The following is a 55,062-nucleotide window of genomic DNA, read 5'->3' as shown; positions in this document are numbered from 1 at the left end:
AGTTAAATTAGTAAATCATTCAGTTTCATGAGGAGGATTTTATGCAATCTAACTTATCTCCTAAAGAAATTGTTGGGAGCAATATACATAAAGCTCGCCGAGCTAAAGGGCTAAGTGGTTCTGAGCTAGCTGACTTACTTTTATGCTCACAGCAACATGTTTCACGTATTGAGCGCGGCGTTATTCGACTACACCTAGAGCAAATTAAGCAAATTGCGAACTCGCTTGATATTGATATTAATTGTTTATTAGATGGCGTTGGATTTCAAAATAACTCAGTAAATTATATCCATAATATGGAATGTTATTTTAAAGCTGAAGGATGGTTTTCAGGATCTAGTCAATTTATGAAATAGGCTTAACCTTATGTCAGAAAATATAATAAAACCAACATTTAATATTATTGTAGGAAAAAAAATAAAAAAACACAGAAAAGAAATGAAATTAACTGCTGAGGAGTTAGGGAGATATATCGGTGTAAGTCAGCAGCAAATTTCTCGTTATGAATCAGGCATTAATCACATTAATATTGATTTTTTATCTCAATTATCTGAGTTATTTAAAGTACCAATTCAAGTTTTCTTAATAGAAGACTAAATATATTTTTAATTATTAATAATTAAATTTAATTTTTAGTATTTGATTTTTTTAAATCAAATACTAGTGCTTTGCTTTTTTCCAGTTCATTGCAAATAGAGTGTCTGCAATGAGCAATGAAAACTGACACTCATTCTTTATTTAACAAAAAACATAGGACTTTATATTCATGAAAATGAAATCTATTGCAATGGCAACTTTTATGGCTCTGGGTTTAGCTTCTGCAGCAAATGCTGCTGATCAAGGCCACGGTAAAGTAACGTTCAAAGGCGCTATTATCGATGCTCCATGCTCAATCTCTCCTAGCTCAATCGACCAAACAGTTGAATTAGGCCAAATTTCTAACATGGCATTAGTTGATGGCGGTAAATCAACTCCACGTCCATTCGAAATCACTTTAGAGAACTGTGATATCACTAAACTGACTAAAGGTGTTCAATTAACCTTTAGTGGTGCTGCTGCATCTTTCGACAATACCAATAAAACACTGGGTATTGTTGGTACTGGTGCTGGCGCTGGTGTTCAGATCACTAATGGTAGCGGCAATGTGGTGACTTTAGGAACAGCTGCACCATTCCAACAAGTTCAAAATGGTAACAACACACTGAATTTCGCTGCTTACTTAAAAGGTAATGGTGGCGATATCGACACTATCACTGCCGGTGACTTTAGCTCAGTAGCGGATTTCACTCTGTCTTACGAGTAATTCATCTTGAGCCAACAAATTAATTTGTTGGCTCATTCCGACTGAATTGGGTGTAAGAGAGGAAGCAATGAATCATTCGATAACCAGTGGAGTGTTTTCATTGATCTTAAGTATAGGCACGTTGACTGCGGTATCAACTGCACATGCTCAAGGCTCAGTGAGTATGAATGGAAGCATTATTGAAACAGCATGTGCAATTGATGTCGGCAGCCGTGATCAAACTATTGATATGGGAAGTATTGCGCTGACTCAAATTCGCCGTGATGGGCAAGGACCTGCTCGCCCTTTTGTTATCCGATTAGTGAATTGTGTTCTTGAACGCCAAAATCCTGACAAACCGAATTGGCAATACTTTCGCGTAACATTCGATGGCTCCCATGACAGGGGGTTATTTGGAGTAAACGGACAAGCTCAAGGTGTTGGATTACAAATTCAACGTGAGGGAGACGGTGAAATTGCCATACCAGGCCAAGGAATGTCAGTGAGCGCACTAACAGCTGGAACAAAAGATCTCACCTATCGGCTACGGTTGGTAGCGAACAACCACCCATTGGCATCAGGTCAATACTACAGTCAATTACGTTTCAAACTGGATTATGAATAGTCGGTTCCTCTAAGAAATGAAGATCTCCTGTAGGATGAGCTTCGCGAGCGAAATGACATTACGGATAAAAGAACGCAAAAGAAGGTCGAGATGATGACCCTGAATTTCATTCACACGCCTGTGTTACGGATAACTCGGCCTTGCAGATTAGGGCTTTTAGTCGCGCTGGCTATCAGCTTTGGTGGTCACGCATCCGATATTACATTTAATATGGATATGCTAGACGTCAATGATCGAAACAACATTGATTTAAGCCAATTTGCGCGTCCAGGCTATCTCATGCCTGGTGAATACAGTTTTACGGTTTTCTTAAACAAGCAAAGCATGCCGGAAGAAACTGTCTTTTACTATGCGCCTGAAGGTGAGTCGGATGAAAGTCTCCCTTGCCTGAACCCTGCTTTAGTTGAAAAGTTCGGTATCAAGCCTGAATTGATGTCGACATTGAAGTGGTGGCACGAAGGACAGTGTTTATCACTTGAAAGTTTACCCGGAACTGAGGTTAAAGCCGACCTTGCGACTTCGGCTATGTATATTAGTTTGCCGCAAGCCTACCTCGAATATACCGCTGAGAATTGGGATCCTCCCGCACGCTGGGAAGAAGGGTTACCCGGCGCATTGTTTGATTACAACTTAAATGCACAAGTGGGCCAGCAAACCCGCTCAGGACAACAAACCAACTACAGTACCAGCGGTAATGGGGTTGCTGGTGTTAACTTGGGTGCTTGGCGTGTTCGCGCTGACTGGCAAATGCGTATTGATAAGCAGCAAGGACAAAGCACGACCACATCACTAGATTGGACTCGTTATTATGTCTACCGAGCAATCAAATCATTAGGTGCAAAACTCACTTTAGGTGAGGATTATTTAACCTCTGATATTTTTGATAGTTTCAGATTCACAGGGCTTAGTTTGGTTACCGATACCAATATGCTTCCACCCAATCTACGTGGATACGCACCAGAAATTACTGGGGTCGCAAAAAGTAATGCGACAGTTATTGTGAGCCAGCAAGGACGAATTATTTATCAAACTCAAGTCGCTGCGGGCCCATTTCGTATCCAAGACTTGAATGATGCATTAGCTGGCCAAATCGATGTTGAAGTTAAAGAACAAGACGGTTCAACACAGAATTTCACTGTCAATACTGCAAGTGTTCCGTATTTAACACGCCCAGGACAACTGCGTTACAAATTAGCCGCTGGGCGCCCAACAAATTGGCGCCATCATGTTAGTGGCGATACCTTTGCAAGTGGCGAGTTCTCTTGGGGGGTTAACAACGGCTGGTCACTGTATGGAGGTGGAATTGGTGCGGAAAACTATGCATCCGCGGCTATAGGGATTGGTCGTGACTTAATGGTATTCGGTGCATTGTCATTCGATATTACTCATGCCCGGGCGCATCTAACCAACTTAAGTGATATTAGCGATAAAACGTATCGCGGAAGCTCGTATCGTTTAAGTTACTCTAAACGTTTTGATACCTATAACAGCCAAGTGACATTTGCTGGATATCGATTCTCTGAGCAAGGTTTTATGAGTATGTCTGAGTATTTGGATGCGCAGGAAACAGGTGCTCGCCAATACAACAGCAAAGAAATGTATACCATCTCTTATAACCAACAGTTTTCCGAGTTAGGGCTAAGTGCGTTCATCAACTATTACCATCAAACCTATTGGGATCAACCCGATAACGACCGCTATAGTATTTCATTAGCGCGCTATTTTGATATTGGTAAATGGAAGAATCTTAGCCTCAACTTGACGGCCTACCGAAATCGTTATCGTGAAAGTAATGATGACGGCGTATATGCGTCACTCACAGTGCCTTGGGGTGAAAAAAGCTCCGTTAGTTATAACAGTAGTTGGGATAAAAATGATAACTCACAGCGTGTGAGTTACTACAGCACCATCGATGAGAGAAATAACTATCAGCTAAGTACCGGATGGGCGCGTTCAGGTGCGCTCGTGAGTGGCTATTACACTCATCAGGGAGACTTAGCACAGCTCAACGCAAACGCAACATACCAACAAGACCGTTATCGGTCTGCGGGGTTCTCTTTGCAAGGTGGTTTCACTGCAACAGAGAAAGGTGCCGTACTGCATCGTGGTAGCCAAATTGGCGGTACTCGCATATTTGTTGATACCGATGGTGTACCTAATATTCCACTACGTGGTTACGGCTCTATTGTGCGTACCAACCGCTTTGGACAAGCCGTTATTAGTGACGTGAATAGCTATTACCGTAACCAAATTAGCGTTGATTTGAATGCATTACCAGATGAAGCGCAAGTGTCTCAATCTATAAAGCAAGGCACTTTAACAGAAGGGGCAATTGGCTACCGTCAATTTGATGTTGTCGCAGGAAACAGTGCGATGGCGTTGTTAAGGCTATCGGACAATAGCACACCACCTTTCGGAGCAATAGTCTTAAACGGTCGTGGTCAGCAAGTCGGTATGGTGGGTGATGATGGAAATACCTATCTTACTGGTTTAAATGCAAAAGATACCTTGCAAGTTCGTTGGGATGACCAAGTGCAGTGTGAAATCACACTCCCTGATACCTTGCCAGAAGATGAATATTTACAGGCAAGCTGGTTACTACCGTGCCACAAACCGGGAGCAAAAGCCGCATCGCCAGCGACCATAAAAACACAATCAGCGAGTCGTGCATTAGAAGCAATGCCGAAAGCAGCAGAACTGGTTGTGCCTGTAGTTGAAAGAACGGCGCCAAAGGAACCAAGTCGCTGGTTACAAAAATAATAAAAATGGTGGTACGCAAAGAGCGATGAGTGCTCCTTAACCATAGAAGATAACAATATGATGAATAACATGATGAAAAACAAATTAATGAACAAAAAAAATGCCCATAGAGCAGTATTCGCATTGGCTGGCGTTGTGTTGACTTCAACAACGCTATCTTCTGCTCAAGCGGCAGTTGCATTAGACAGAACTCGAGCGATTATTACGGGAGACGAAAAATCGATCAGTTTAAATATCAGCAATGAAAACAAACAATTACCTTATCTTGCTCAAGGTTGGGTGGAAAATGAGAAAGGTGAAAAAATAAGCGACCCATTTACGGTATTGCCACCGGTGCAACGTGTTGAGCCAGGGGCAAAAAGCCAAATCAAAATCCAAGCACTGCCAAGTGCAGCGGCACTGCCGCAAGATAGAGAATCCGTGTATTACTTTAATTTGCGTGAGATACCACCAAAAAGTGATAAGCCCAATACACTGCAACTGGCGTTACAAACACGTATCAAATTGTTTTATCGACCGAAAGCCATCATTCCGACACGTGAGCAAATGGATAACCCATGGCAGGAAAAAGTGACTCTTACTCGCCAAGGTAACCAGTATACGATTAATAACCCAACAGCCTATTACGTTTCTTTTGTCGATGCTGTTCCCAACAAAAATGGACAAACGGTCGCAGGGTTTGAGCCAGTGATGGTGGCACCAAAAAGCAGCAAAGCACTGAACGTCAGTGCAGACGCATTAGGTAATAAACCTGTGCTGACCTATATCAATGATTACGGTGGTCGTCCAACACTGTCGTTTACATGTCAGGGAAATAGCTGCCATGTGGTACCTGAAAAAAAATAGACTGATTTGAAATGCGCGATGAGATAGCAGGAGAATATCATGGCAAACACAAGCAGGATGCTCCGTTATGTGGGCTTAGGAAGTTTAGCGCTGAATTTATTCAGTAACATGGCGATGGGAACAGCTCTAAATAAAGTTGATAACTGGGATGTAGATGGTTCACATGGCACGCTATATGTCCATGGGGCCTTGACGGAAAGTGCTTGTCGTTTAGCAATGTCATCAGCATATCAAACTATTAATTTAGGTACTGTGGGAACCGGACAGCTTCAGCATGTCGGGCAAACAGGTCATCCTGTTGCGATTGAACTGCGTTTAGAAGATTGTCTAAGTGGTGAAAGCCGCAGCCGTACTGCACAGGGAAATCTTTTGTGGAGCCAACAAATGCCTTCAATGAAGATCCGCTTTTTGGCTCCTATAGATACTCAAGACCCGCGCTTGGCAGCTGTTATCGGTGTTCAAGGGATTGGCCTGCAATTAAGTGATGCAGCGCGTTCGCCAATTAACTTAGGTGAGTACAGTACACCACAGTTGGTTTCACCTGGACAAAACCAATTAACTTACTATGTAACGCCGGTACGTACCTCCGCTCAACTGAATGCTGGAGCTTATCAGGCGTTAATTAGATTTCAGGTAAGTTATGAATAGGAGCATGGAGATGAGAGGAACTTATTTTCTTACGATATGCTTTAAAGCGCTTGTCCTCGCTGGGGTAATTCTCTTTGGTGCTCTGATTTCACTCAGTTTTTCTTACAATGCTATCGCTGCAAACCTAAGCACTAATATCCAAATCCGCGTGACGGTATACGGTGAGCCGGAATGTACCCTTGGCGGTGCAACAACGACTTCGGTAGATTTTGGCGATATACATCAGGCAAAGATTGATGGTACTTATGGGCGCTCACCTATTAATTACAACTTGATATGTAATGGCTTATATAAGAATACATTAAAGATGACGCTGAAATGGACTGATAGGCAAATTAATGGTGAGTCATCCGTGACAACCAATCTCCCGAATTTAGGTATTGCCATTTACCGTGATGGAACCCGCCTTAGTAATGGTGCGACACTCAATTTTAATTATGGGAGTTCGCCTGCTTTGTATGCCGTCCCCGTTAAGCCTACAGGAGTAAACTTAACATCAGGTGGGGATTTTACGGGCAATCTCACGATGGTATTGGATTACCAATAGGATGATATCAATGAAATTATTCCGTTATCTTCTCTCGGTCTGCATGATGCTTAGCCTGTTTAGCCAAAGCCAAGCAGCAACACTTGGTATCCAGCTAAAAGGTCGATTATTGGTGACACCGCCCGAGTGCATTTTGAATAACAACCAACAAGAAACTATACATTTTGGCGATATATTGCTTCCGCGTATTGATGGAGTTCAATACAAGCGTACTGTACCGATGAGACTCAGCTGCACAAATCTAGCGAAAAACGCTATAAAGCTCACGCTTGTCGGTGATGGAACATCATTTAATAGCAATGGCGCATTAAAAACGAGTAACCCAAAACTCGGGCTTTCCTTTTATGTGAACAATGCTAAGCAAGTTATTAACCAGCCTTTCAATGTGTTATATACAGCGCTGCCAACCTTGGAGGTTGCTCCAGTAAAAAACAGTAATGCCAATTATACGAATACCGATGGCGGATTTTTTACAGCGCTGGCAACACTGAAAATTGAGTATCAGTGAGAATGATTATGTGGAATAACAATCAAATTAAGCATTGGATGGCAGGATTTATAATGGTGATGTCCATATCTTCAGCGCAAGCAAATTGGGCATTTGATGGTACGTTAATTATTCCTCCTGTTTGCCAATTAAGCCATGACGACCCGATAAAGGTTTCATTCGGTAAAGTCGGTGTACGAAAAATCAATGGTACCGCCTTCAAGCAATCTATTCCTTTTCAATTAGATTGTGTTGGCGATATGACACAACCGTGGGATATCAGCTTGATATTCGGAGGAACACCTGCGGGAAGTGGATTTGATAATGCGACATTAAGAACGGTGACACCGTTGAATAATGGCAAATTAGGAATTCAAATTCAGAAAAATGGCCAACCTCAACCATTGAATGAACCCTTTTTGATTAATGCGGCTTCACTACCATCCCTTTCAGCGGTTCCTGTCATGCGCTCAGGAAGCGAACTCGTAGGGGATAATTTTACTGCATCAGGCACGTTAACCATTATTTTTGAATAGGAGGCGGCAGTCATAACTATGAATGTTAAACGTAATATGAGCTTTGCCTTTGGCTTATGGTTTTTGGGTGCCACTGCCGCTTTTTCTGCCAATGTGGAATTTGATGGCACGCTAATTGAAGATGCTTGTGACGTTTATCCTGGCGACGAATCGATTGAATTAGATTTCGGAACGATCGTGGATAAATACCTGTATCTGAATACTCAAACAAATAGCCAACCTTTTACCATTCGCTTAATCAATTGCGATTTAGCGTTAGGCCATGAAGTGAAAGTCACATTTATGGGCGCAGAAAGTTTGGCTTTACCTGGTTTATTAGCGTTAGATGCTGGAAGCCAAGCAACAGGTGTGGCGGTTGGTATTGAAAGTATTTCCGGTGCGGCAATCAAAATTAATAGTGGCAGTTATACCCAAGGGTTGTATACCGGAAATAATAATGACCTACGATTTCAAGCGTATGTGAGAGCTGAGCCAGTTGCATTGCAAAATAAATCAATTGTGCTCGGTTCATGGGCTGCGAGTGCCACGTTCAAATTAGATTATGAGTAAATCATTATGTATGCGAAAAAAGCAAAAATATACGGAATGTTAAATACAAGCCATTTGAGTATTTTATTATTAATCATCGCATTAGCGTTTCTATTTCCTTCTCGCCCTGCCAATGCGATTGCGTATGTAATGCCTGTGAGTATGACCTCTGGAGCTTGGCCTCGTGTTGAGATGGACATTCTTTCTTGGAGTGAAGCAAGTGGTGTTACTAACCCTTGTTATGGATCAACCGAATGCTGGGTAGGCCCTGATGTTCTGTATGCATCTGGTGCGCCGTCGTTGAGTGGATCTTGCTTAGATTATGGTAACTGCATTCGAATTAACCAGTATCGAACAGCGGAAGAAGTCGCAGCGGCTTTTCGTAGTGCAAAAGGAATTCCTTATCGTGCATCGTTTGTCATTGATAGCCCAAATGCGACTTGTATTGGATTATTCTATGTTAACCATAAACCAACCCCGGGAGTTAGGAATGCAATCCAGTGGCCAGGTAGCGTCTGTGGTAAAATCCCACCTACAAATCAAACATGTAGTATATCTCTGCCTGCTTTTGTTAATCACGGGGCACTCAGTAACACGAGTTTAAATGGTAAAACAAACTCAGTTTCTGGCAATATCACTTGTACACAGGCGACAAATATCAATTTATTTGCTCGTTCAACCACGGGTGAGCGTTATGTATATTTAAATTCGACTTCTAACTTTTATTCAAATCCATTAATTAATAATCAAAATGGCTGGAATGGCGCGAACATGAACATTTCTGGGAATAATGCGGCGAATTCATTTACATTCACTTCTGAATTACATGCATCAGGAACGGTAACACCTGGGTATTACACTGGAAATGCAGTCGTCATTATTGCATTTAATTAGTTAATCAAAACCTTCTAACCCAATTCACTGACTTGATAGTTGAGAAGCGTATTTTTTAATAAAATACGCTGCTTTTATGAATATTAATTAGTTTTGCTTTTCATATCTAGGCACTGATATTTCTTTCAGTGCCTGATTTATCAAGCTTATTACTAATAATCCAATCAACGGTTACTGCTACAAAAATAATCACAAAGCAAATAGTCATTCTGTGATGGCCATCTTACTTTTGTTTTTACGCTATTCTCAAAAATATCCAGTCTTTTAATGGCAAATAATATAAATTAACACTTTATAATCGCTAATAAAAACCTCGCCTTCGCGAGGTTTTTATCTCTTCAGAAAAGCTCAAAACGAATTATACATTTTTCCTTTCGATGGTTTCTTCCCCCCAATATAGCCTATCCGCAGTAGTCTTCGAAAAGGCCAGAGGTAAAACTTCATCAGAACCTTCTTCCCAAATTTGTTCCGCTAACACTTCATCATTATTCGCTAATTCAAAAATAGCTTGAGCAATTTCAATTGAGGTTTCTCTAACTTTAGCCCATTCAGCTATATGGTGAGGATCTTTCATTATTCGCTCCTGATCAAATGGTTCTGGTAGAAATATTGAGAGATTTCAAGTCTGTGAATAAGATCACTACGACTTTAAATATATTGCCATTTTTACTTTTTAGTGACGATCTATTGAGCCCGCCACTATTCACTCACTCTAGTATATGACGATAAGTTAAGTAATAGGGATAAAAAAGTCATGAATATTCGCCATGTTGTTGCTATTGATTTAAGCGCATCTAGCGGTCGTGTCATGTTGGCTTGCTATAATGTGCATAATAAAAAATTATCATTAGATGAAATTCATCGTTTTACAAACCATTTGATCACTAAAGGTGAGGTTAATGGCCACTACCGTGTTCTAAAAAACATTATGAGGTTATGGTTATTCCAACGTATTTGCCTCGAGCACGATGTGCAAGATATTTGCAGCCTCATTGCTATTGAATGTATGCTCGAGAGTATCTCAAATATTTTTTGTATTAATGACTGAACATAAAAAGATAACTAACCAAATAATCACATACCCATACTATCATTGATGATAGTTTTTGATAAAAGGATGAATAATAGCCCTCCAATCAATAAAAAAATCCCTTAAACCGAAGAGTAACGAAAAGTTTAAGGGATAAATGCGCAAGTCTAATTAGAAGTATAAGAAGTAGAAAGTTACAACAAGGTTAACTATTGCGGCAACTGCCATTGGGATTGCCGTCCGTTTTACTATTTGAAACGGTGAAACCCCCGCAATCCCTGCAATTGCAACAATTGCTGCAGTGATAGGTGAAACTGTACGTCCAAAGCTTGTCATGATCTGCATTGGTAAAATGAGCGTCACCACATCCACTTTGAGAAAAGCAGCAATTTTCGGTGTCAATGCAGCAAAAGAGAAGAATGCTGCATTCCCTGAGCCCATTAGGAACGCCGCAAGTGCAAGGATGGCACTCATAACAATAATCATCGCCCCGATACCAAAGCCAGCATCTTGAGCAGCACTAATTAACGTATCCACCGCTCCACTTTTGAGTAATCCATTTGCGAAAAACTCCCCTGAAACAATCAAAGAAACCACTAAAACAAACTGTTTCCCCATGCCTTCAAAGAACAACATAAAGCTGTCCATGACGGCTTTCGCATCACGTAAACGGACGTATTCAAAAATCAGTGCAATGACAGTGCTGATGATCATCGCAGTGGTGACTTCCAACTTAATATATGGATGTAATAATGGGCTAAATCCGATAATTAAGATCAATGGAATAACTGGTAACAACGCATAAGACAATGGAACTTTATTACCGCTATCTTCTTTAATAGAATCAATTTTGCTCAAATCAAAAACAAACCCCTCACGCTTATCCCACCAACGCTGGATAAAGAAATGGGTGATTGCCACTGCTATAATAATAGGGATAGTTACGGGTAATTGATACTGAACAAAGTAAACGGCGGGTTCAATATCTGCTGTTTTCGCTGCCATAATGACATTACCGGAACCGGGTCCATGGTCAATAAACTGGCAACAACCGATAACTGCTAAAGCAGAAAGCGGGCTGATACCTGAACGAATTAATATTGGGTACATAGTCACCATTAGTAGCATCCCCAACCCGGCATGGCTTGGAATGAAAATAACGAGAATTTGCGTTACTAAAAATGAAATCACTAATAACAAATAAGGTGATTTAATAGTCTTTAGTGGCTTTTCAAAAATAGCAAATAATGCGCGACTTGCCCCCACATGCTCCATATAACGGGAGAATCCAGCAATCGCCATTAATGTTAACCCTAGACCTGCTAATCTAGAACTCATGATATCAGTAAAAATTTGGAAGATATCAAAGTACTTAAAATGCGTAGTTTTGTTTTCTGGTAACAATGAATTAAGATCTAAAGATGCGGTTAGGAGCAGCAAAAGCAAGCCCCCTAGCAACAAGACTGGCTGAGGCTTATAACCTCGAGCCAGCAGGTAAACAACCAGCGCTGTAACTAGCGCGGCAATGATTAAACCTGTCATAGAAGAATTCCCCAGTATTGGTGCAGCTTTATTGTTATTGGTTTAATGTTGAAAATGCTTGTGTAATATCGGATATCAAATCATCCACAGACTCCAAGCCAATATGTAAACGAACAAAAGGCCCGTGGCCTTCACGCCAATCTGATGCTGTTCTTGCACCGACTACGTTAGCGGGTAGTGCGAGGCTTTCGAACCCACCCCACGATGCACCGATACCAAACAGGGCTAAAGCATCAATAAAGTTTTCTGTTTGCTTAGTGGTATATTGTTTTTTGAATTCAATGGTTAATAAGCCGTTACTACCTTTGCAGTCACGCTTCCATAGATCATGTCGTGGATGAGATGGTAATTCAGGGAACCAGACTTTTTCCACTTCAGGACGCGTTTCCAGCCATTGTGAAATCGCTAACGCGGCTTTGCCATGCGCAGCTAATCGCTGCCCTAAAGTCCGCATTCCTCGTAAAACTAAAGCTGCATCATCGGGGCTACTGGCTTGACCTAAAGCTTCTGGCAAGGCACCAATTTTTTTCCAAGCTTTTTCTGTCGCGACCATAATTCCCATCATCACATCAGAATGCCCGCAGAGGTATTTTGTTGCTGCAATTACAGAAACATCCGCGCCTAATTCTAGTGGATTATAAAGCCATGCTGAGCCCCAAGTATTATCAACGCCGACAGGAATATCTCGTTCATGCGCGATGCGGCATATTTCGGGTAAATCCAACATTTCATAAAGTAATGAACCTGGGGACTCAACAAAAATAAGCTGTGTATTACTCTGAATTTTTTGTTCAAAATCTGAGCCATCTGTTTTAAAGAAGCTATAGGCAATATTGTTTGGTTTTAAAAAAGCATCGGCAATTTTGCGCACAGGCTCATAAACCGAATCCACAAACAATACATGCCCACCACTATGTACATAGCCCATAATAGTGACGGCAATCGCGGCTAGACCTGTAGGAAATAACTGTGCTCTATAACCTCCTTCTAATTCAGTTACCAAGCTTTCAAGTGCAAATGCTGTTTCTGTACCTCGCGCACCGTAACTTAAAACACGTTCCGTTGCGCGGCGATCGCGAACATCACGCCAGCTTTTAATTGAATCAAAAACAATAGTGCTCGCTCGCATTACTGGTGGATTGATTGGTCCTGATGTTGTAATAGTTTGTCGTCCACTATGTATCAATTTTGTATATTTATTTAATGTCATTATTTATTTCTCCAAATATAAGAATAGATCCCCTGATAATTAAAAGGAAGATTATTTATTTTTGATAATTTTTAATTCATATTATGTATATCAAATTACTTTTCTTTTAAAACATGTCTTATTTAAAAAGATGATCTTCATCATACAAATGAGCATTAATTAAATTAATGAAAACTTAAGAGAAAATTAAGAATTAAAATCGATAGATAACAAACAATAAATAAAAATACAACTAATTGATTTTAATGGAATTATAAATACATAAGAAAGCCTTTAATTAACATTAATCTTATTAAGGTGTTTATTTTTATTATTTGTTGCATAAATAAAGAAACTCTCTAACAAATAATTGATTTTTAATTTTCAATATTATTCTTACACAGGGGAATATTATGGGTACTAGTGTTTTTGATTCGGTATTATTAAAGAACTTATGGTCTACAGAAGAAATGCGAGCTATTTTTTCTGATAAGGTCAGAATGCAAAATTGGCTTGATTACGAAGCAGCATTAGCAATTGAACAAGCTGAATTAGGCTTGATTCCAAAGCAAGCTGCGAAGATCATTGCTGATACAGCAAAACTGGAAAAGTTAGATATGGATTTCATCTTAGAGCAAGTGCGTTTAACTCGTCACCCACTTGTTCCAACCATCCGTGGTTTAGAGCATGCTTGTCCTGAACATTTTGGTGAATACGTCCACTTTGGACCCACGACACAAGATGTTATGGACACAGGCTTAGTGCTTCAACTTAAAGAAGCTCATAACGTTTTTTTACGTGATATCAAAATATTAGGGCGTTCTTTATTATCGTTAAGCGAAAAGCATCGCAATACACCAATGGCAGGACGAACCTTAGCCTTACAAGCCTTACCGATTACCTTTGGACACAAAACTGCAATTTGGTTAACGGAATTAGCACGCCATTATCAACGATTAAAAGAAATCGAACCTCGCTTATTCGTTGGTAGCGTTGTTGGCGCTGTTGGAACTAAGGCCTCATTGAGCGACAAAGCAGATGAGCTTGAAGTTCGTGTATTAAATCGGCTCGGTTTAGGCACTCCTGAAATATCTTGGCAACCCGCTCGCGACCGATTTAGTGAATATGGCATGCTGATTGGTTTAATTAGCGGCACGTTAGGAAAAATTGCCAATGAAATTTTATTATTAGCTCACAATGAAATTGATGAACTTTCAGAGCCTTTTAGTAAAGGTCAAGTTGGCTCCTCAACGATGCCACACAAACGTAATCCTGCCATTGTCGAAAATGCGGCATGTGTCAGTAATACATTGAAAGCTAATCTTTCAGTACTTACCGACATGATGAAACACCAACACGAAAGAGATGGTGCGATTTGGAAGATGGAATGGAAAGTGATGCCAGAAATGTGCCTGATGCTTTCGGTGATCTTCGATAACATGAAAACGGTATTAGGGGGATTAAACGTGCATGTCGATAAGATGCGCCAAAATTTAGATATTTTAGGTGGATTTATGCTCGCTGAGCGCGTCATGTTTGCTTTATCAGACAAAGCGGGTAAACAAACTGCCCATGAAATTGTTTATGAAGCTTCTATGTCTGGCCAAGAAGAAGGCATCACCTTTATTGAGGCCATTAACCGTGACACGCGCATTCGTGACCATATAACGCAAGAAGAACTTGATGCCCTATTAGATCCAACGACCTATGTGGGAAATGCTCCTGAACAAGTCACTCGAGTAATAGAACAAACCAAAGCATCCGGTTGGCTTAATGACTAATTCATTTTAGCAAAGTTTAAATCTCTACTTTCTTAAAGCCAGTCAAGTGCTGGCTTTTTCATTCACCAGAGGTATCTATGACATTAAGCCAACAGCTAAGCCAATTTATCACATCCCTATCATTTTCTGATATTCCACCGCAGGTTGTTGAACGCGCCAAATATCATTTACTCGATACATTAGGCGTTGCACTTGCCGGAAGTCTCCAACAAAGTGCAACACAATGCCGTAAGGGAGTCGCTTATTTACCTGATCATCAAGGAAAAATTCCAATTTGGGGAAGTAACCAAACCGTTTCAACTACCACCGCCGCTTTAGTAAATGGTATTTCTTCACATGCATTAGATTTTGATGATACACACACCGACTCAATCACTCACGGTAGTGCCGTACTTACCCCTATCGCCTTTGCACTCGGAGAACATTTACAAGCAACAACGCAAGAGCTCCTTACTGCATGGATTATTGGCTGGGAAGTTGCTGCCAGAGTGGGGTTAGCAAGCCACAGCGGATTCCATCAACGCGGCTTCCATTCTACCGCCATAGCCGGTATTTTTGGCTCGACAGCTTGTGCATCTTCATTACTTAAATTAACTCGGGAACAAACGGTTCATGCTCTTGGACTAACAGGAAGCCAAGCCAGTGGTGTTGCTGAATACCTAACCAATAGCTCGTCTGCAAAATGTTTTCATGCGGGCTGGGCTGCGCAATCAGGCATTATTGCAGCTTGTTTAGCTAAAGGCGGAATGACAGGGCCAGAAACTATTTTTGAAGGGCGCTATAGCCTGTACCAAACACATGGTCTTCGTGAAAATGCGCATCCCGAGCAAGTCACCCAAGACTTAGGTAATGTTTGGCAGTTAATGAATGTTTCCATTAAACCCTATCCTGCTTGCCATTTTGCTCATGCCACTGTCGATTGTGGGAGACGATTATTACAACAAGGAATAACCCTCGAGCAAATTGCTAAAGTAGAATGCGTTGTCGATCCCGTTGCAGCTGCCTTAATTTGTGAGCCACCAGAACAAAAATGGGCTCCTCAGAGTGCCTATGCAGCGAAATTTAGCCTCCCGTGGTTGTTTGCCGCAGGCTTTATCGAAGACAAATTAACATTAAGTTTGCTCTCAGCCCAAAATTTACAGCGAACAGATATCCAAAACCTCGCGAAAAAAGTCAGTTATCGTTATCCCACTGAAAATGAAATTCCTTTTCCAACCTATTTTCCCGGCTTAATTTTTGTCACATTAACTAATGGTGAAACAATAACGGAACGATTAGATATCCAATACGGTAACCCACAAAATCCAATGTCGTTGGAGGATATTGTGAGCAAATTTTATGACAATGCAGAGTTGGTAATGAAAAATGAACAAGCTGCGCAGCTTGCTAAAAGTGTATTGTCCTTCGAAACGAAAACTATACCGGCTATCACACAGTTATTGCGTGTCGGTATTTAATAATACCGACTAACGAATAGAAGCCCACACTAAATGGGCTTCTATTTTTCTTTCCCCTTATTATTCATTTAACTGAGCAATAATTTGCTGTAAATGAGCAATAGCAACATCATTGAGAGGTTCTTGTGGAAGAATCGGGTCACCAACATTAAACCCTTGAATGTTTAAAGATGCTTTAATACATGATGCTAATGCATATTGCGTAAAAGCTTCGTTGATTTGCCACATTTCTTTCTGTTTTGCTAACGCTGTATCCCAATCCCCTCTAGTGGCCAACTCATATAGTTCAACACATTGTTTTGGCAATACACAGGCAGGACCCGCCATCCAGCCCACGCCACCTAATTTAATGACTAATAAAGGAATATGAGCTGAAGCACTAAAAATTTTAACTCGCTCACCGAAGGTGTTGATCATCGTTAATAACCTTCCAGTATTACTCGATGCATCTTTAACATATTCGATATTAGGGATATAGCTTAATTCATTCAAAAGAGAAATTGACAGCACATCCCCTAATAAACCAGGATTGGTATAGACCGTCATCGATTTTTCAGGAAAAGACTCTGCTATTGTCTGGAAATAACTCAATTGAGCTTTGTCACTCAGAGGGTACATTTTTTGGGATATCAGTACCATACCATCCACACCTAACTTGGCATATTGCTCTGCTTGTGAACACGCATCTGATGTTGAGAAACTGGCGACCCCCGCTAATACGGGTACCCGCCCCGCGGCTTGATCAACCGTAATGCGAACGACTTCATTTCGCAATTCTTGTGACAAATATGCGTATTCACCTGTACTCCCTAACGGACTCAACCCGTGAACTCCGCTCGAAATAAGATGTTCAATTAGATGACGAAGGGATGATTCAAGAATAACCCCTTTAGCTTGGTCAACTGGTGAAACAAGATAAGGAAAAATACCGTGAAAATGGGTCATAATCACTCCTAATTTTAGTTGTTATGGGAGATAACGTCTGTTTGTTCATTTTTTAATGAGTTAAAAAGAATTTGGGCGGCTTTAGTTGGGCTTTTTGAGTTGAGGTACAAGTTATATCGAATTGCCGGAAGTGCTGGTAACCCTTCATCTTCACCGAGTATGCGTAAATCCTCCCCAGAAAGTTCAATTGAACGCGCCATAATGCCCAATCCCGCCCTAACTGCAGCACGTGCACCAGATAATGTTGTTGCCATGTACGCAATTCGCCAAGGTATTTGCTGTTGATCGAGGTGATTGATCATCATCTCACGGTAAGTGCTCGGTTCATCTAGCACAACTAATGGCAGTGGCTGCTCTAAATTAAAGGTAAAATGCTTCCCGCAATACCATAGCGAAGGGGAAACACGTAAAACAATTTTAGGGTAACCAACATGTTCCTCGGTTGAAATGGCCAAATCGAGTTCATTATCCTCTAACATTGACATAAGAAATGGGCTACGTTTGACAATAATATCCATGATCAAATTTGGATAAGCCCCTGAAAATCTGGCTAGTAAATCAGGTAATATGGTATTCGCTGTGTCATCTGGCGAACCAATTTTTAATACCCCGTCAATTTCTTCATAAACTAGCGATAAACATGCCTCATCATTAAGCCGCAGAATACGACGGGCATAGCTCAATAGTTGTGTACCAGAATCCGTCAATGCTTTATTTCTGCCTTGCCGCACAAATAATTCCTTGCCAATGAGTGACTCCAACCTTTGCATTTGTTGACTCACCGCTGATTGCGTTCGGCAAACAGATTCTGCAGCGGCGGCAAAAGTTGCACCATCAACAACCGCAATAAAAGTACGAAGTAAATCAAGCTCCAAATTAAAAATAGGGCGTTTAGCAACTGGCATTTTAGTTATCTCTTTTCTTAAGGTATAAGATATCATTAAACAAGAGTGTTTAATTTACATACTAAGAAAAAAGCCTTAAAGAATCTATGTTAGAGCTCAATTGTTTGGCTCTAAATTGTAGCTACTTAATAATAAATTTGGCCACTTGAATATCCGCCATAACACGTTAATCTTGCAGAATTAAGAAAACAAAAAACCGTCGAAGAGCAGCGTAGCAGTAAAGACTTCTTAAGCACTAGCAGTGAACACACTATCCAACACGATGAAACCACTCATGAAAAAGGCAGCTTGCTCAGTGGCGAAAAAGTTACCATTACCACAGGGAATGACCTGACTGTCAAAGGCTCCTCGGTGGTGGCAGAGAATGATGTCACCTTAACCGCCGGCAACAAACTGCATATGGGCGGAGCTGATTGCTCAAAAAGACTTGAACCTCACGGGCGATAGCGTCCAAATCGACCCGGGCTATGATGCCAAACAACAAGAGGTCAGCGTCGGGGCGGCTACAAGGACTGGCAGGTGATAATTTAGCAAGTGCATTGGCAAATGCCTCGTCGCCGTACTTAGCGACATTAATAAAACAGCAAGTAGATGAAGATAATAAAACCGCGAATGCCATGGCATATGCTGCGTTAGGCGCTGTTATTGCTGAGCTAAATAATAAATCCGCTGCTGCGGGTAGATTGTGCCATATTCTTTATCCTCTCACCTCTGAGCAAGCATATACTCTAAATAATTCGGATTACGTGTAGGCAGCTAGTGAAGATAGCCGAGGAGCATAGATAACTATGTGACTCAGATAGCTGAACGAAGCCAACAACCCTGTAATTCGAAGTATGACGAATATACATTCATTATCGAAGCGACGTATATACTCACTCGGAGGTTAATGTGGGTTGAGTTAAGTTGACATGCATTGACTGAAAATGCGGAGAAAGTCTTGCAAGCACTGGATTTTAGATACAAAAAAGACGTCGGTTGACGTCTCTTGATGTTCTTATGGTGCGAAGGCCGGACTCGCCTTTAATAGGCAATGCATTGTTTTTATTTAAAATAAATTTATATGAAATTTTTTGTATACTTAAATGTATACTCAGTGGTTTGGGGTTTGAAAATTGGGCTAATCAACTTTTATTTCATAGATTTTATGGAATTCTTTACCTGCATACATAGTTCCATGAGTGAAGCCCGATATCTTAATTTGGATCGTCCCTTTCTTTAATGGGGTCCCTGATACAGTAATTGTGTGGAAATCTACATCTTTTTGAACTTTACCCAGAGAGTTTCTGTATGAAATCATTGGGCTCCATGACAGTCCAGAATTGCTGGGAATGATATCAAAAGAAATACTTTTTTCACTTATATATCCACCTGAAATATTAATTACCGTGTTATACCCCGCACCCGCCATAGCAGACGGTAGATTATCAGGTGTTACTTTGGGTGTAGGGTTGCCACACCCCATTAACGTTAATACTACCATCAATTCAATTTTAATTATAAATTTCATTATAAAGTGGAAGTAGCCCCAATGCGGTTAGCTGAATTTCGATTTCATTGGCTTTTCTAATATCATCTTTATTTGAACCGTCAAATACATTGTCGGTACTGATAATCAAAGTACCGTTATTTTTTGCATTTTCAATATCGATAAGTTGAGCAGCCATAGGTATTTGCTGCTGAGTTATTTTTTTATTGAGATAAAGCATCCAACCAACGGGCAGCCTATCTGGAAAAACATTTCTTTCATTCAATTGATATTGATTTGTTTGAACAAGCATAACAGCAATATTATCTTTATTGTTTAATATGTTTTGCAAAAAACCCTTTATTTTTGTTGTCAAACCCATTTCATTTTCAACCTTTAAAGAAAAGGTAATTCGAAAATTATCCGTACTTCTGCATATATAATTTTGCGTCCTTATACCAGCATTATCTCCATCCCAAATTGATGTTACAAATATGGGAGGGGTTTTATCTAATTTTTTTATAACTGAGTCGGCCGCTTCTTGAACAATTAAGCCTCCATCAATTATTTTATGCTTTAATGCCTCTTCTTTACTATATCCAGGTAAAAACCAGTTTTCAGAATGCGTTATTTCTTTTATATACTCTGAAAAATATAAGATGTTATCAACCGCATCCTGCGCTGTGTAATTTTTTTTACTCAAATAAATTTCTATAATCAATGAGATAGTCATTATCACTCCTTACGGCGTATGAAATACTTTAAGGTTGGAGAAACCAACGAACTCTCTAGCAAAGTAACCAGCGCTTTTGGGCTGCATGAAATGCCAGTGACAAAATGGAATATTTTGCAATGAGTCCATGACAAATTGGTGTCTGGCTGCCTGAGACATCACACTTGCTATACCTTGAAAACCATTAAAATAAGGTTCACCATCTGAATTAAAAAAACTGTCATATTTACCTTTTGCTTCTAAAAACAGACACTGGGTTTCTCTCCACCCATCAAAATGAACTTCCATGCATTCATATTCATTAATATAGCCATATGTACCATCAACACCTATTGTAGTTGAACAAATTCGCTGCTGATAAATTATTGATTCGAGAGACCACCCGTTAGTTGGCTGTTTATGTGGCCCAACCAATCCAATTGCTGTGCACTTTTTACACCCTTTACTTGCTTCAATTGCAGCGACTCCAATCGATGAACCTGCAACAGCGCCCGTAGCGGAACTTTGCCCACGTCCTCGGCGACCATTTTCATCCTCGATATCAGTTCCACCAATCGCAATGCTTTCATTTCCCCACTCATCATCGCTACTACCTGACGAAGAGGGAAAACCAATTTTTGAGGCTTCTTGTGTCACTGCGGCTAGGCCACCCAGAGTCATTAAACCTGCGCCTGCAACTATTAATGGAATTGGCATGCTAAGTTCTCCATTCAATTAATTTCATGGCTATCCGTAAAAAATCTTGATACTGCTGCTCTGGCACGCGATTTTTTTCCTCAAGCATATTTCTAATTTCTGGCTTTAAATGAAAGTCAGGGCTGCAAGCTTCGTAAAATAAAAATGACCGAATTAACGGTTCTTGAGTGAAACCGAGGGAGAGAACATATTGAAATGCGGATTCTAAGCGCCTATCTAATGTTCCGAGATTCTGTAGTTTATCTAAATGGTGTTTATAAAAATCAGCACTCACTTGAGTCACATAATCACTCTGTTCAATATTTTGAATTTTCTTTAATTGTTCTTCGCTAAACTGCATTTAAGCCACCTCCTTGTAATGCATAAAATCGTCCTTTAAAACGGTAATACCATGCAATAAGCGGCGTGGTTATTTCATGGAATTGTTCGGTTGTTAGAACTTGAGGTAAATTGTGGATTACACGAGGATCATAAAAGCGAAATAAAGTGGTTTTACCATCAGGCAAACTCACATTAAGCCGTTCAGAGAAGTGAGTCGACAATTTCTCAATTGATGAGTCACTGACTAGCCATGATAGTGCCGGAGATTCGGCTTCCAATTGCATTAAATCTGCAAGTAAATCATATCGTTTTGTCACATCAATCAGCCAAGGGCCAGCCCATGCGATTTCCGAATCTGGACGTTGTTTAAAGAGTGGACTTGCGGTTCCATAACGACTCTGAAGTTCTTGATCAAAGTAACGTTCATATTGCAGACCACAGATTAAACAATAATGCTTTTCATCAGGGTGACGTTCAAAATAGCTAAAAATAGGATGAGAATTATGCATTAATATCATCCTTCTCTTACTACTAACATTTGACCTGATTCAGCGGCTTTCATTAAACAACTAATACAGATTTTATTGGTTATGGCTGGCGGGATATCTGAAACAGATCCAGCACTAACAGATCCACTTTCATCGCTATAGCAATCATGAATGGAATTAATAAATCGTGCATGGCAGGGACATGAGCTCATACTTTCAAGCGTACCCGCAACTTTTCTTCCTTCATCCCAAACAGTGTTACAGCCACCGATAATATAAAAACGACCAGAATGCTTGCCACAACTGACCATATCGCCTTCACGAGCACCAGCAACACCATACCATTGCATGGTATTGTCTCCCGTTAATATTTGTCCTCCACAAGTCGTTCTATCACCAACCCGTAAAAAATATCCTATAGCCATAATCTATCCTCATCCATAACTGAGGATAGATTATTTTACACTTAAACCAAACTTACAATACTTAAATCAAATTCATGCTTATTTATGCGACTAAATGCATTATATTCAAGAAAAATGTTCGTGCATCTTTTCTGTCATCACCCACAGCGCTTTATTCAATTTAATATCACCATCAATGCCATTGACCGAACGAGTGCGAGCTCGCTTGCCTTTCGCATTTCTACCTGATAATCCGCCTTTGATTAAATTCTCCTGCAAACGTTGGTATACTGTCCAAAGATCATCTTTCTTATCTTCCCATCGACGAGGCTGCAATACTTGTTCTTCTGTAATAGGCTGATGTTCCTCACCAAAGCGATACGCCAACGCCGCAAGTGCTAAAGCTTGCTGCGCTGGTGGCGGTAACAATAGTGATTGCATCTGTTCACGCTTTTCAGCAACCGTATCAAACGTTTCCAATACCTCATACGCTCCTTCAATCACCTTGCCTACCACATCGCCTTTATGTGGTACACGCACTTCACCAAAGGTATCGCCGCAAACCAAACCATTTTGGCATACAGCTCTAAATAGACCCGGTAACATTTGATAACTGCTTGAACCATCATGACTATTTAAAATAATAATTTCAGGTACTTGTATTCCTGTAATTTGATCATGTCGCCGAAGTCTTAGCATATGCTTGGTATGCTCTCGACGACTCGTATCACGAACACGTGTCTGACAAGCAAAGAACGGGTAGAAGCCTTCCTTTTGAAGACTATCGAGTAAGGTAATAGTTGGGATGTAAGTGTATCGGTCTCTTCTGAAAATACGCTAGGTACAGTACGGAATAATTCTTCGATGTTTAACGGGCGGTCACGACGAATGCTATTCGCCGCACCAAAGCGAGAGGCTAAACGAGTCATAATTAATTTCCTTGAAAATAAAGTAGATAGATAAGACTGAGAGAATAAATTAAGGGAGAGTTAATCGATAAGATGGAAAATAGCTGAACTTTCAGGATGTTGAATAGCGTAATCACGAAGCTGATAGAAACGCTCAACGAGTAGCTCACTTTCAGTTCTAAATGACCACATGCTATACAGCATCAAACAGACGGCCACACCAGCCGCTTCAGGGCTGAGTTTCGCTTCATTACCATTATGCATATTGAACAGTGTTAATTTTTCGGGCCCTAAATCAGGATAAATAAACGCACCGCCATTGGGTAAGGTGCTGTACTCCCAATAGCCGCCAGTGTACTCATCACAGAATTGCCCCATGATAGTGAATATCACCACTTCAAACGTGGCGAAGCCTTTGACTGTACCAAAGTGGGCTTGCCAGAAATTTGGCCTAGCAGAAAGTGGAACAACATTAACTTGCATAAGTGTGTCAGGTTTTGAGGCTGAATAAGGGGATGATATGTGATATCTCCATGTAATAATTGAATAATAAATAGGCTAGGGAGTAAAAATAAGAATAAAATTGCGTTTGGTAAATGACGTGAAGCAATGCGTTTTTACATTAGATGTAAGAGGGGGAGGCCATTGATAAACAAAATAAGGTAGCCTGCTATGTTGAGCAGGCCATAAAAGATTAAGTTAAAAATAAGAATGATTATTTGAAATTAAATGTCCATGCACCTTGGTTAGTATCAACTACCACTTCAATCACATTGCACGGCGTTCCCCCGCGTTTACCAGTAAAAATACGCTCATACGTACTCCCAAATGACAGCCTTACAGGCTTCCAAGGGCGGTCCTCTGCATCCTTACAATTTCCTCGATTCACATTTATCTTTTTGATTACCACGCTATCGACACGCGAAGTGACATAGATTTTACTGTAAGACCGACCTGCGGTGCTGGGGCCTGCGCTCACTTGGATGGGGATATTATCCGCTAAACTTGAAAACGAACTCAGACCAAACAAAATAGCTAAAATGGCTTTTTTCATTACTTTCACTCTTATGATGTATTGATTATTTTTTTGCCAAGAACACGGTAAATAGTGATACTTTTTAGGCAACATGATGATGTGGGCTAGAATACAAATTTAGGCACACAACCCTTCTCTTCAAAGTGGGGAATGACGGCGGCTGCACCGTTGAGTGTAAACGTGGTCGATGTGACACCTTCGCCGGATACGGTGACTTGCTTCTCGCTGCGTAGCATATTCCAAGCCCACTGCACAAATTGCGCACCAATATGGGTTTCACTTTCGCTCACATTAGCAGCGTCTTCACCATCAAATTTCATCTCAAGATATTGGTCTGCATCCATACGCACTTGTTGGCCATTCACATCCGTAAATACCATCGTTACGGGTTGCTTGCCTTCATCATCACAGGTCAGATAGAGCTGGGATTGACCCTGCCCTAAAATAATAAACTCGGAGAGGCCTTGAGTTTTATGACTTGTCCAAGTGTGTTGGTTACCAAAAGCCTGAGTTAATATCGGGGTTAATGCTGAAATCAACAGCGCTGAAATAATGCATTTTGTTTTCATGATATTTTCCAATTAGAAGCCAGCCATATCACCGAGTGTGGTAATAATAAATAACAGGCAAGCCATAAAGATGATGAGTGTGATATACCAACGAGTAATTTTGCCAAGTAGACGTAACAGTGTTCTCATTAACGAAACTTCCCTATTAGCCAATACAGTAATGCAGCAAGTAGGGGGTCAATGATTATCCCAAGAAAGAACCAGCCCCAAAATGAACGACCGTTGCTTGATGCAATAATCCCCAATAATAGCGCCAGTCCAACCCACAGTAGCAGTAATGGCATGTGTGTTACCTCCTTAAGTGCGTGACAAACCCTGCGATTTATCGCATTGATTTTTATAAGTAAATATAAATTACAAATCTCTCTGAGAGAGTCTATAGTCTTAAACAGGCGGTGGATAATGAATAAAACCGATCGGTTCGATCGACAAATTCGATCATGACAACGTAAAATAATTTATCGATAGCTTCGTATTTCAGGAATGTAATTGAATTAATTGAAGAAAAATGACCAAACAGAACGAGCGGCACTCGCGATATGATGTGTAGTCGCTTGTAGCGCTCGACGAGCCACCTGCGGTAATGGGGCTAAATCAATCACTCGGTCAATAATCTCGACGACGGCATCGCCAAAAGCGCGACGAGCTTGAGAAATTACGTGAGATGTTTGGTAGGGGCTTTGCAAATGTGGCACTAACGGGCTGCGAGCTTGCTTTGGGAGATGAGTAATAATGCCCTCCACTAACTGGGATAAATGGTAACGACCTTTAATCGATATCGGGATAACGTCATCAAGGGCGATGCGCATTTGGCTTGCGACTAATTGATGCTTCAACACGATATGGGATAACTGCTGCTTTGAGGGTTGAGAGGATGCTCGATGCCATTCTTCAGTGGGCTCAACTTTATCCACCTGATTTAAAACCCAAACTATGGCGGGCAGAGCTCCGTTATACTCACTAAATACCGTTTGATAAAACTGCTCTTCAATGGAGAAAGCACGGTCATCGGCTTTCAGTACCCAAAGCACCATATCGAGCTTAGGTATCCACTCACGATAGAGCTCATGATACTCCTCATCACGCTGTTGGCTTTCTCCGACACCGGGCAAATCAACCAGTGTGAGCGTATACCGACCAAAGCGTAACTGAACACGCTGCGGTTGGCGGGTACAAGCCTCTACCGCACTGACATCACAAACCTGACTGCGGAACAGCGCATTGCACAATGAGCTTTTACCTACACCCGTTTTTCCCATAATGCCAATCACGGGTTCATAGATGACTAATTGATTAAGTTCCTTTAATAAGGCTTGTCGTAGTGAGCGGGGATAGCGTCGGAGGTGACGGCGAATAAGGGCATAGCCTGATAATTTTTTCATATTAACCTCAAAATAAATCCGCCATCACAATGGATGGCGGGTGGTTTATTGAGCTCTCAAGGATGAGATATCACTAAAATGATATATATCTGAAAAAATTTTAAATTAGCCATTGAGTATGAATAGAAAGACTACTCTTTTTTATCGTACTCACGCTCTATCAACGCATTGACGACTTCCTTTTTTGACATCAAATTAAAGCGCTTTTTAAGCGCTTCTAACTTAGAAATATTTTCCTTTTTAATATCAAAATGCACATCAACATACCCTTCTTTATTTTTTCTATTTTTCCAAGAAGAAAGCCCACTTGCCATTTTCATTTTTAAGTTTTCAGCAGCAAAAATACCGTTTCTTGATGACAAAAATAAATAGTCAAAAAAAGCGACTAAAATAGATTTTCTGCTAAGATTGTATCTTTCACCTAAGCGAAGAAAAAAATTAGCGTCTTTGTCATTTATAACAACATCTATAATACTGATACCTAAACGTTCCAAGTAATTATAACAATAATCTATTTCATCCGAGTTATTCATACTCAAAAGCCAGTTAGAAACTGGATTCCGTTCTGAACCTAACCAAATTTGATGGCATGCTTTTAATTTTTTCTCATTATCGCCTCGACCACCTCGGGGAGAACGTGAATTAGTAAACTTATCAAACCAAGCAATAATAGAATAGTAAAGAGAGCCAGATTGAAGATTAAGTATATTGTTTTTTTCTATTGCTGATAAGTCTTGAGAATTACCTCTATTATTTAACATTACAAATAATAACCAAAAACATGCTCGCTCATCATTTCTCAACCATTCAAATTCACTTTCCCTAATACTGTTCTCGTGATATTCCTTTAGCATTCGTTCCGTAAAATCATTTATATCACCTTCTTGACGTATAACTTTACTTATTGCATTTTCTAATTGTTTTATTACATCTTTAATATTATTGTAATTTAAATCTGAAATATAACCTCGCCACTTCCTATTTTTCTGTAAATAATGAATATAATAAATCAACTCTCTTTTGTTACTATTCAATAAATCATCATGATCAGAAATCATCTTCTTATTGGATTTATTTGAATGACGATTTTGGGGATAATTCATAACCACACCTTACAAATCACGCCGTGATAAGGTCAAAATATTACCATCTAAACTTCATGATTTATACCTGTTTTTTACATCAATATTCCATGCTTTATTCATGACGATTTTAATGGGTGTTAGCTAAGAATCAGGCATTTTTCCACCCTAAAATGCTTCTTATGGAACAGTATAGCTCTAATGAAGAGCTTCTTTATGGTCAACGAGCACTTGGTTAAAGTGAGAGAACATTCAAAACACTCAAATCCTAGGTGAGTTATTCAATACTTTTCCTACCAATTTTCTGGTTAAAATATTTCATTAAGGTTAATTAGTATTATTTAATAAAGAAGATAATTTGTTAATCGGCCGAGAGACTGGACTATCGATTTTATCAAGTATCCATTTCTATCATTACTATGAATAACACTGTCATGATAATAACCCTTTGATGCAAACACTCCGAAAGTGACTATGTGTCTTTCGCAACTGAGGAATTAAGGTTATTTCATGAAAAATAAAAAACCATCAACCATTCTACCACTACGTTCAATTGAACTACGTAGTGATAATAACATTTAATTGACATCAACCTTCCATCATTATCATCATGAAGATTTTTATTTTTATTCAAAATTTAAAGTATTGCGTTATCTCATGAGAAACATTATTCACTAAGGATAACCATTATGAAAAACGTAATTAAATTTAATCACAGACCTGACTATTCATTGCAACGTAAATTATTTAATCATCAAGATGATTTATTTGAGTGTTATTCAAAACTCATGATGTTGCGTATCGATTTTGCTTATCGTAAAGAAAGTGAATCATTTGAATATGCCGATATTCATCAAATCACTTCGGAGATGACATTGTTAATCGAACAGGTAAAAGATATTTCTGGCATCGTGGGATTTGCATGGGTATTAGAATATGGAGAACAACATCGTTTGCATATTCATGCAGCATTTTACATTAATGGTCAACGTCACCAATACATATGGCCGTTTTGGGAGGATATTCGAGACCAGTGGGAAGCGATGACCCATGGTGAAGGCTATGCGCATCGCTGTGAGCCCAAATCTCACTATCGCGTTCGTGGTGAGCGGACTATTAGCCACGCTGACGATAAAGGCCGCCATGGTATGAAGCACATATTGAGCTATCTAGGAAAAGAGAATCAGCGCACAGAACGCCGTGTTTATCAGGTCAGTGATATTCCAGAGGCAAAACAACGAGGACGTAGACGAAGTGTAAGATAACATTGAGAACAAATTAACATCGTAATTCAGTACCCCATTGTTCAATGGGGACTGTTTTATGTATGGATACAGGTCAGTAAACCTGACACCACTATTCATGCTGAGTCAAAAATAACGTCAGCCAGTTATTGTTTGAAGGATTCCCGCCACACCTATTATCTCTTTTCGAATCCTTCTCCTTTTTAATTATCGGAGAAACAAACAATGACTATTCAAACAACTGACACCCCATTACTGAACGACCAATTCATTGACATGAAATTTATCACTAAACTAACAGGATTAACGGATAAGTGGTTTTATAAGCTGATCCAAGACGGTGAGTTTCCTAAGCCTATCAAATTAGGACGTAGCTCACGTTGGCTGAAAAGTGAAGTCGAAAATTGGCTACAGGCTCGTATTACTGAATCCAGAGGACCTATATCCTAAGACACTACCGCTACTAACAGTAAACTATCTACATCCTCCAGTTAATGTCCCCCATGACTCACCCACAATCCCTATACCATACCTGATGCGATTGAGCGAGTTTTAGGCACCGTATGTCCTAGGCGCACAGCCTGTCTACTCGGTGGCGTTCTAATTTTCAATATGGGTTACCGAATCAGTTCTGAGCTTTGGGTACTCAGAACGTTTAGTTTGAATTTTACAGAAGGATTACACCCATGCTTAAATCATATGAAGTCCAAATGATGTTGGCCCTGACTCAAAATAATCGCTTCGCCGGTGCCACCCAAGAACAAAATTATTCACGAGAAAACTATTACGATTCTCACTGCGGTGAGTCTGTCACACTGCACAAGACACCGGCGGAGTCATGGTTTACCCATTCAGAGCCCCAGACGGCAGAACATTGTTCACTGGTCATCAGTAAGCTCAAGAACTTAGAAGATAAGGCACGGCTGAGCACACACATTCGTGTCAGTTTCACCAATTCTAAAGGTCACGGATTGGTTTCATGTGCAATGTCGTGAATACTTTACAAACAATCAAAAATGTTGCCCAAAATGTTATGAGGGGATTTAGTGTATTCCTACGAGGAATGTTACAGATGAACATAAACCCAAAGTAACAGATTAATCTTCCATAAGGAATAAATTCTGAATTAATGTATGGTCAAAATTCAAAAAAATTTTCCCAAATTAATAGCAAATCTTTTAACAAACATAAGATTTCATGATTTCTATAGGCTCGCAATAATGGCAATAAATTACTGAAGACTCTAATTCACCAATAAACAAATCGGTTCCTCCTTGCCCTATTTTTTCAACATGAGCTGATATTAATTTTCGTTCCTCTCCAGAGAACACAAATATGTTGTAATGAATAACCACGAAAATAGTGTTCTATCCTTGATAATCCACAAAATATGATTTACTCCATCGCATCAGTTGCTTGTTATGTTAATCTAATAATGTTTAATATTTATTAAGTATTATATTTAAACCTTATACTAAATTCTAATTAACGAGAGGTTTGTTGTGAGTAAATCAGAATACATTTATCTAATTAAGTGTACTTCTTGGCTAACTAAATTTCTGACCCACCGAGGATTGAAAATAACAGATAGCCGACCGTTATTTGAATACCATGCAACCAGTGAGGAGTATGAAGAATTAAAGCGGTTACTCTGCGGTGTTGGGCTGCCTGAAGGATTTAAAAACGATAAAAGTTATGCAGCATGCTTTACATTATTTTGCGCAGAATGGTATCGAAGGGAATACGAACGAATTCATGGCTGGAGTTGGGAGCCTATCTATAAAGCTCTTGGTTTATCTCTATCCCCTTCGGAACTGAGTCATATTGTACCAAAAGGCCTTGAAGACTACTGGGGACGCCCTGTTCGTTTCTATGATTCAGAACGGCGTAACTTTTTAGGATCTCTATTTAGTGAAGGGGGCCTACCCTTCAAGCTCTTGAACGAATCCGGTAGCCATTTCCACTCTGTTTTTTCTCAAATTCTTAATCATTACGACCAATCTCATTCATCAGGATATTCAGCTTTATCTTTAGTGCAAGTAGTTGTCGATAAATCACAGCTTCCAGCTGCTTTCAAAGAAGACACCTCAGTTGAACTTATTAGTTGTATGGCTGAGCAGCTTATCTCTCTTGTTCAAACTTACGAACTCAGCAATCACTCAGAGCCCGTCAAAGAACTTGACCGTGTTCATCCTAAATGGCGGGATAGTTTCCCAATGCCTCTTGATGATGAAACTGGCACCAGTTTCCTTAATGGCCTTTTGTGCACCGCCACTGTTGAAACTAAACCTCGATTACAAAAAAATAAAACAACTATCTGTAATTTCTTTTGGTCAGAACAACATCCTGATGAGATTCATGCACATATTTTCCTTCCTAATGAATTAATGTTTGCTATTTCAAGTGAGCCATCAACGACTCGTTTTGAACTCGCTGTTTATGAAGGTGATGAAGAAGTAACCAGTCTGGGGCCTGCATATGCAAGCCTAGAGAAAATGCAGGCAACTGTGAGGCTTCGCAAAAGCGAGATTCGTTTTGTCAGACAGCAACCAACTGCCAGCTTATCATTAGTGGCTCGAGCCGGAGGCATCATTGTCGGCAAGATCAAGTTGGATGGAGGAGAAATTGCAGTTGGAGATATTCCTTTAACATTTGTTCGTGACGAAAGTGGCTGGTTATTACAAGGTCAGGCTTCCTGTAGCGTACGTAGCAATGACGTGCTCATCATTCTTCCTGTGGAAGGTCATCTATCTTCAAATCATGATGATAGTTCTTCTTATACTCAAGCACTGGGATGTCCTGCCTTATCTATAAAAGGGCGTCAGGACGTCATTTTCGAAGGTGATGAAACGTATCGAATTCAAACCGGTCGGGAACAGGCTAAACATACCTATTTAGCTTTACAGGGTAATCAGTTCACCTGGCCATGTAGACCCTATGAAACATTTGTTGGTATACCCAAAGTCATTCACAAATTTGCCGTAACACAGAGTATTCGTTATGAACGTTTCCTAAGTGGCAAAAATATTGACGGATGCGATTTACATGAAACGATGGGGGCGCATTATATTTCGATTCGAAATGAAAATAATGAAACGCTATTACGCCGAAAGATAGGGATTTTACCTTCAGATATTCAACTAGAAATTAAAAGCAGAGAACAGCCAAACGAGGGTGTAATAATTATTTCTACCCAACACTCTTGTTGGTACAGATTAAAAGATAAAGAGCTCGAAGTTGGACGCAAAAAATCAGTAAATAAAACGGAAATAATGATTAAAGCAGAGGGGGTTCCACCAACCTCTTTAGTATTACAGGTGACGCCTAATCTTGCTGGTAATCCCATTGAAATTATTCTACCTTTCCCGACTAAGGGCTGCCTAGTTCTAGATGTTAATGGCCAACTCCTACCTAAAAATATAACTATTAATGACCTGTTGGGAACCAGAGCATTCCTCTTTGGACGCAATGGCGAACCAGCAAGATTCCGCCTTGAACTGCGCTTAATGTCCAGAGCGAGACAGCAAGCGTTGCATGAGTGGCGTTATACCGCAGGCGAACGTCCAGTTGAACTCAATTTGTATAGTCTAAGAGAACATATTGAGAACTTACTATCTCTGGAAACTGGTATTGACCAAGTTGTGGAAATGCGTATAGATGGCTCTGGAAGTATACATACCTGGCAAATTCGCCGATATAAATACAGCCTTAACTACGATTATGAAAGACAGATTCTTTCTAGCAACTCAATGACTACTCGTTCAGGACAGATTCCATCACCAGCCATCATGCTGCTAAGTGAGCCTGAAAGAAAACCCATTTTTCTCACTTCACTAATGAGCGAAGGTGTACCTGTTGGTGAATTTGAGCTCAGTTCGGTAATACAGAGGAATGGGCCTTGGTTGGCAGTTCCAGTAAAAGGTGAAGAAACCGCATTTCGACCATGTTTTATTCGCGGCGCCCCCCCCTTACAAACTGAAGTTAACACCATCCAATCTATGCAAAAAGCGACACAACTTTTTGACCCTCGTTCAGACGTGAATACAATCGCCTTGGTTCTCGACCAAATGGCTAGTAGCCCAGCGCATTCAGGCTGGCAGTTCCTACGAAGTTTATATGAACAGTACGGATATTTACCTCTTGCTACCTTCGAAATATGGAGAGCACTTGTTCAACATCCGCAAGCGTTAGCAATGTCATTGTTTAAATTTGAAATGTCTATTGAATATCTCAACCGCATTGAAAATGAATTTCCTATTTTCTGGGAATTTTTACCCATTCTTGAGATTAAAGGCGCAGCAGAAAGATTTCAGGCCTTCCTAGCCCATAAAGGGGCACCGGAAGAAATGCAGAAAAAATTGCTGAATAAAATGTATCAACAATTAGGGACTATTTTTCCTACCTATGCCAATGAAGTGAAGGAGTGGTTAAGTTTAGGTAAACAACCACATTCAATACCTCATGAGATGATGAGAGAAATTGTTCAGGGTTGGTATCAGGATCTTCTGCGTGAGCATAGTGAATCACGTTGGCCTGAATATGGTGGTTCTCGTCTTTACAACTGGATCCTGTCGCAAACAGACTCTGCAATTGATGTCTCTCCCGATACGAAATACCGCTATTCTGTTGCCTGGTTACCCGTATTTTCTGCAGCTGTCGCTAGTGGCAAAACAACATTTGAAAGTGTTTTTGGCAATGAACCAAGTACCGTTTTTTTCTTAAGACAAGTCAGAGATTTTGATTCGCGTTGGTTTAACGCCATTTTTCAATACAGCTTATTGCGTAATATTGCCGAAAAATAAAAAGGGACAAGAATGACTACACGCTATTTTTCTTCACTCATTGAACAATCACTCGCTCGCTCAACAGAAGCGACACTTAGCATCATGGGAGTTACAAATCCTCAACTCCGGGCGCATCTTGCCCTGCAGATGGGGGCTGATTGTGGCACAGCAGGTTCTTTCCTTACATCTCCAGTATTTGAGCAAACATTTGGTTGGGAAGAATCAAATTACACAATGAGAATGCTAGCTACAGAGAAATTATTGCTGAGCAAAGAGGTAGTTGACTCTCTGGATAGTGAAAAAAATGGGAGATATCGTTTTGGCGCTAATTGGAAACCTTTTACTCATCAGTTAGCTAGCTGGAAAGCGTTACTTGAGAAAAAGCATTCAGTTGTTGTTACCAGTGGGACAGGCTCTGGTAAAACAGAATGCTTTATGGTGCCAGTTTTAGAGGATCTTTATCGTGAGTTGCGCGATAGCAGCAATCAACCGCTAGTAGGGGTAAGAGCGCTATTCCTCTATCCACTGAATGCTTTGATTAATTCGCAACGTGAACGTCTAGATGCATGGACCAGTGGATTTGGTTCAGGGATTCGATACTGCCTATATAACGGTAACACAGAAGAATTGCATGCCTCGGTAAAAAGCGAACAGGCAAACAAGCCTAATGAAGTTTTATCACGTGAAAAAATGCGCGAAGAGCCAGCACCAATACTAGTAACAAATGGTACCATGCTGGAATACATGATGGTTCGTCAGGTTGATGCTCCAATAATTCAGCAATCGAAAGCAGAAAAATCATTGCGTTGGATAGTTTTGGATGAAGCGCATACTTATGTAGGGTCTCAAGCCGCCGAGCTTGCCCTACAACTTCGTCGTGTAATGACTGCGTTCGGTGTCACGCCTGATGATGTTCGTTTTGTTGCAACGTCAGCCACCATTGCAGGAAGCGATTCAGAAAAGCAGTTAAAAAAATTCTTATCAGAGCTGTCAGGAATACCACAAGAACGTATAGATGTTTTGGGAGGTAATCGCGTTATTCCTGAACTTGATGCATGCAAAAATTATCCAGTCACACTGGATGAGCTTGAGCAAATACCAGACTCCGATAGCGAAGGAATTAGCCTTGAGCGTTATAGTGCATTAACACATTCCCCAGAAGCCCGCTATATACGCGAGATGCTAGTTAGCCAACCTCGCCCAGTGAAACTGGATGTAATGACAAAACGCTTAAATGAGCTAACAAAGAATCATTACACGCAACAAGAAATTTTACGCTGGATCGACCTCTGTACGGGCACAAGCCCTAACGGGCAAGAGCCTGCTTTTCTCAAAGTAAGAGCACATATTTTTCAACGTAATACCCAGGGTATATGGGCCTGTGCAGATAAACATTGTTCAGCAAAACATAACACTGCACTGGAAGAAAACTGGCCTTTTGGCTACGTGTATGTGAACCAACGACAAAGCTGCCAGTGTGGTAGCCCTGTTTTTGAGCTTGCGTTCTGTAATGAGTGTAACGAACCACATCTGTTGGCGAAGGATAAAAAAGGTCAGCTTGTACAGTGGGATAATAAAGGTGGCGATGAATTCTCACTTCATGATGATTTCCCAGATGACTTTGAAACATCGGGAGAGAAAGTTCAAAAAGAACATGTATTTCAGGCTCCGCAAATTATTGCGCCGGAATGCAATACTGAGGCCGGATATATAATTCAGCGGCTCGATCGTAATACCCGGAGCATTGGCGTTGTTCACAAAGACAGTCTTCCTTTAGCAATGAACGAAAATGAACAAATTTGTAGCGCCAGCAATTGTGGCTATAAAGGAGGGAAAGGTCAGTCCCCCTTTAGACGCGCTTTGCTAGGAGGTCCTTTTTATGTCACGAATATTGTGCCAACCGTGTTGGAATACTGCCAGGATTTTGCCAACGATGAAGGTAAAGAGGGGGTTGGTCCACTATCATTGCCCGGAAGAGGGCGACGACTGATTACCTTTACCGATAGCCGCCAAGGAACGGCAAGGATGGCAGTAAGAATGCAGCAAGAAGCGGAACGTAGTCGTTTACGCGGTAGTGTAGTGGAGATACTTTCCTGGCATCAGAGAAAACAGGCTGTAAATACTCCTAACGATCAGGCTGATGTAACAAAACTGGAAGAGATGGCAACACAGGCCAGAGATGAAGCAAAAAAACTTCGTGACTGGGGTATGCCTGAAGAGGCAATTCACGCTGAAGAAAGAGCGGAACGCCTGGAACAGGCTATAAAAAAAGCAACAGGCGGAATAGTTAATACCATTTTAACTTCGCTGACCTGGCAGGAGATGATTAATGAGCTTAAAGATAAGGCGGATATCAAAGGCTCTATTCTGCAGTACAACCACTATCTTAAACCTGAAATTTTTACTGAAAATAGTGGACCGCTGAAGCTTTCAGAGATGCTTCTATTTCGTGAGTTTATGCGCCGTCCAAAACGAAGCAACAGCCTTGAAACACAAGGGCTGGTGCAGATTAGTTATCAAGGGTTGGAAAAGCTACATACCCCCCCTATTCACTGGCATGAACAGGGGCTAACTCTGGATGATTGGCGTGATTTTCTGAAAGTCGCACTGGATTTTTATGTCAGAGAAAACAACTTCATCCAATTGGATTTAGAACTGAAGAACTGGATTGGCAGCCGTTTCTCTGCAAAATTTGTACGCAACCCTGAATCAAAAGATCCTGACGATAACCAAGTCAAGCGTTGGCCTCAAATCCGTCACGGCAATACCACCCATCGTTTAGTTAAGTTGCTAATACTTGGGGCAAAATTCAGCACTGTAAATACGATTACTATCGATATAGTTAACGCATGGTTGAAAGAAGCTTGGCTCCAATTAACCGGCCCTTTGGCTGTGTTAAAACCTGATGGTAACCGTTTTTACTTGCCGAAAGAACATCTGACATTCTCCTTGATTCAAAAGGCGAGTATTTGCCCTGTTACCAATAAATTTTTGGATACTACTTTCAAAGGACTAACTCCTTACCTACCTAGACATATCCAATTTGAACACCTAAATAATACACAATATAGTGCCTATATGGCACAGGAAGTGACACTACCTGAAGTCTGGAAACACGACCATTCACAGCTGGATTATGCAGAAGGGTTAGCACAAGTCCGGGAATGGGTAGCGCAAGATCCACTTGTGGATCATTTACGTTCGCAAAACCTCTGGACGGATATTAACGACCGTGTGGTAGAGGGCGGCTTTTACTACCGTACTGCTGAGCATTCAGCACAGCAATCAGCTGATCGTCTACAAAGTTACGAAAAGATGTTTAAAAACGGTCAACTTAACGTCCTTAACTGTTCCACTACCATGGAAATGGGTGTAGATATTGGCGGTATTTCCGCAGTAGTGATGAATAACGTCCCCCCTCATCCGGCAAACTATTTACAGCGTGCGGGACGAGCCGGACGTAGTAAAGAATCCCGTGCAATCTCCTACACCCTGTGTAAAGGGAACCCACACGACCAACAGGTTTTCGCCAATCCACTTTGGCCGTTTGAAACAGTGATCCCCGCACCGATGGTGGCAATGAACTCAGAACGTTTAGTACAACGCCATGTTAATTCACTACTACTATCAGAATATTTATGCCATGTAGTGGGAGAAACTGAGAAAGAAAAAACCAATCTAAATAGCGAGTGGTTCTTTGGTGAAGAGTTTGGGCAGTCTGTATGTAACAGCTTTAAGATTTGGCTTGAACGCCCTACCCTTAAAATTGATGATGCGCTTGAGCGTCTAGTAAACGGCACCGCGCTACATGGTGCTCGAGCTGAATTATTGCGAGAAAAAACTTTCCATGCAATTACAGTATTACAAAAGCGTTGGCTAGAAATTTACCACGATCTAGAAAAACAGAAAAAGGACTCTCAGCCAAATACTCCATATCGTAAGCGCTTAGAGCTGGAGAAAAAACGACATTGTGATGAATACCTGTTGCGCGACCTGGCAGCACGAACCTTCCTACCAGGCTATGGTTTCCCGACGGATGTCGTGAACTTTGATAACTTCACTATGGAAGACTATATCCGCGAGAAAACGCATAAAATCCGTAACAAGAGTGACCGTGAAGATAACGTTTCACGTTATAAAGGACTACCTTCACGCAACTTGTCTGTTGCCATTCGTGAATATGCGCCAGGAGCGGAAATCATTCTAGATGGAAGAGTATTCCGTTCTGCTGGTGTATCACTACACTGGCACAATATCAATGCAGATACTAACGAAGCCCAACGGTTGGACCGCGCCTGGCGGTGCCACAAATGCGGTACGTTAGGCTATGAAGAAGGTATTGGTAGCTCTGTAGAATTATTTTGTACCAATGGAGACTGTGGTGAGCGAATTACTCGTGACAACACACGTCAAGTGCTGCAACCCGCCGGGTTTGTCACAGATGCTTATGATTCAGTAACGAACAACATTGAAACGATGAAGTATATCCCAGTAGTTCCGGCCTGGGTATTTGTTAAGGCAGAGCGTTTGCCGCTACCAAACCCAGAGATGGGTTTTATGGCTTCAGGCGCTAACGGGCATGTATTCCAGCAGAGTATGGGCGAAGGTGGACATGGTTATGCACTGTGCCTAAGCTGCGGTCGTGCTGAATCGATGATAAGCGAAAAAGACATACCAAAATCAATGGAAGCCCATTACCCGCCGCGCCCAGGAAAAGCCGATCGCGACAGCCAGAATCAGAGAGTTATTTGCCCTGGTTCTACCGCATTAAATACAAAAGTCACGTTAGGGGCATTAGCTCGTACTGATGTATTTGAACTGATTTTACGTCGCCCACAGGAAGGTGAGTATATCCCAGATGGCTCAGAGGAAGGACGTATTGTTGCTATGACACTGGCTGTTGCATTACGTCGAGCACTCGCAGGTGTATTGGGTATTTCTGCTTCGGAGTTAGGCTATGCGGTGCGTCCTGTCAGGTTAGAGAACGAGGAATCAGTACTGGCCGTTCAGCTTTACGATGTCATTAGCGGCGGTGCTGGATTCGCTTCCAGTGCACCATTACATATCGAAGCGATACTGCAGGGAATGGTAAAGCAGCTAGGGTGCACCCACTGCGATACCGCCTGTAGCGATTGTTTACTCGATTCGCAAACGCGTCACGATTATGACCTTTTAGATCGCAAAGCCGCACTGGCTTGGCTGGGAAATGACTTCGGCCACTATATTGGTTTGCCAGACGAGGAGAAGTTCTCACTACCCGATGCGCAGTATTGCCCTGGTACCATCGAAGATGCAGTACGCCGTGCAATTAACGAAGGTGCCGATAAACTTACGCTGTGGATGAACGGGCCACTCAACGAGTGGGATTTATATGCTCGCCAGTTCCGCTCGGCAATTCTGAACTACCGGCTAAAAGACAATGTCGCGGTTGAGATTGTCCTTCCCGATGACGTTGATGATCCGGAAGTGTTGCACGAACTGGCGCAGTTTGCAGCTATTGGGGTGAGGTTGTGCCATGCCGAACAGGAAGAGTCATTCCCCATTGTGGCGCAGATCGCTTTCACCGATCGAGTCATAACACTGGCATCACGCAGTCAGCAAGCAACGGTACCAGGTCCACACTGGCATCAAAATGGTGAACTGGTGGTTCGCAGCCAATACTATAAACCTGCCGAACTGCGTGAGTTTATACTGCCAGAACTTACAGCAAACTTCAGCGACTTAGTAAAAGACCTTCAAATTCATAAAGAGCTGAATAGCCCGTTTTCACAGTTTGGCCAACGTTTCTGGGATGTGCTTTCTAACAGCCATGAAAAAGCACAAAACCTGATGAAGACAAACCGAATTACACATATTCATTATACCGATCGCTATCTGCAAAACCCGGTTGCGCTGGCGCTGCTGAGCTCATTACTTAAGCCGTTGAAAACATTAATGACCAAAGATGCAAAAGTAGCGATTGATACCTTATTCAAAAACAAAGATCGCACAGGAAATCGACCGTTCCACGACTGGATGAGTGAAGCTGATTTTCAGAATTTTGCTGATCAGTGGTTTGCTGCATCAATGGGTAAGGCGACCGATATAACGGTGTTCAACTACTCGCGAGATATTCCACATCATCGTAAATTGGTGGTGAATTTTGACAATGGCCAGGTTCTAAAAATCCGCTTTGATCAGGGAATGGGCTACTGGCGTATCGACTTCCCATATGCCTGGCACAGATTTGATTTCAATGATGATGTTGCTTCTCAGCTCCATAAAATGGCGAAAGCTTGTATGGAAGGAAAGGTGGTTAACGGAGAGGAAAACTGGTCAACGGATGTGGTAGTTGAAGTGATAGAACCTTAAGAGATTATCGCTCCCGACAATACGTCGGGAGCGATTGTCTGTTATTTCTTTTTACGTGAGGCTTTTTTACTACCGCTAGCGATACGTTCGGCCTTAATTTTCTCAAGTAGAGCAGCTGCACTATTTTCACCGCTGATCAGGTCTGGGTTTTCTGCGCGCCATTGGGCGGTCAGTTCACCACGGAATGCCTTCGCCAGAATAGACTGGGTGAGGTTGTTGACGCAAGCCAGTGCATTATTGACCAGCTTTTCAATGGTATCGGCGTAGCCGAAGAGTTGCTCGACACGGCGGACGATTTCGTGTTGTTCGGGGAGTGGGGGTAATAAAATTGGAAGGGATTTTATTCTTGATAAAGCAAGCTTTCCTTGCGCACCCGATTTTATTTCTAATTGAATAATATCCTGCAGATAGCTGCTTCTTAGCCATAGAGAAAGAAATTTATTAAATATTTTTTCATTTAAATTACATAGCTTTGCAGCATTCTCAGTTAAGTTCGCATTATTATATTCCTCAGGAATAATTCCAGTATCACCGATACATGCGCCAACTATAGTTATATAAAGATCGCCGGATGAAACAATATATTTTGAAATAGTTTTCTGGACATGTTTTTCTAAATATAACTGTCCTCCAGCCACAACTGTCCCATTTTTCAATTGACCCGCTCTAATATATGGAAAACCTGAATTTTCAGCTATTAATGATTCGCCTTTAGGTAAGCGTTTTCCGCCTTTTACATTGGCGATCTGATCTATTTTACTGACTATCCATGAGGCTGGAATGGTAAATTTTAACTCTGTATTTTTATAACCATTTAATACGTGTAAATCTTTTGTAAGCTCTCCACTCACCGCCGCTGCCAACACCGCCTGCCGAAAACGTTTCAGTATTTGCGGAACTTGCTCAAGACGTGCTTTGGTGGTGTCTACCTGCACCAGCAGGGTATCGAGTTTTTCAGCGATTATTTTTTGTTCAACAAGTGGAGGTATTGGCACTATAAGAGTAGATAATTTTTGGGCATTCACATTTTGGACTGCATTTCCTGCCGACATTGAGGAAAGCTGATTCCAATAGTTTCCAGACTCTAAAAAACGCTTAAGGTAGGGCTCTGAAAAAAAATCAGATGGTTTAAAACGAATAAGATAGGAAGCGAACACTGCGTTACTTGGTGGATTCTTCAATAAGGAACTAAAACCTATTGATCCAGCCCGAGATATAACAATATCCCTATCATGTAATTGATATTTTGATACATCATCAGGGATATCTAAACAATACGGTACATTAGACCAATTGACAGCACCCTTTGTAATATCGGTAGTTCTTAAATATTTTATTTCCCCTGAAGCACTGGACTTAGTTGTATACCCATATTGCGGCTTACTACATATTTCAGAAAGCTGGCTTTCAACCCACCCCTCCGGCAATTTCCCTGCACTCATTCCTTCACCTCACCAAACGCTTCGCTCAGCAACTGACGCTGAGAATCGGCCTCATCATCCGCCCCCAATTCGCGCATCAGGGCATCCAGCTCTCCCATCGCCTGTACTAGCTCGGTCATCGCTTCTGCCGCTAACACATCCGGCTCCGGCAAGTTGTCAGCATCGATGCTGTCCTTATCCTTCAGCCAGGAGATATCCAGCGAATCAGATTTAGCAGTACGAATCCACTCGCTGCTGAACTTGCGCCAGCGGCTGGTGGCTAGGTGCTGGTCGGTATTTTTGTTCTCTTCGCTGTCGGCGATATCACTCTCTTCAGCATTAAAGCTCCATTCACCCTCAGTACGCGGGCTTAAGCCGTGTGGGTCTTCACCGTAGACGGTTTCGAACGGCTGAAGGTGCTGCTCGGTAAATGGTGTGCGCTTGCCAAAGCTTGGCATATTGGTACGCAGGTCATACACCCAGACATCGTCGGTGCAGTTCTTATCCTGGTTAGGATTTGCCACCGTGCCTTTAGTAAAAAACAGAACGTTGGTTTTTACGCCCTGAGCATAAAAAATACCGGTCGGCAGACGCAGAATAGTGTGCAGATGGCACTTGTCCATTAGGTCACGACGGATATCGGTTCCCTTACCGCCTTCAAACAACACGTTATCTGGCACAACCACTGCAGCACGGCCGCCAGGGTGCAGCGTTTCGATAATGTGCTGCATAAAGCACAGCTGTTTGTTACTGGTTGGGTGAACAAAGGTGCGGGTAATATTGGTGCCCGCTGCACTACCAAATGGGGGATTGGTGGCGACAATATGTGCTTTTGGCAGATTTTCGCCGTCACTGCCTAGCGTGTTCCCCAAGCGAATAGCACCGCCGTGTTCGAGATTGCCTTCAATATCGTGTAGCAGACAGTTCATCAGCGCCAGACGGCGGGTACCTGGTACCAGCTCAAGGCCGATAAAGGCACGATGAATTTGAAAATCCTGAGTATCGCCATCAAGATTGTCCAGATCGTTGGTTTGTGATTTTACGTAACGGTCAGCTTCAATCAAAAAACCTGCCGTACCCGCTGCCGGATCCTGGACAATTTCACGCGGCTGCGGCTTCAACAGATGAATGATAGTTTTAATCAACGGACGCGGAGTAAAGTACTGACCTGCACCGGACTTGGTTTCGTTGGCATTTTTCTGCAGCAGCCCTTCGTACATATCACCGAAGTCATCGCGAGATTTGCCATCACTGCCGTTATACCAGTCAAGCGAATCCATATTGCTGACCAGCTCGGTCAACTGTTTAGGTTGGGTGATAGTGGTATTCACGTTCTGGAACACCGCTTGCACTAGCTTCTGTTCATCTGCGCCCAAGTGGACCAGCAGGTTACGGTAGAACTGTAATTGCTCCTGACCAATACGGGATTTCAGGTCGTCCCAACGATAGCCTTCCGGCAGATAATCGTCTTCCTGACGGGTCTCTTTACACATTTTCAAAAACAATAGCGAGGCGAGCTCATTAACATAGTTTTGATAAGAAACACCACCATCGCGCAAATTGTCACAAAGTTTCCATAACTTAGCGACCAGATCATTATTATTCATGTTTAATTCCCTAAAAAGCAGCGGCCCTTATTTAGGACCGCAAAATATTTAATTACTGTGGATGATAACGTGTCAGGCCATCTGGTCCCAAATATAATCACTGAATTTATCCAGCACGCTGTCGAGATCATCATCAAAAGTGCGTTGCAGCATCACCTTACCGCCGCGACGGTGGAAATTACCGGTTTTAAACACATCGTCATCAAGCACGACTTTCTCTTTCAATGCGGTAGCTAAACGGTCGAGCCAAGCCTTCTGTTCACTGTTCCAGTCGTTTTCACTTTTAATTCGCTCCAAAGCATGATCGACTCGTTCATCAAACGACTTTAACGCATCACCGACAGCTGCACGACGAATATGACCAATAAGCCTTGCGGCGATATCCTCATTGCGTATCTCTTTCCATGCGCTACGTAGTGACGATTCTTCGAAGTGCTGGCGGTCAAACCATTCTTGTAGTTCAACAAGCCCTTTGCGGGTGAGATCCCTTGGGTGATTGATGACAGCCTGAAGCGCAGGCTGAGCATTAGGGGCTAGTTTGGCTCGTTCGACCAGTTCATCAAACGCGTCCAGAAAGTCCTGCGGCGTGTCATAATCACCGTACAAGGATTTCACACTGATCACTTCGTCATCAATATCGAGGAAGATAGGCGCATCGCGCAGAGCATTAATATCAGCCTTCAATTTTTCCAACCGAGAGATAAATCCCGGTAGCTTATTAAATACTTCTGCACTCCACTGTGGCCCTTTTTTACGCAAGCACATTCCCAAGCTACCGAAACCGACTCCAGCGGCATCCTGACAGAGTTCATCCAGTCGGCGTATCTGCTTATCCACTGATTCACTTCGGTCACGGTTATACATTGCCAGACTGATAATACGCTGCAGTTTGGCGATCAACTGTTCATGGCTGTGCTCGGCGTAGCTGCGACCGTCCGCTTCGGTAATTTTGTATGTTTCGGAGTCAGTGATTTCGTTGACCAGCGTTTTCAGTTCCACCTTCGGGCGGATCACCACCGGGCGCATCGTGTCTACACTTTCCAACGTGCTATAGATGTCCACACAGTCGAAAATCTTGAAGCTGGTTTTACCCACCGCCGGGCAAAGACGAGTAGCACGGCCTTTCATTTGCTCGTAGAGGATGCGACTTTTTACCTTGCGCAGGAACACGATGTTGCAGATCGACGGAATATCTACGCCAGTGCTCAGCAAATCAACCGTGACAACAATATTTGGCAAACGCTCTTTATTGAAGCGTGTGATCATCGTTTGCACTTTCTTCGCATCTTTGTCGGCGTCGCCGGTGATCTTGATGATTGCATCATGTTCCAACTGCGGGTACTGTTTTTTAAATGCTATACGTAGCTCTTCTACTACCATATCTGCATGGCTATTGGTGACACAGAAGATCAATGTTTTTTGTTGACCCGTCGGGTCCAAATATTTAGTCAGCTCACCGCAAACTGCACGGTTAAAAGCAGGGATAAGCAGACCTCGGTTAAAATCTGCAACTTCAAAATCCTGATCGTCTGCCAGTGTGTCGTTGATCACTTCACCTTGCGGGTTCAGACGCTCCACTTGTTCACCTTTCGCTAAATACACACCATCCTGGGCATTGCGGGTAATAATTTTAATCGGCGGGTCCTGATCGATAAGATAACCATCGATCACAGCAGTACGGTAGGTATAGCGATAAACCGGTTCGCCAAAGATATCAACTGTATGTATGGCTGGGGTGGCGGTAAGGGCAATTTTTACTGCATCGAAATGGTCGAGAATACGACGATAGGCCGATACATAATCTAGCTGACTGCGGAACTGCAGTTCACCTTCAGTTTGTTCCTTATCAAGAACGTAACCACGATGCGCTTCGTCCACCACGATGCAGTCATAACGTCCCACCGGCATCGGTTCGTCTGACTGTAGAGTTCGTTTAACCAGTGATTGGACTGTAGCAACATGAATTTTAGTGCTGTCTTCAGGGAATTTATCCGTCAGACCTTTGATGTCGAAAATACTGTTAAAAGTGTCTCCGTTGATACGTGTATCTTCAAATGCCCCCAGAGCCTGTTCACCGAGTGAGCGGCGGTCAACAAGAAACAACACTCGCTTAAAGCGCTGGGACTGGATCAGGCGAAACATTAGCGCGATAGCTGTACGGGTTTTCCCAGTACCGGTTGCCATGGCCAGAAGAATTTCTTGTTGCCCTGCAACAATCGCGTTCTCTACTGCGCGAACAGCATCTTCCTGATAGTAGCGAAGCCCCAATTCACTCATACTCGGATTATCAGCAAACCATTGATTTTGCTTCTGGGGATCGCAGCCCAACATAGCCATAATTTCTTCTGGCTGATGCCACTCTGGTAGGGCTTTTGGCATATTGGCTGGATGACGAACATCGCGATACCAAATACCGCTTTTTGTTTTCATTGCAGCTCTGTATTCACGCCCATTAGTCGAATAGCAGAAGGGAATTTTGAATTGCTGACTACCGCTGCTGTCCTTCCAACTAACTTCATAATCTGGAACTACTTCGTGAACCTCATCAAGTGAATTGTTCTCAAGTAGCACTTCACGCAGGTAGGCATTATCAAAGTATTTACTATAGCGATATGATTCAGGAAGTTTGCCAGAAACATCGGTATTTTTACGTTTAGCTTCAATGACGGCAACAGGTTTGAGTCCGACAAACAATACATAATCTGCAAAGCCTGGATTACCATTTTCATCTTTACCAGTTGGCCATTCAGCAATCGCCTTATTTACACTGGGTTCAGGGCGAGCACCTTTAGAAAAGCGTAATGTTTTACTGTCAGCTTGCCATTTAGCTTTACGCAGTTGAGCGTCGATCAGGAAACGACTTTCCTCTTCACTCAGATCCAGCGTGCGTTTTATTGCCTGGTTGGTTATCTCTTTATGATAAGCCTTCCGTTCCTGCTCAGTCTGCTTCGCCAACTCTGCATTTTTTGTCGCTAGCTGTGCTTCCAGGGCAGAAATACGCGCTTTGGACTGTTCTTCTGTTTCATGCTGTTTACCTTCGAGAATGGCAATATAACCATTCAGCGCAATCATTTTTTGCTGCTGAGCATTTATCTCGGCCTGGCTTTGTACCTTTTCTTTTGCCTGTTGCTCCAGTTGCTTCTTGAGTACCAAAACTTCCTGATGATAGAGACTCTCCCCCCTTTCAGGCAGAACAAATACTGGAAGCGCGAAGTCATAATCTTTAGTTACCAGACGGTAGTACCAAACACTCAAACGAAAACCAAGCCGCAGGCACATCTGCGCATCATCAAGATCATTATGATATTCATGAACAGCTTGGTTACCGATGCGGCGTAGCTTATGAAAAATCGAGAGTATGCTGTCATCAACGAAGGGGATCTTACCCAGTTCGCGCAGCAGATCGTGCTGGTTATCACAAGGAGGTATATCCAATAACATACCTAGATGTTTGGCTGTAGCTTCGCCAAACATGCGCATTTTTATAAGTGTAATGTTGGGGTCATCTGGGTAGTTATTTTCTGCTGCGCAGGCAATAGTATAAATGAAATCATTAACGCCTTTCAAGAAATCGAAGTTGGATTTATTCATGCGCCTTCCATGTTCTGCTCAGTACCACAAGAAGCAAAGCAGTTAAGTCAAACTGTTAGAAAACAAAGATAAATGTATCTTATCATTCACCGATTACTCGGGCAATTAATAGAAATGTTTGCGCTGAGTTATGCGCCTACAAATATCACAATTAGCAAAAAGCAAGGCATGCCAGATGCATGCCTTACTGTATCCCTTTTAATCAGCCCGAACTCAACTTAGCAAAATCAAACGGACTAACTCCTTTTTCCCTATTCGCATCCAGATAATCCGCCCACCATTGCACCATCAGCCGTCTTTCCTCAATATGCTCTGCCTTATGAATATAAGCAGCTCTTACTGAGTTACGTTCTTGGTGGCTCATCTGGCGTTCTACTGCATCCTTAGACCACAAACCTGACTCAATCAAAGAACTACATGCCATTGTTCTAAAACCATGCCCACAAACTTCCGTCTTAGTGTCATAGCCCATTACACGTAATGCGTTGTTAACCGTGTTCTCACTCATTGGTTTTCTAGGATTATGATCACCGATAAAAATCAGCTCGTGATTACCGCTGAATTGATAGATCTGCTTTAAGATCTCAATAGCTTGCCTGCTCAAAGGCACTAAATGAGGAGTACGCATTTTTGATCCGCGATGGGAGTGCTTAACCCCTTCTATCGCTTCACGTTCAGCAGGGATCGTCCATATGGCATTCTCAAAATCGATTTCATCCCAACGAGCGAAACGCAGTTCACTGGAACGTATAAAGACTAATAAGGTGAGTTTGACAGCTAAGGTTGTTAATGGTCTCCCCGTATAGCTATCGATGCGCTGTAAGAATTCAGGTAGGCGTTTCAGTTCTAAGGCTGCTCTGTGGACTCGTTTACCTGTCGCAACTGCACCAGCCATATCTTGCGCTGGGTTATAGTCGATTAAACCACTTTGTACGGCATAACGCATTATGGCTGTCACACGTTGTTGTAGACGTGCTGCCACCTCAAGACGTCCAGACATCTCTACGGCCTTAATCGGTTCGAGGAGATCGCGAGTTTTTAGTTCGGCAATATTACGTTTACCAATAGCAGCAAAGATATTGTCCTCAAGGCTTTTGAGGACTCTATGGCTATGACCTTCTGACCACTTCTTATTCGTCGCATGCCAATCACGAGCGACTTTCTCAAAGGTATTGAATTCCTTTTGTTGCTCTTCTTTCACTTCTTTGCGTTTTTCGCTTGGATCTACCCCACTTGCAACAAGCTTTCTTGCTTTATCTCGTTTTTCACGGGCATTCGCTAGGGAGACATCAGGGTATACTCCAAATGCTAGCATCTTTTCTTTACCGCCGAAGCGATAACGGAAGCGCCAATATTTAGAGCCATTAGGATGAACCAGAAGAAATAGTCCGTTACCATCTGTCAGCTTATACGCTTTATCTTCAGATTTCGCAGAACGAACCTTAGTATCGGAAAGTGCCATTTTAACTATCCTCGCAGCCGAATTGCGGGTACAAAACTTTATCGAATCGGCATATACCCGCAAATGTACCCACATCATTAACTTGATGTCGGTTGAGTTGAGTATACGTTGGTAGAGTTAAAATGCGAGAGGAACCTTGCAAACACTGGATTTCAGATACAAAAAAAGACGTCTGTTGACGTCTCTTGATGTTCTTATGGTGCCGAAGGCCGGACTCGAACCGGCACACCCGAAGGCGGTTGATTTTGAATCAACTGCGTCTACCAATTCCGCCACTCCGGCACGAAGTGATGTGTTTCTTGGAAAACGCTGTCATTATACTTGCCTTGTGTCTACTGGCAACACTTATTCGTGAAGATTCAGTTTGTTCGCTTAAAAAAAAAGCATATTCCTTAGAACTAATAAAATCACAGGGAAAGCTTCTTTTGTTTATATATCTATTAATGAGTATGTTAACTTCTCCCAAATTATTTTTCTTATCGCGAGGCTCTGTGACTGGCGGCAGGTCATTATTTTTGTTAGTTTATCTGCAATCTAATGTCAATATTTAAGGTTTAATCATGGGTTTTGTTGGGTGGATAGCAACAGGTATCTTTATTGGCATCTTAATTGGTGTGGTAATGAAGATTTTCGCGAAGAAAAAATAATATTGGCTGAAAGGCCATTTGCAAACAATCATATCGGCTGGCTTCCAACATGAAGAAATCATTTCTAAAAGTTCTGTCTGTATCTGCATTATCCTTAGCGTTAATGGCCTGTTCAAGTAAGACAGAAAAAGCACCAAAGTTTTTGCAAAGTAATGATATTGAATCCTCTGACTGGCAAGTTTTTGAGGGAGATAGAAGGACTTACGAGCGCGTCGCTAAGATTGTCGATTTATACGCTAATCGCATTTTTAATGAAAGCAATGCACGGGGCATGGCTATCATTGTTATCGATAATAATCAGGCGTTATCGCGCTATTATGGTGAAACTGCACCTGGTAATGGTAAAAAACCTGGCCCAAATTCATTAATTCGCATTGCATCAATTACCAAGTTAATGACAAGCGAAATATTAATTAAGCTTGAACAAGATAAGAAACTGCTAATTACGGACCCATTACAACAATACGCCTACCATGGCGTTACTGTTCCTGATAATGCCAGTGGGCAAGCTATTCGCTTATATCATTTAGCAAGCCATACCAGTGGCTTACCTCGCGAACAACCTGGTGGGAAATGGGGACGCCCTGTTTTTATTTGGCCAACTCAAGATAACCGCTGGACCTGGCTAAAAACAGGTAAGTTAGATGCAACACCGGGAACAGAAGCTTCTTATTCCAACTTAGCGTATGACTTATTGGCAGATGCGATGGTTAAAGCTTCAGGAGTCTCTTACCCTCAGCTATTTAACCACTATGTTACTTCTCCCGCCAAAATGACGAATACCACTTACACCCCCAATAATGCACAATGCGCACGGTTAATGGAAGGAACAAAACCTAGCCCTTGCCATAACACTCTTGCAGCTGCAGGAAGTGGTGGTGTGTATTCCACCCCTGCAGATATGCAAAAATGGATGCAACAATTTTTATCGACAGACAGTAACCTAAGAAAAGTCACAGCAGCCCGTGAACAAGGCATCTATTTTCCACGTGAAAAACTTTTAGAAATTAAAGGGATGGATGTTGCAGGCCATGCTGATGGGCTAGGGCTTGGATGGGTGTATATGAAACCGAAAAATGGCATTCCTGGTATTTACCAAAAAACAGGTGGTGGCGGTGGGTTTAATACCTATATGGCGATGATCCCACAGCAAAATATCGGTGTATTTGTCGTAATGACTCGTAAAGATGGAAGTAAATTCAGTAAGTTAACGATTGGTGTTAATGAACTAGTCGCCTCATTATCTACTAACCATGCGTATGGGAAACATTGAAGGAGTACCGCCGAAGCATTACAAACAATGGCGAGCTACACCCCGACTCTAAAACGTGGATTTACCCGCGTTATCACATTAATCGCGACAACAGCCTGAGATATTCAGGCTGTTTTTGATAATTTTACTATTCATTTTTAAAATCAATTCATTCAAATTCCCGATAATCTTTTAGCCTTCCATTAACGCATGAAGGACTAAAATGAGAACAAAAAACCACGCGATAACATCAAGCTGTCAGGCTACACAATACCCGAAAATTAGCCAATTTGAATTAGTAGAAATTTTAAATAACATTAAAGGGCATTGTGCTAAAAACCCAGAATATGTAGAAAATAAGTCTATTGCTACTCAATATCCCTACAAATATTTCGAAGGCTCAGAATTACACGCTATCAAAGCTTACCGACAAGAAGAAAGACGAATATACCGGGAAAAGTGCCAAACGGCTTTTAAATTTAAACGACAGAATAGTATGAGAGGTGGAATTTTTTCGCTTGCTCAGCAATTAGCAAACCGGAGTCGCCAAAATATTTTAGCTATCGATAACCAAAGTAATATCTCAGGTACCAGAAAAAAGTTATTTCAACCGCAAACAAGGATAGTAGCCTTTATCAGTGCATTAGGTTACGCAATAGTTGGTTAATAATAACAATATTAATGCGCTATTATTCAAGCTATTTCTTAGGTTTATTATCGTTTTATGCAATGCTATAAGCTAGTTCAAGGCTAATCTTAATCCCTCTTCAACTTCGTGAATAGGAATTAAAATGCGTATTTCTCCATTTTTTTACATCATATAACACGGCCCTGTACCACTAAACAGGGCAAAGTTTCTGAGTTAGTTCTTCAACTTAGAAAAATCTATAACCACCAAAACACATTCCCCGCCCCACAAAAACCAACATCAATAGAAATAGATCTAGAATCACTCAATGCTCATCCCTTAAAAAAAAATCACAAGAAATTAGAACAAACACCTGAATATAAAAAACTTGTCAGTGAAGCACGGAAAGAATCACAAACTTCATTCACAGAGTAAGAATGCAAAAAAACTTATCTTGTTCGCCAGTCATATACGGCGAATGGCGGTATTTTTTCTTATGCTCAACAGTTAGCTAATAAAAGTCGATTTAATGTTGTTGGGATCAAAGGCCAATATATCAGTACATCTGCAAATAATAGACAACAACAAATTTTATTCCGCCCTCAAAATAACCTATTAAGTATTATCAGTAAATTAGGGAATTTATTACTCAGTAAATGACAATAAAAAAGGCTGTGATACCCAAAGATACACAGCCTTTAATAAGCTATAAAACGTTATTTTCGTTTTACTAATAATACGATACTAACAATTAAAAACAGTAAGCTTGGCAAAATTGCCGCAACAATAGGTGGCACTGAATAAACTAGACTCCAGTTACCAAACCCTTGGTTAAGTACGTAGAAGAGGAACCCCCCCACAATACCTGAAATAACACGTACCCCCATAGGAACGGTACGCAATGGCCCAAAAATAAATGAAACGGCCATTAACATCATGACGGCTGCAGATAATGGCGCTAATATTTTTTTCCACATACTGAGCTCATAAACCGCAGCAACTTGGCCACTTTCTTTTAAGTACGAGACATATTGATACAGGCCACGGATGGAAAGCGAGTCAGCATTCAGTGAAACTATCCCTAGTTTTTCTGGAGTTAAATTGGTTTTCCAATCAACCGTTAATCTCTGTGAACCTGTGATTTTTTTCTCACTACTTAGAATTGACTCGTCCACTTGAGATAATACCCAAAGCTGATTTGTCGAGTCATACTCACCGTTCGCGGCAAACATCACTGACTTCAATTTACGTTGGTCATCAAAACGATATACCGACACATCTTGAATCGATGTCGCATTATTAATCCGCTGAATGTGGATAAAATCATTGGCATCTTTTGCCCACATGCCTTCATCTGTCACAACTAATGAGTTACCCACAATTTTTTCTGCGCGATAATTTCTTGCCCACTGCTCACCTGCAGGAGCAATCCATTCACCAATAAACATGGCGACAATGACCAATGGTACCGCCGTTTTCATCACCGATAATGCGATTTGCAAGCGAGTAAAACCGGAAGCTTGCATTACCACCAACTCACTACGTGAAGCCAGCGCTCCTAACCCCATTAGTGCTCCCAACAACGCCGCCATTGGAAAGAAAATATCAATATCTTTTGGAACAGTTAATAAGGTGAATACACCCGCACTCAATGCCGTATAGTCGCCATCACCCACTTTGCGAAGCTGCTCGACAAATTTAATGATCCCTGCGAGGGAAACGAGCAAAAATAGCGTCACTAAAATCGAATTTAAGATGGTTCGACCGATATACCTATCTAAAACACCAAACATCAGGCAACCCCTTTACTCAATTTAAGACGCATACGGCGCATTGGGACGGTATTCCACGCATTTAGGACTATCGCTAATACCAAATACCCCACGTTCACCGCCCACATGGTATATCTTGGGTCAAGGTCGCCCTTATCAGCACTGTTACGCAATGTACTTTGTAATAAAAAGAAAATGAGGTACAGCAACATTGCTGGAAGCATACTGAGTACCCGCCCCTGACGTGGATTAACCTCGCTTAACGGCACAACCATCAAAGCCATGACGACAACGGAGAAAACAATGGTTAAACGCCAATGAAACTCAGCGTTCACCTCAGGCGTATTTTCAGACCACAGTTGTAGCATATTTTTTTGCTCAACTCGGTCACTACGCGTTTCTGCAGTTTGGTGATCAACGATGGCTTGGTAATTAACAAAGTCAGTTATGCGAAAATCGCGTAGTAACGCGGTTCCTTCATAACGAGTACCTTCATTTAAAACAACGACTTGTCGACCATCAGGGTCTTCTTTCATATAGCCGCTGTCCGCAACCACAACAGAAGGTCGTTGTTCATTAGCGGCGCGTAGCTGTGCAAGAAACACATTCTTGAAGTTGTTACCTTTTACATCACCGATGTACAGCACATAGTTGCCATCTTTAGTGGTTTTAAATTGCCCTTCCACCATTGCAGCTAACCCGGGATTGGCTTTCGCATCAGCCAATACCTGCTCTTGGTATTGGGATGACCACGGCAACATCCACGTAATGTTAGCAATCGCGACCATCGCGGTAATGACTGCAAGAACTAACGCGGCTTTCACTAAAACACTTTTACCTAAACCGCAGGCGTGCATTACCGTGATTTCACTTTCAGTATAAAGTTTACTGTAGGTCATCAAAAGCCCAAGGAATAGGCTCAAAGGTAAGATAAGCTGCGCCATTTCAGGCACACCTAACCCCAGTAAAGGAAGTACTAAGTTTGAGGGAATATTGCCCTGAACCGCAGCGCCAAGAATATCTATCGACTTCTGACTAAAAAAGATTAGCATCAATACAAAAAGTATGGCTAACTGACTTTTCAGGGTTTCCCGTACCAAATATCTAATAATGATCACGCTTATTACGCCTGTGAAAACTTGTCTTTTGGGAAGAAAATGGCTAAGTTCGTTCGATGTCTGCCATTTACTAACATATACTCTAGTTTATTGTATGGCTAGAATGATATAAAAGCATTATCTATACTGATTGAAATATCAGAACATGCTTAATATTCGAGAAACCGGATATACCCGCCATACTTCATGGTGTATCGCGATTAACAGCATACAACGTGAGCTATTTCGCGTATAGATGGTTAGTTTAACATAAAGAGTTCATTCTCTATGAGGTAGATCATGCGAAACGCTAATTTTAGCGGGAGCATCGGCCTTTGTCTTTAAGATTCAGGAGAACGCATGGAGTTTAGTGTAAAAAGTGGTAGCCCGGAAAAACAGCGCAGCGCATGCATTGTTGTCGGAGTCTTTGAACCACGCCGTCTGTCCCCAATTGCTGAACAGCTGGACAAAATAAGTGACGGATATATCAGCGCCCTGCTGCGCCGCGGCGAACTTGAGGGTAAAGTGGGGCAATCCCTGCTACTCCATCATGTACCCAACGTTCTGTCTGAACGCATTCTACTTATCGGTTGTGGTAAAGAACGTGAATTAGATGAGCGCCAATTTAAACAAATTATTCAGAAAACCATCAGCACACTGAATGAAACTGGCTCAATGGAAGCTGTCTGTTTCTTAACTGAATTACACGTCAAAGGCCGCAATAATTACTGGAAAGTGCGCCAAGCCGTCGAAACAGCCAAAGAGTCGCTGTATGTATTTGATCAACTAAAAAGTAATAAAACAGAGCACCGCCGTCCGCTGCGTAAACTGGTTTTCAACGTGCCAACTCGCCGTGAATTAACCAGTGGTGAACGTGCTATTTCCCACGGCTTAGCGATTGCTTCAGGTGTTAAAGCGGCGAAAGATTTAAGCAATATGCCGCCAAACATCTGTAATGCAGGTTATTTAGCATCTCAAGCTCGTCAATTAGCTGATATTTCAGACAGTAAACTCACCACTCGAGTGATTGGTGAGGAGCAAATGAAAGAACTTGGAATGAATGCCTATCTAGCGGTCGGTCAAGGTTCACAAAATGAATCGCTAATGTCCATCATGGAATATAAAGGCAGTCCAGACCCAGAAAGCAAACCTATCGTTTTACTTGGTAAAGGCCTAACCTTTGACTCCGGCGGTATTTCAATTAAACCATCCGAAGGCATGGATGAAATGAAATACGATATGTGCGGCGCTGCAAGTGTATATGGCGTCATGCGCTTTATCACTGAATTGCAATTACCAATTAATGTGATTGGGGTTCTTGCTGGCTGTGAAAACATGCCTGGTGGCCGTGCTTATCGCCCTGGTGACATCCTCACTACGATGTCTGGGCAAACTGTTGAAGTCCTCAATACGGATGCCGAAGGCCGTTTAGTTCTGTGTGATGCACTCACCTATGTTGAGCGTTTTGAACCTGAGCTGGTTATCGATATCGCCACCTTAACAGGGGCTTGTGTGATTGCATTAGGTAGCCATTACACTGGGTTGATGTCAAACCATAATCCACTGGCTCACGAGCTGTTAAATGCTTCTGAGCAAGCAGGCGACCGTGCATGGCGTTTACCATTAGCAGATGAATATTTTGACCAAATCACACCAAATTTTGCTGATTTAGCCAATACCGGTGGACGTCCAGCGGGTGCTATCACTGCAGGTTGTTTCCTGTCTCGCTTTGCAACGAAATATAACTGGGCACACCTTGATATCGCAGGAACTGCTTGGCGCTCTGGTGCCGCGAAAGGTGCCACTGGCCGCCCTGTTTCCATGCTAGCGCAGTTCTTGTTGAACCGTGCAGGCCTTAATGGTGATGAATAACCCGATTTAGCATTTTAGCTGTACATCACTCATAAAAATATCCCGATGAGCACTTATGCGATTCGGGATATTATTTTTGGCTTTTCGATACACATAGAAGCCATTTTGAGGCAGCAATAAAAAAGGTTATAATTCAACATAGACATCATTCAGCGCTTGATCACCAAAAACGTGTAGCCCACATCTCATACAAAAGTATGTGACTAAAGCGAAAGCGCGTAGCCAACACCCCTACAAATTGAAGG

At 41.7% G+C, this 55,062-nt stretch carries 47 protein-coding genes, 1 tRNA gene and 2 pseudogenes; 25 read left to right on the top strand and 25 right to left on the bottom strand.

Annotation, left to right across the window (positions count from 1 at the left end):
- Positions 1 to 41: 41 nt before the first annotated feature.
- The 12 genes from PSF28_RS11000 (at position 42) to PSF28_RS10945 (ending at position 9,153) form a co-directional block, all read left to right on the top strand.
- A complete protein-coding gene (locus tag PSF28_RS11000) occupies positions 42 to 356 on the top strand; it encodes a helix-turn-helix domain-containing protein (protein WP_004907614.1) in 315 nt (104 codons plus the stop codon).
- 10 nt (positions 357 to 366) lie between these two features.
- Positions 367 to 597 (top strand): helix-turn-helix domain-containing protein, encoded by a 231-nt coding sequence (locus PSF28_RS10995; RefSeq protein WP_210839958.1) that lies wholly within the window; start codon positions 367 to 369, stop codon positions 595 to 597.
- Positions 598 to 766: 169 nt separating this feature from the next.
- Positions 767 to 1,303, top strand: a complete 537-nt coding sequence (locus PSF28_RS10990; protein ID WP_004907609.1) for a fimbrial protein — start codon at positions 767 to 769, stop codon at positions 1,301 to 1,303.
- Between the two features lie 67 nt (positions 1,304 to 1,370).
- On the top strand, positions 1,371 to 1,907 hold the full coding sequence (locus PSF28_RS10985) for a fimbrial protein (RefSeq protein ID WP_210839935.1): 537 nt from the start codon (positions 1,371 to 1,373) through the stop codon (positions 1,905 to 1,907).
- A gap of 90 nt (positions 1,908 to 1,997) precedes the next feature.
- Positions 1,998 to 4,667, top strand: a complete 2,670-nt coding sequence (locus PSF28_RS10980; protein WP_210839943.1) for an outer membrane usher protein — start codon at positions 1,998 to 2,000, stop codon at positions 4,665 to 4,667.
- 69 nt (positions 4,668 to 4,736) lie between these two features.
- Entirely contained in the window at positions 4,737 to 5,513 is a 777-nt protein-coding gene (locus PSF28_RS10975) for a fimbria/pilus periplasmic chaperone (protein WP_228367295.1), read from the top strand.
- Between the two features lie 39 nt (positions 5,514 to 5,552).
- Entirely contained in the window at positions 5,553 to 6,161 is a 609-nt protein-coding gene (locus PSF28_RS10970) for a fimbrial protein (protein WP_210839946.1), read from the top strand.
- 10 nt (positions 6,162 to 6,171) lie between these two features.
- Complete coding sequence (locus tag PSF28_RS10965; RefSeq protein WP_247605450.1) at positions 6,172 to 6,708, top strand: fimbrial protein; 537 nt, start codon at positions 6,172 to 6,174, stop codon at positions 6,706 to 6,708.
- A 10-nt stretch (positions 6,709 to 6,718) separates the two neighbouring features.
- Positions 6,719 to 7,216 (top strand): fimbrial protein, encoded by a 498-nt coding sequence (locus PSF28_RS10960; protein ID WP_272664493.1) that lies wholly within the window; start codon positions 6,719 to 6,721, stop codon positions 7,214 to 7,216.
- Positions 7,217 to 7,218: 2 nt separating this feature from the next.
- On the top strand, positions 7,219 to 7,731 hold the full coding sequence (locus PSF28_RS10955; protein WP_042851490.1) for a fimbrial protein: 513 nt from the start codon (positions 7,219 to 7,221) through the stop codon (positions 7,729 to 7,731).
- 18 nt (positions 7,732 to 7,749) lie between these two features.
- Entirely contained in the window at positions 7,750 to 8,280 is a 531-nt protein-coding gene (locus tag PSF28_RS10950; protein ID WP_210839951.1) for a fimbrial protein, read from the top strand.
- Between the two features lie 6 nt (positions 8,281 to 8,286).
- Positions 8,287 to 9,153: an MrpH family fimbial adhesin gene (locus PSF28_RS10945; protein WP_210839953.1), complete on the top strand. Its 867-nt coding sequence runs from the start codon at positions 8,287 to 8,289 to the stop codon at positions 9,151 to 9,153.
- A 358-nt stretch (positions 9,154 to 9,511) separates the two neighbouring features.
- Here the strand turns inward: PSF28_RS10945 and PSF28_RS10940 are convergent, their stop codons facing one another.
- Positions 9,512 to 9,727, bottom strand: a complete 216-nt coding sequence (locus PSF28_RS10940; RefSeq protein WP_047756975.1) for a YccJ family protein — start codon at positions 9,725 to 9,727, stop codon at positions 9,512 to 9,514.
- A gap of 180 nt (positions 9,728 to 9,907) precedes the next feature.
- On the opposite strand from PSF28_RS10940, the pseudogene PSF28_RS10935 reads away from it, so the two are divergent.
- Positions 9,908 to 10,033: pseudogene (locus PSF28_RS10935) on the top strand (FGGY family carbohydrate kinase); the annotation flags it as partial.
- 321 nt (positions 10,034 to 10,354) lie between these two features.
- Here the strand turns inward: PSF28_RS10935 and dcuC are convergent.
- Positions 10,355 to 11,725, bottom strand: coding sequence for a C4-dicarboxylate transporter DcuC (gene dcuC / locus PSF28_RS10930; RefSeq protein ID WP_004907576.1), 1,371 nt, complete (start codon positions 11,723 to 11,725; stop codon positions 10,355 to 10,357).
- A 34-nt stretch (positions 11,726 to 11,759) separates the two neighbouring features.
- On the bottom strand, positions 11,760 to 12,935 hold the full coding sequence (gene metC, locus PSF28_RS10925; protein WP_210839956.1) for a cystathionine beta-lyase: 1,176 nt from the start codon (positions 12,933 to 12,935) through the stop codon (positions 11,760 to 11,762).
- A 392-nt stretch (positions 12,936 to 13,327) separates the two neighbouring features.
- Here metC and purB point away from each other — a divergent pair, with 392 nt between their 5' ends.
- A complete protein-coding gene (gene purB, locus PSF28_RS10920) occupies positions 13,328 to 14,695 on the top strand; it encodes an adenylosuccinate lyase (protein ID WP_109912793.1) in 1,368 nt (455 codons plus the stop codon).
- Between the two features lie 77 nt (positions 14,696 to 14,772).
- Complete coding sequence (locus PSF28_RS10915; RefSeq protein WP_210839109.1) at positions 14,773 to 16,152, top strand: MmgE/PrpD family protein; 1,380 nt, start codon at positions 14,773 to 14,775, stop codon at positions 16,150 to 16,152.
- A gap of 60 nt (positions 16,153 to 16,212) precedes the next feature.
- Here PSF28_RS10915 and PSF28_RS10910 read toward each other — a convergent pair whose 3' ends face one another.
- Together PSF28_RS10910 and PSF28_RS10905 are read right to left on the bottom strand one after the other, a co-directional pair.
- A complete protein-coding gene (locus PSF28_RS10910; RefSeq protein ID WP_210839107.1) occupies positions 16,213 to 17,097 on the bottom strand; it encodes a dihydrodipicolinate synthase family protein in 885 nt (294 codons plus the stop codon).
- Between the two features lie 14 nt (positions 17,098 to 17,111).
- Positions 17,112 to 18,002 carry a LysR family transcriptional regulator gene (locus tag PSF28_RS10905; RefSeq protein WP_272685057.1) on the bottom strand — a complete coding sequence of 297 codons (891 nt, stop codon included), beginning with the start codon at positions 18,000 to 18,002 and terminating at the stop codon, positions 17,112 to 17,114.
- A gap of 252 nt (positions 18,003 to 18,254) precedes the next feature.
- Between PSF28_RS10905 and PSF28_RS23645 the strand changes: the two genes are divergently transcribed.
- On the top strand, positions 18,255 to 18,449 hold the full coding sequence (locus PSF28_RS23645; RefSeq protein ID WP_425594635.1) for a hemagglutinin repeat-containing protein: 195 nt from the start codon (positions 18,255 to 18,257) through the stop codon (positions 18,447 to 18,449).
- Between the two features lie 23 nt (positions 18,450 to 18,472).
- The gene (locus PSF28_RS10900; protein WP_210839102.1) at positions 18,473 to 18,754 is read left to right on the top strand and encodes a hypothetical protein; all 282 of its coding nucleotides are present in this window, start codon (positions 18,473 to 18,475) and stop codon (positions 18,752 to 18,754) included.
- Positions 18,755 to 19,122: 368 nt separating this feature from the next.
- On the opposite strand, the gene PSF28_RS10895 is transcribed toward PSF28_RS10900, so the two are convergent.
- From PSF28_RS10895 to PSF28_RS10835, 13 genes and pseudogenes are all read right to left on the bottom strand, one after another.
- Positions 19,123 to 19,512, bottom strand: a complete 390-nt coding sequence (locus PSF28_RS10895) for a hypothetical protein (RefSeq protein WP_272517433.1) — start codon at positions 19,510 to 19,512, stop codon at positions 19,123 to 19,125.
- Positions 19,496 to 20,203: an Imm52 family immunity protein gene (locus PSF28_RS10890; RefSeq protein WP_272517432.1), complete on the bottom strand. Its 708-nt coding sequence runs from the start codon at positions 20,201 to 20,203 to the stop codon at positions 19,496 to 19,498. Before PSF28_RS10890 ends, PSF28_RS10895 begins: the two co-directional genes overlap by 17 nt.
- A gap of 9 nt (positions 20,204 to 20,212) precedes the next feature.
- A complete protein-coding gene (locus PSF28_RS10885) occupies positions 20,213 to 20,899 on the bottom strand; it encodes a Tox-REase-5 domain-containing protein (protein ID WP_272517431.1) in 687 nt (228 codons plus the stop codon).
- A gap of 1 nt (position 20,900) precedes the next feature.
- A complete protein-coding gene (locus tag PSF28_RS10880; protein ID WP_272517430.1) occupies positions 20,901 to 21,239 on the bottom strand; it encodes a hypothetical protein in 339 nt (112 codons plus the stop codon).
- Positions 21,229 to 21,729 (bottom strand): DUF4123 domain-containing protein, encoded by a 501-nt coding sequence (locus tag PSF28_RS10875; protein ID WP_272685056.1) that lies wholly within the window; start codon positions 21,727 to 21,729, stop codon positions 21,229 to 21,231. Before PSF28_RS10875 ends, PSF28_RS10880 begins: the two co-directional genes overlap by 11 nt.
- 5 nt (positions 21,730 to 21,734) lie before the next feature.
- Positions 21,735 to 22,133, bottom strand: coding sequence for a PAAR domain-containing protein (locus tag PSF28_RS10870; protein WP_198860966.1), 399 nt, complete (start codon positions 22,131 to 22,133; stop codon positions 21,735 to 21,737).
- Between the two features lie 105 nt (positions 22,134 to 22,238).
- Positions 22,239 to 23,041: pseudogene (locus PSF28_RS10865) on the bottom strand (DUF932 domain-containing protein).
- 60 nt (positions 23,042 to 23,101) lie between these two features.
- On the bottom strand, positions 23,102 to 23,503 hold the full coding sequence (locus tag PSF28_RS10860) for an antirestriction protein (RefSeq protein ID WP_272685055.1): 402 nt from the start codon (positions 23,501 to 23,503) through the stop codon (positions 23,102 to 23,104).
- A gap of 232 nt (positions 23,504 to 23,735) precedes the next feature.
- Positions 23,736 to 24,074, bottom strand: a complete 339-nt coding sequence (locus PSF28_RS10855) for a hypothetical protein (RefSeq protein WP_272685058.1) — start codon at positions 24,072 to 24,074, stop codon at positions 23,736 to 23,738.
- Between the two features lie 86 nt (positions 24,075 to 24,160).
- Entirely contained in the window at positions 24,161 to 24,625 is a 465-nt protein-coding gene (locus PSF28_RS10850; protein ID WP_272685054.1) for a hypothetical protein, read from the bottom strand.
- 128 nt (positions 24,626 to 24,753) lie between these two features.
- Positions 24,754 to 24,909 (bottom strand): hypothetical protein, encoded by a 156-nt coding sequence (locus PSF28_RS10845; protein WP_272685053.1) that lies wholly within the window; start codon positions 24,907 to 24,909, stop codon positions 24,754 to 24,756.
- Between the two features lie 210 nt (positions 24,910 to 25,119).
- Positions 25,120 to 26,007, bottom strand: coding sequence for a GTPase family protein (locus PSF28_RS10840; protein WP_272685052.1), 888 nt, complete (start codon positions 26,005 to 26,007; stop codon positions 25,120 to 25,122).
- A 131-nt stretch (positions 26,008 to 26,138) separates the two neighbouring features.
- Positions 26,139 to 27,110 (bottom strand): hypothetical protein, encoded by a 972-nt coding sequence (locus PSF28_RS10835; protein ID WP_272685051.1) that lies wholly within the window; start codon positions 27,108 to 27,110, stop codon positions 26,139 to 26,141.
- 668 nt (positions 27,111 to 27,778) lie between these two features.
- Here PSF28_RS10835 and PSF28_RS10830 point away from each other — a divergent pair.
- From PSF28_RS10830 to PSF28_RS10810, 5 genes are all read left to right on the top strand, one after another.
- The gene (locus PSF28_RS10830) at positions 27,779 to 28,354 is read left to right on the top strand and encodes a hypothetical protein (RefSeq protein ID WP_272685050.1); all 576 of its coding nucleotides are present in this window, start codon (positions 27,779 to 27,781) and stop codon (positions 28,352 to 28,354) included.
- 204 nt (positions 28,355 to 28,558) lie between these two features.
- Positions 28,559 to 28,783 (top strand): helix-turn-helix transcriptional regulator, encoded by a 225-nt coding sequence (locus PSF28_RS10825; RefSeq protein ID WP_272685049.1) that lies wholly within the window; start codon positions 28,559 to 28,561, stop codon positions 28,781 to 28,783.
- A gap of 236 nt (positions 28,784 to 29,019) precedes the next feature.
- On the top strand, positions 29,020 to 29,328 hold the full coding sequence (locus PSF28_RS10820; RefSeq protein WP_272685048.1) for a DUF7828 domain-containing protein: 309 nt from the start codon (positions 29,020 to 29,022) through the stop codon (positions 29,326 to 29,328).
- Positions 29,329 to 29,835: 507 nt separating this feature from the next.
- Positions 29,836 to 33,135: an STY4851/ECs_5259 family protein gene (locus tag PSF28_RS10815; protein ID WP_272685047.1), complete on the top strand. Its 3,300-nt coding sequence runs from the start codon at positions 29,836 to 29,838 to the stop codon at positions 33,133 to 33,135.
- Between the two features lie 12 nt (positions 33,136 to 33,147).
- Entirely contained in the window at positions 33,148 to 39,468 is a 6,321-nt protein-coding gene (locus PSF28_RS10810) for a DEAD/DEAH box helicase (protein WP_272685046.1), read from the top strand.
- Between the two features lie 41 nt (positions 39,469 to 39,509).
- On the opposite strand, the gene PSF28_RS10805 is transcribed toward PSF28_RS10810, so the two are convergent.
- The 5 genes from PSF28_RS10805 to PSF28_RS10785 form a co-directional block, all read right to left on the bottom strand.
- A complete protein-coding gene (locus PSF28_RS10805; protein ID WP_272685045.1) occupies positions 39,510 to 40,910 on the bottom strand; it encodes a restriction endonuclease subunit S in 1,401 nt (466 codons plus the stop codon).
- Entirely contained in the window at positions 40,907 to 42,496 is a 1,590-nt protein-coding gene (locus PSF28_RS10800; RefSeq protein ID WP_272685044.1) for an N-6 DNA methylase, read from the bottom strand. Before PSF28_RS10800 ends, PSF28_RS10805 begins: the two co-directional genes overlap by 4 nt.
- A 72-nt stretch (positions 42,497 to 42,568) precedes the next feature.
- Complete coding sequence (gene hsdR / locus PSF28_RS10795) at positions 42,569 to 46,087, bottom strand: type I restriction-modification system endonuclease (RefSeq protein WP_272685043.1); 3,519 nt, start codon at positions 46,085 to 46,087, stop codon at positions 42,569 to 42,571.
- A 202-nt stretch (positions 46,088 to 46,289) separates the two neighbouring features.
- Positions 46,290 to 47,549: a tyrosine-type recombinase/integrase gene (locus PSF28_RS10790; protein ID WP_272685042.1), complete on the bottom strand. Its 1,260-nt coding sequence runs from the start codon at positions 47,547 to 47,549 to the stop codon at positions 46,290 to 46,292.
- 197 nt (positions 47,550 to 47,746) lie between these two features.
- Positions 47,747 to 47,831, bottom strand: a tRNA-Leu gene (locus PSF28_RS10785).
- 414 nt (positions 47,832 to 48,245) lie between these two features.
- Here PSF28_RS10785 and ampH point away from each other — a divergent pair.
- Positions 48,246 to 49,469 carry a D-alanyl-D-alanine-carboxypeptidase/endopeptidase AmpH gene (gene ampH, locus PSF28_RS10780; protein ID WP_210835624.1) on the top strand — a complete coding sequence of 408 codons (1,224 nt, stop codon included), beginning with the start codon at positions 48,246 to 48,248 and terminating at the stop codon, positions 49,467 to 49,469.
- Between the two features lie 202 nt (positions 49,470 to 49,671).
- Complete coding sequence (locus PSF28_RS10775) at positions 49,672 to 50,115, top strand: hypothetical protein (protein ID WP_210835625.1); 444 nt, start codon at positions 49,672 to 49,674, stop codon at positions 50,113 to 50,115.
- A 677-nt stretch (positions 50,116 to 50,792) separates the two neighbouring features.
- On the opposite strand, the gene lptG is transcribed toward PSF28_RS10775, so the two are convergent.
- Positions 50,793 to 51,869 (bottom strand): LPS export ABC transporter permease LptG, encoded by a 1,077-nt coding sequence (lptG, locus tag PSF28_RS10770; RefSeq protein ID WP_004907535.1) that lies wholly within the window; start codon positions 51,867 to 51,869, stop codon positions 50,793 to 50,795.
- Positions 51,869 to 52,966 carry an LPS export ABC transporter permease LptF gene (gene lptF, locus PSF28_RS10765; RefSeq protein ID WP_004907533.1) on the bottom strand — a complete coding sequence of 366 codons (1,098 nt, stop codon included), beginning with the start codon at positions 52,964 to 52,966 and terminating at the stop codon, positions 51,869 to 51,871. The genes lptG and lptF overlap by 1 nt, the downstream gene beginning before the upstream one ends.
- Positions 52,967 to 53,305: 339 nt before the next feature.
- On the opposite strand from lptF, the gene pepA reads away from it, so the two are divergent.
- Entirely contained in the window at positions 53,306 to 54,817 is a 1,512-nt protein-coding gene (pepA, locus tag PSF28_RS10760; RefSeq protein WP_004907531.1) for a leucyl aminopeptidase, read from the top strand.
- Positions 54,818 to 55,062 lie beyond the last annotated feature (245 nt).

Source organism: Providencia sp. PROV130, from assembly GCF_028482225.1.
Classification (GTDB): domain Bacteria; phylum Pseudomonadota; class Gammaproteobacteria; order Enterobacterales; family Enterobacteriaceae; genus Providencia; species Providencia rettgeri.
This window is presented reverse-complemented; position numbering and strand designations above follow the sequence as displayed.

Excerpts from the sequence above, each read along its gene's own strand:
- PSF28_RS10915 (WP_210839109.1), top strand. The coding sequence starts at position 14,773 with ATGACATTAAGCCAACAGCTAAGCCAATTTATCACATCCCTATCATTT.
- PSF28_RS10845 (WP_272685053.1), bottom strand. The coding sequence starts at position 24,909 with ATGCCATTACTGCTACTGTGGGTTGGACTGGCGCTATTATTGGGGATT.
- PSF28_RS10810 (WP_272685046.1), top strand. The coding sequence starts at position 33,148 with ATGACTACACGCTATTTTTCTTCACTCATTGAACAATCACTCGCTCGC.
- PSF28_RS10985 (WP_210839935.1), top strand. The coding sequence starts at position 1,371 with ATGAATCATTCGATAACCAGTGGAGTGTTTTCATTGATCTTAAGTATA.
- ampH (WP_210835624.1), top strand. The coding sequence starts at position 48,246 with ATGAAGAAATCATTTCTAAAAGTTCTGTCTGTATCTGCATTATCCTTA.
- PSF28_RS10885 (WP_272517431.1), bottom strand. The coding sequence starts at position 20,899 with ATGCCAATTCCATTAATAGTTGCAGGCGCAGGTTTAATGACTCTGGGT.
- PSF28_RS10855 (WP_272685058.1), bottom strand. The coding sequence starts at position 24,074 with ATGAAAAAAGCCATTTTAGCTATTTTGTTTGGTCTGAGTTCGTTTTCA.
- PSF28_RS10875 (WP_272685056.1), bottom strand. The coding sequence starts at position 21,729 with ATGCATAATTCTCATCCTATTTTTAGCTATTTTGAACGTCACCCTGAT.
- PSF28_RS10910 (WP_210839107.1), bottom strand. The coding sequence starts at position 17,097 with ATGACCCATTTTCACGGTATTTTTCCTTATCTTGTTTCACCAGTTGAC.
- PSF28_RS10895 (WP_272517433.1), bottom strand. The coding sequence starts at position 19,512 with ATGAAATTTATAATTAAAATTGAATTGATGGTAGTATTAACGTTAATG.
- hsdR (WP_272685043.1), bottom strand. The coding sequence starts at position 46,087 with ATGAATAAATCCAACTTCGATTTCTTGAAAGGCGTTAATGATTTCATT.
- PSF28_RS10955 (WP_042851490.1), top strand. The coding sequence starts at position 7,219 with ATGATTATGTGGAATAACAATCAAATTAAGCATTGGATGGCAGGATTT.
- purB (WP_109912793.1), top strand. The coding sequence starts at position 13,328 with ATGGGTACTAGTGTTTTTGATTCGGTATTATTAAAGAACTTATGGTCT.
- PSF28_RS10775 (WP_210835625.1), top strand. The coding sequence starts at position 49,672 with ATGAGAACAAAAAACCACGCGATAACATCAAGCTGTCAGGCTACACAA.
- PSF28_RS10840 (WP_272685052.1), bottom strand. The coding sequence starts at position 26,007 with ATGAAAAAATTATCAGGCTATGCCCTTATTCGCCGTCACCTCCGACGC.
- dcuC (WP_004907576.1), bottom strand. The coding sequence starts at position 11,725 with ATGACAGGTTTAATCATTGCCGCGCTAGTTACAGCGCTGGTTGTTTAC.
- PSF28_RS10990 (WP_004907609.1), top strand. The coding sequence starts at position 767 with ATGAAAATGAAATCTATTGCAATGGCAACTTTTATGGCTCTGGGTTTA.
- PSF28_RS10905 (WP_272685057.1), bottom strand. The coding sequence starts at position 18,002 with ATGCCAGTTGCTAAACGCCCTATTTTTAATTTGGAGCTTGATTTACTT.
- PSF28_RS11000 (WP_004907614.1), top strand. The coding sequence starts at position 42 with ATGCAATCTAACTTATCTCCTAAAGAAATTGTTGGGAGCAATATACAT.
- PSF28_RS10860 (WP_272685055.1), bottom strand. The coding sequence starts at position 23,503 with ATGCAAGTTAATGTTGTTCCACTTTCTGCTAGGCCAAATTTCTGGCAA.
- PSF28_RS10950 (WP_210839951.1), top strand. The coding sequence starts at position 7,750 with ATGAATGTTAAACGTAATATGAGCTTTGCCTTTGGCTTATGGTTTTTG.
- PSF28_RS10880 (WP_272517430.1), bottom strand. The coding sequence starts at position 21,239 with ATGCAGTTTAGCGAAGAACAATTAAAGAAAATTCAAAATATTGAACAG.
- PSF28_RS10900 (WP_210839102.1), top strand. The coding sequence starts at position 18,473 with ATGCCAAACAACAAGAGGTCAGCGTCGGGGCGGCTACAAGGACTGGCA.
- PSF28_RS10940 (WP_047756975.1), bottom strand. The coding sequence starts at position 9,727 with ATGAAAGATCCTCACCATATAGCTGAATGGGCTAAAGTTAGAGAAACC.
- PSF28_RS10825 (WP_272685049.1), top strand. The coding sequence starts at position 28,559 with ATGACTATTCAAACAACTGACACCCCATTACTGAACGACCAATTCATT.
- PSF28_RS10870 (WP_198860966.1), bottom strand. The coding sequence starts at position 22,133 with ATGGCTATAGGATATTTTTTACGGGTTGGTGATAGAACGACTTGTGGA.
- PSF28_RS10945 (WP_210839953.1), top strand. The coding sequence starts at position 8,287 with ATGTATGCGAAAAAAGCAAAAATATACGGAATGTTAAATACAAGCCAT.
- PSF28_RS10805 (WP_272685045.1), bottom strand. The coding sequence starts at position 40,910 with ATGAGTGCAGGGAAATTGCCGGAGGGGTGGGTTGAAAGCCAGCTTTCT.
- PSF28_RS10820 (WP_272685048.1), top strand. The coding sequence starts at position 29,020 with ATGCTTAAATCATATGAAGTCCAAATGATGTTGGCCCTGACTCAAAAT.
- lptG (WP_004907535.1), bottom strand. The coding sequence starts at position 51,869 with ATGTTTGGTGTTTTAGATAGGTATATCGGTCGAACCATCTTAAATTCG.
- PSF28_RS10830 (WP_272685050.1), top strand. The coding sequence starts at position 27,779 with ATGAAAAACGTAATTAAATTTAATCACAGACCTGACTATTCATTGCAA.
- PSF28_RS10890 (WP_272517432.1), bottom strand. The coding sequence starts at position 20,203 with ATGACTATCTCATTGATTATAGAAATTTATTTGAGTAAAAAAAATTAC.
- PSF28_RS10965 (WP_247605450.1), top strand. The coding sequence starts at position 6,172 with ATGAGAGGAACTTATTTTCTTACGATATGCTTTAAAGCGCTTGTCCTC.
- PSF28_RS10835 (WP_272685051.1), bottom strand. The coding sequence starts at position 27,110 with ATGAATTATCCCCAAAATCGTCATTCAAATAAATCCAATAAGAAGATG.
- PSF28_RS10800 (WP_272685044.1), bottom strand. The coding sequence starts at position 42,496 with ATGAATAATAATGATCTGGTCGCTAAGTTATGGAAACTTTGTGACAAT.
- PSF28_RS10995 (WP_210839958.1), top strand. The coding sequence starts at position 367 with ATGTCAGAAAATATAATAAAACCAACATTTAATATTATTGTAGGAAAA.
- PSF28_RS10960 (WP_272664493.1), top strand. The coding sequence starts at position 6,719 with ATGAAATTATTCCGTTATCTTCTCTCGGTCTGCATGATGCTTAGCCTG.
- PSF28_RS10850 (WP_272685054.1), bottom strand. The coding sequence starts at position 24,625 with ATGAAAACAAAATGCATTATTTCAGCGCTGTTGATTTCAGCATTAACC.
- pepA (WP_004907531.1), top strand. The coding sequence starts at position 53,306 with ATGGAGTTTAGTGTAAAAAGTGGTAGCCCGGAAAAACAGCGCAGCGCA.
- PSF28_RS10980 (WP_210839943.1), top strand. The coding sequence starts at position 1,998 with ATGATGACCCTGAATTTCATTCACACGCCTGTGTTACGGATAACTCGG.
- PSF28_RS10970 (WP_210839946.1), top strand. The coding sequence starts at position 5,553 with ATGGCAAACACAAGCAGGATGCTCCGTTATGTGGGCTTAGGAAGTTTA.
- metC (WP_210839956.1), bottom strand. The coding sequence starts at position 12,935 with ATGACATTAAATAAATATACAAAATTGATACATAGTGGACGACAAACT.
- PSF28_RS10975 (WP_228367295.1), top strand. The coding sequence starts at position 4,737 with ATGATGAAAAACAAATTAATGAACAAAAAAAATGCCCATAGAGCAGTA.
- PSF28_RS10790 (WP_272685042.1), bottom strand. The coding sequence starts at position 47,549 with ATGGCACTTTCCGATACTAAGGTTCGTTCTGCGAAATCTGAAGATAAA.